The organism is Saccharopolyspora antiqui (genome assembly GCF_052246905.1).
GTDB lineage: Bacteria > Actinomycetota > Actinomycetes > Mycobacteriales > Pseudonocardiaceae > Saccharopolyspora.
The window spans coordinates 56,877-113,480 of sequence record NZ_JBQQBO010000024.1 but is presented as its reverse complement, the minus strand read 5'-3'; the positions used below and the strand labels follow the sequence as shown (position 1 = coordinate 113,480).

55 protein-coding genes (2 of these 55 running past the window's edge) are annotated in these 56,604 nt (G+C 69.7%); 33 read left to right on the top strand and 22 right to left on the bottom strand.

The features are described 5' to 3' along the window. The 5 genes from ACTWQN_RS30130 to ACTWQN_RS30110 form a co-directional block, all read left to right on the top strand. Positions 1–125, top strand: the end of a protein-coding gene (locus ACTWQN_RS30130; protein ID WP_443206989.1) for a carbon-phosphorus lyase complex subunit PhnI. 985 nt of this gene lie to the left of the window's left edge; only the last 125 of its 1,110 coding nucleotides appear in the window; the start codon falls outside the window, past its left edge; the stop codon is at positions 123–125. Continuing rightward, a complete protein-coding gene (locus ACTWQN_RS30125; RefSeq protein WP_443206988.1) occupies positions 122–1,900 on the top strand; it encodes an alpha-D-ribose 1-methylphosphonate 5-phosphate C-P-lyase PhnJ in 1,779 nt (592 codons plus the stop codon). Before ACTWQN_RS30130 ends, ACTWQN_RS30125 begins: the two co-directional genes overlap by 4 nt. Positions 1,901–1,932: 32 nt before the next feature. Continuing rightward, a complete protein-coding gene (locus ACTWQN_RS30120; RefSeq protein ID WP_443206987.1) occupies positions 1,933–2,652 on the top strand; it encodes an ATP-binding cassette domain-containing protein in 720 nt (239 codons plus the stop codon). A 284-nt stretch (positions 2,653–2,936) separates the two neighbouring features. Then, positions 2,937–4,121, top strand: a complete 1,185-nt coding sequence (locus tag ACTWQN_RS30115) for an alpha-D-ribose 1-methylphosphonate 5-triphosphate diphosphatase (RefSeq protein ID WP_443206986.1) — start codon at positions 2,937–2,939, stop codon at positions 4,119–4,121. Then, positions 4,118–4,927, top strand: a complete 810-nt coding sequence (locus ACTWQN_RS30110; RefSeq protein WP_443206985.1) for an inositol monophosphatase family protein — start codon at positions 4,118–4,120, stop codon at positions 4,925–4,927. Before ACTWQN_RS30115 ends, ACTWQN_RS30110 begins: the two co-directional genes overlap by 4 nt. A gap of 200 nt (positions 4,928–5,127) precedes the next feature. On the opposite strand, the gene ACTWQN_RS30105 is transcribed toward ACTWQN_RS30110, so the two are convergent. From ACTWQN_RS30105 to ACTWQN_RS30075, 7 genes are all read right to left on the bottom strand, one after another. After that, entirely contained in the window at positions 5,128–5,802 is a 675-nt protein-coding gene (locus tag ACTWQN_RS30105; RefSeq protein WP_443206984.1) for an RraA family protein, read from the bottom strand. A gap of 302 nt (positions 5,803–6,104) precedes the next feature. Beyond that, positions 6,105–6,926, bottom strand: a complete 822-nt coding sequence (locus tag ACTWQN_RS30100) for an FAD binding domain-containing protein (protein ID WP_443206983.1) — start codon at positions 6,924–6,926, stop codon at positions 6,105–6,107. Continuing rightward, a complete protein-coding gene (locus tag ACTWQN_RS30095; protein ID WP_443206982.1) occupies positions 6,923–7,396 on the bottom strand; it encodes a (2Fe-2S)-binding protein in 474 nt (157 codons plus the stop codon). The genes ACTWQN_RS30100 and ACTWQN_RS30095 overlap by 4 nt, the downstream gene beginning before the upstream one ends. Before the next feature lie 87 nt (positions 7,397–7,483). Next, positions 7,484–9,742, bottom strand: a complete 2,259-nt coding sequence (locus ACTWQN_RS30090; protein ID WP_443206981.1) for a xanthine dehydrogenase family protein molybdopterin-binding subunit — start codon at positions 9,740–9,742, stop codon at positions 7,484–7,486. A 104-nt stretch (positions 9,743–9,846) separates the two neighbouring features. After that, positions 9,847–10,635 (bottom strand): HpcH/HpaI aldolase family protein, encoded by a 789-nt coding sequence (locus ACTWQN_RS30085; RefSeq protein WP_443206980.1) that lies wholly within the window; start codon positions 10,633–10,635, stop codon positions 9,847–9,849. A 15-nt stretch (positions 10,636–10,650) separates the two neighbouring features. Beyond that, positions 10,651–11,604 carry an NAD(P)-dependent oxidoreductase gene (locus tag ACTWQN_RS30080; RefSeq protein ID WP_443206979.1) on the bottom strand — a complete coding sequence of 318 codons (954 nt, stop codon included), beginning with the start codon at positions 11,602–11,604 and terminating at the stop codon, positions 10,651–10,653. Positions 11,605–11,622: 18 nt separating this feature from the next. Further along, positions 11,623–12,819, bottom strand: a complete 1,197-nt coding sequence (locus tag ACTWQN_RS30075; RefSeq protein WP_443206978.1) for an enolase C-terminal domain-like protein — start codon at positions 12,817–12,819, stop codon at positions 11,623–11,625. A gap of 362 nt (positions 12,820–13,181) precedes the next feature. Between ACTWQN_RS30075 and ACTWQN_RS30070 the strand changes: the two genes are divergently transcribed. The 8 genes from ACTWQN_RS30070 (at position 13,182) to ACTWQN_RS30035 (ending at position 21,942) form a co-directional block, all read left to right on the top strand. After that, on the top strand, positions 13,182–13,874 hold the full coding sequence (locus ACTWQN_RS30070; protein WP_443206977.1) for a FadR/GntR family transcriptional regulator: 693 nt from the start codon (positions 13,182–13,184) through the stop codon (positions 13,872–13,874). A gap of 337 nt (positions 13,875–14,211) precedes the next feature. Then, complete coding sequence (locus ACTWQN_RS30065; protein WP_443206976.1) at positions 14,212–16,041, top strand: hypothetical protein; 1,830 nt, start codon at positions 14,212–14,214, stop codon at positions 16,039–16,041. Beyond that, positions 16,038–16,223, top strand: a complete 186-nt coding sequence (locus ACTWQN_RS30060) for a hypothetical protein (RefSeq protein WP_443206975.1) — start codon at positions 16,038–16,040, stop codon at positions 16,221–16,223. The genes ACTWQN_RS30065 and ACTWQN_RS30060 overlap by 4 nt, the downstream gene beginning before the upstream one ends. Before the next feature lie 166 nt (positions 16,224–16,389). Then, positions 16,390–16,677, top strand: coding sequence for an Rv0250c family protein (locus tag ACTWQN_RS30055; protein ID WP_443206974.1), 288 nt, complete (start codon positions 16,390–16,392; stop codon positions 16,675–16,677). Positions 16,678–16,889: 212 nt separating this feature from the next. Further along, the gene (gene sdhC / locus ACTWQN_RS30050; protein WP_443206973.1) at positions 16,890–17,690 is read left to right on the top strand and encodes a succinate dehydrogenase subunit SdhC; all 801 of its coding nucleotides are present in this window, start codon (positions 16,890–16,892) and stop codon (positions 17,688–17,690) included. Positions 17,691–17,700: 10 nt separating this feature from the next. Next, positions 17,701–19,674 (top strand): fumarate reductase/succinate dehydrogenase flavoprotein subunit, encoded by a 1,974-nt coding sequence (locus ACTWQN_RS30045; protein WP_443206972.1) that lies wholly within the window; start codon positions 17,701–17,703, stop codon positions 19,672–19,674. Then, the gene (locus tag ACTWQN_RS30040) at positions 19,674–20,420 is read left to right on the top strand and encodes a succinate dehydrogenase/fumarate reductase iron-sulfur subunit (RefSeq protein ID WP_443206971.1); all 747 of its coding nucleotides are present in this window, start codon (positions 19,674–19,676) and stop codon (positions 20,418–20,420) included. The genes ACTWQN_RS30045 and ACTWQN_RS30040 overlap by 1 nt, the downstream gene beginning before the upstream one ends. A gap of 826 nt (positions 20,421–21,246) precedes the next feature. Next, a complete protein-coding gene (locus ACTWQN_RS30035) occupies positions 21,247–21,942 on the top strand; it encodes a VanZ family protein (RefSeq protein WP_443206970.1) in 696 nt (231 codons plus the stop codon). A 40-nt stretch (positions 21,943–21,982) separates the two neighbouring features. Here the strand turns inward: ACTWQN_RS30035 and ACTWQN_RS30030 are convergent, their stop codons facing one another. After that, positions 21,983–22,855 carry an SDR family oxidoreductase gene (locus tag ACTWQN_RS30030; RefSeq protein ID WP_443206969.1) on the bottom strand — a complete coding sequence of 291 codons (873 nt, stop codon included), beginning with the start codon at positions 22,853–22,855 and terminating at the stop codon, positions 21,983–21,985. 174 nt (positions 22,856–23,029) lie between these two features. Beyond that, the gene (locus ACTWQN_RS30025; protein ID WP_443206968.1) at positions 23,030–23,641 is read right to left on the bottom strand and encodes a DUF305 domain-containing protein; all 612 of its coding nucleotides are present in this window, start codon (positions 23,639–23,641) and stop codon (positions 23,030–23,032) included. A 391-nt stretch (positions 23,642–24,032) separates the two neighbouring features. Here ACTWQN_RS30025 and ctaD point away from each other — a divergent pair, with 391 nt between their 5' ends. The 3 genes from ctaD (at position 24,033) to ACTWQN_RS30010 (ending at position 28,012) form a co-directional block, all read left to right on the top strand. Next, the gene (gene ctaD, locus ACTWQN_RS30020) at positions 24,033–25,781 is read left to right on the top strand and encodes an aa3-type cytochrome oxidase subunit I (protein WP_443206967.1); all 1,749 of its coding nucleotides are present in this window, start codon (positions 24,033–24,035) and stop codon (positions 25,779–25,781) included. Between the two features lie 128 nt (positions 25,782–25,909). Then, the gene (gene serB, locus ACTWQN_RS30015) at positions 25,910–27,130 is read left to right on the top strand and encodes a phosphoserine phosphatase SerB (protein WP_443206966.1); all 1,221 of its coding nucleotides are present in this window, start codon (positions 25,910–25,912) and stop codon (positions 27,128–27,130) included. A gap of 51 nt (positions 27,131–27,181) precedes the next feature. Beyond that, positions 27,182–28,012 carry an aminoacyl-tRNA hydrolase gene (locus ACTWQN_RS30010; protein WP_443206965.1) on the top strand — a complete coding sequence of 277 codons (831 nt, stop codon included), beginning with the start codon at positions 27,182–27,184 and terminating at the stop codon, positions 28,010–28,012. Positions 28,013–28,249: 237 nt separating this feature from the next. On the opposite strand, the gene ACTWQN_RS30005 is transcribed toward ACTWQN_RS30010, so the two are convergent. Next, a complete protein-coding gene (locus tag ACTWQN_RS30005) occupies positions 28,250–29,146 on the bottom strand; it encodes a CPBP family intramembrane glutamic endopeptidase (RefSeq protein ID WP_443206964.1) in 897 nt (298 codons plus the stop codon). 135 nt (positions 29,147–29,281) lie between these two features. Here ACTWQN_RS30005 and ACTWQN_RS30000 point away from each other — a divergent pair, with 135 nt between their 5' ends. Further along, complete coding sequence (locus ACTWQN_RS30000) at positions 29,282–30,610, top strand: sensor histidine kinase (RefSeq protein WP_443206963.1); 1,329 nt, start codon at positions 29,282–29,284, stop codon at positions 30,608–30,610. Then, positions 30,601–31,242 (top strand): response regulator, encoded by a 642-nt coding sequence (locus ACTWQN_RS29995; protein WP_443207004.1) that lies wholly within the window; start codon positions 30,601–30,603, stop codon positions 31,240–31,242. Before ACTWQN_RS30000 ends, ACTWQN_RS29995 begins: the two co-directional genes overlap by 10 nt. On the opposite strand, the gene ACTWQN_RS29990 is transcribed toward ACTWQN_RS29995, so the two are convergent. The 8 genes from ACTWQN_RS29990 to ACTWQN_RS29955 all read right to left on the bottom strand — a co-directional run bounded on the left by ACTWQN_RS29990 (position 31,227) and on the right by ACTWQN_RS29955 (position 40,628). Then, positions 31,227–31,859 carry an energy-coupling factor transporter transmembrane component T family protein gene (locus ACTWQN_RS29990; RefSeq protein ID WP_443206962.1) on the bottom strand — a complete coding sequence of 211 codons (633 nt, stop codon included), beginning with the start codon at positions 31,857–31,859 and terminating at the stop codon, positions 31,227–31,229. The genes ACTWQN_RS29995 and ACTWQN_RS29990 overlap by 16 nt on opposite strands. After that, positions 31,856–32,530 carry an energy-coupling factor ABC transporter ATP-binding protein gene (locus tag ACTWQN_RS29985; RefSeq protein WP_443206961.1) on the bottom strand — a complete coding sequence of 225 codons (675 nt, stop codon included), beginning with the start codon at positions 32,528–32,530 and terminating at the stop codon, positions 31,856–31,858. Before ACTWQN_RS29985 ends, ACTWQN_RS29990 begins: the two co-directional genes overlap by 4 nt. Then, on the bottom strand, positions 32,527–33,648 hold the full coding sequence (locus ACTWQN_RS29980; RefSeq protein ID WP_443206960.1) for a thiolase family protein: 1,122 nt from the start codon (positions 33,646–33,648) through the stop codon (positions 32,527–32,529). The genes ACTWQN_RS29985 and ACTWQN_RS29980 overlap by 4 nt, the downstream gene beginning before the upstream one ends. Beyond that, the gene (locus ACTWQN_RS29975) at positions 33,645–34,958 is read right to left on the bottom strand and encodes an AMP-binding protein (RefSeq protein ID WP_443206959.1); all 1,314 of its coding nucleotides are present in this window, start codon (positions 34,956–34,958) and stop codon (positions 33,645–33,647) included. The genes ACTWQN_RS29980 and ACTWQN_RS29975 overlap by 4 nt, the downstream gene beginning before the upstream one ends. A gap of 41 nt (positions 34,959–34,999) precedes the next feature. Beyond that, positions 35,000–35,587, bottom strand: coding sequence for a biotin transporter BioY (locus ACTWQN_RS29970; RefSeq protein ID WP_443206958.1), 588 nt, complete (start codon positions 35,585–35,587; stop codon positions 35,000–35,002). Positions 35,588–36,158: 571 nt separating this feature from the next. Beyond that, positions 36,159–38,216 (bottom strand): ATP-dependent DNA helicase, encoded by a 2,058-nt coding sequence (locus ACTWQN_RS29965; RefSeq protein WP_443207003.1) that lies wholly within the window; start codon positions 38,214–38,216, stop codon positions 36,159–36,161. Positions 38,217–38,416: 200 nt separating this feature from the next. After that, on the bottom strand, positions 38,417–38,986 hold the full coding sequence (locus tag ACTWQN_RS29960; protein ID WP_443206957.1) for an isochorismatase family protein: 570 nt from the start codon (positions 38,984–38,986) through the stop codon (positions 38,417–38,419). Positions 38,987–39,323: 337 nt separating this feature from the next. Further along, positions 39,324–40,628: a nicotinate phosphoribosyltransferase gene (locus tag ACTWQN_RS29955; protein WP_443206956.1), complete on the bottom strand. Its 1,305-nt coding sequence runs from the start codon at positions 40,626–40,628 to the stop codon at positions 39,324–39,326. Positions 40,629–40,887: 259 nt separating this feature from the next. On the opposite strand from ACTWQN_RS29955, the gene clpS reads away from it, so the two are divergent. The 6 genes from clpS (at position 40,888) to ACTWQN_RS29925 (ending at position 44,969) form a co-directional block, all read left to right on the top strand. Beyond that, a complete protein-coding gene (gene clpS / locus ACTWQN_RS29950) occupies positions 40,888–41,181 on the top strand; it encodes an ATP-dependent Clp protease adapter ClpS (protein WP_242187326.1) in 294 nt (97 codons plus the stop codon). Further along, complete coding sequence (locus tag ACTWQN_RS29945) at positions 41,182–41,745, top strand: DUF2017 domain-containing protein (protein ID WP_443206955.1); 564 nt, start codon at positions 41,182–41,184, stop codon at positions 41,743–41,745. It begins immediately after the preceding gene. Positions 41,746–41,975: 230 nt separating this feature from the next. After that, entirely contained in the window at positions 41,976–43,010 is a 1,035-nt protein-coding gene (locus ACTWQN_RS29940) for a P1 family peptidase (protein WP_443206954.1), read from the top strand. Positions 43,011–43,104: 94 nt separating this feature from the next. Beyond that, entirely contained in the window at positions 43,105–43,560 is a 456-nt protein-coding gene (locus ACTWQN_RS29935) for a M67 family metallopeptidase (protein ID WP_443206953.1), read from the top strand. Between the two features lie 68 nt (positions 43,561–43,628). Further along, positions 43,629–43,907: a MoaD/ThiS family protein gene (locus tag ACTWQN_RS29930; RefSeq protein WP_443206952.1), complete on the top strand. Its 279-nt coding sequence runs from the start codon at positions 43,629–43,631 to the stop codon at positions 43,905–43,907. 111 nt (positions 43,908–44,018) lie between these two features. Beyond that, positions 44,019–44,969, top strand: a complete 951-nt coding sequence (locus ACTWQN_RS29925; protein WP_443206951.1) for a PLP-dependent cysteine synthase family protein — start codon at positions 44,019–44,021, stop codon at positions 44,967–44,969. 356 nt (positions 44,970–45,325) lie between these two features. On the opposite strand, the gene ACTWQN_RS29920 is transcribed toward ACTWQN_RS29925, so the two are convergent. After that, complete coding sequence (locus tag ACTWQN_RS29920) at positions 45,326–46,168, bottom strand: SMP-30/gluconolactonase/LRE family protein (protein WP_443206950.1); 843 nt, start codon at positions 46,166–46,168, stop codon at positions 45,326–45,328. A 228-nt stretch (positions 46,169–46,396) separates the two neighbouring features. Here ACTWQN_RS29920 and ACTWQN_RS29915 point away from each other — a divergent pair, with 228 nt between their 5' ends. The 6 genes from ACTWQN_RS29915 to ACTWQN_RS29890 all read left to right on the top strand — a co-directional run bounded on the left by ACTWQN_RS29915 (position 46,397) and on the right by ACTWQN_RS29890 (position 50,938). Beyond that, on the top strand, positions 46,397–46,993 hold the full coding sequence (locus ACTWQN_RS29915; protein WP_443207002.1) for a rhomboid family intramembrane serine protease: 597 nt from the start codon (positions 46,397–46,399) through the stop codon (positions 46,991–46,993). Then, positions 46,990–47,805, top strand: a complete 816-nt coding sequence (gene murI, locus ACTWQN_RS29910; protein WP_443206949.1) for a glutamate racemase — start codon at positions 46,990–46,992, stop codon at positions 47,803–47,805. The genes ACTWQN_RS29915 and murI overlap by 4 nt, the downstream gene beginning before the upstream one ends. Further along, complete coding sequence (locus ACTWQN_RS29905; RefSeq protein WP_443206948.1) at positions 47,802–48,572, top strand: MBL fold metallo-hydrolase; 771 nt, start codon at positions 47,802–47,804, stop codon at positions 48,570–48,572. Before murI ends, ACTWQN_RS29905 begins: the two co-directional genes overlap by 4 nt. 44 nt (positions 48,573–48,616) lie before the next feature. Continuing rightward, a complete protein-coding gene (rph, locus tag ACTWQN_RS29900; protein WP_443206947.1) occupies positions 48,617–49,372 on the top strand; it encodes a ribonuclease PH in 756 nt (251 codons plus the stop codon). Next, complete coding sequence (rdgB, locus tag ACTWQN_RS29895; RefSeq protein ID WP_443206946.1) at positions 49,369–49,974, top strand: RdgB/HAM1 family non-canonical purine NTP pyrophosphatase; 606 nt, start codon at positions 49,369–49,371, stop codon at positions 49,972–49,974. The genes rph and rdgB overlap by 4 nt, the downstream gene beginning before the upstream one ends. 205 nt (positions 49,975–50,179) lie before the next feature. Further along, positions 50,180–50,938, top strand: a complete 759-nt coding sequence (locus tag ACTWQN_RS29890) for a sulfite exporter TauE/SafE family protein (protein ID WP_443206945.1) — start codon at positions 50,180–50,182, stop codon at positions 50,936–50,938. An 80-nt stretch (positions 50,939–51,018) separates the two neighbouring features. Here the strand turns inward: ACTWQN_RS29890 and bcp are convergent, their stop codons facing one another. Beyond that, positions 51,019–51,492 carry a thioredoxin-dependent thiol peroxidase gene (gene bcp, locus ACTWQN_RS29885; RefSeq protein ID WP_443206944.1) on the bottom strand — a complete coding sequence of 158 codons (474 nt, stop codon included), beginning with the start codon at positions 51,490–51,492 and terminating at the stop codon, positions 51,019–51,021. Between the two features lie 66 nt (positions 51,493–51,558). Beyond that, entirely contained in the window at positions 51,559–51,753 is a 195-nt protein-coding gene (locus tag ACTWQN_RS29880; RefSeq protein ID WP_443206943.1) for a hypothetical protein, read from the bottom strand. Positions 51,754–51,913: 160 nt separating this feature from the next. Here ACTWQN_RS29880 and ACTWQN_RS29875 point away from each other — a divergent pair, with 160 nt between their 5' ends. From ACTWQN_RS29875 to ACTWQN_RS29865, 3 genes are all read left to right on the top strand, one after another. Next, the gene (locus ACTWQN_RS29875) at positions 51,914–53,647 is read left to right on the top strand and encodes a pyruvate dehydrogenase (protein ID WP_443206942.1); all 1,734 of its coding nucleotides are present in this window, start codon (positions 51,914–51,916) and stop codon (positions 53,645–53,647) included. A gap of 484 nt (positions 53,648–54,131) precedes the next feature. After that, on the top strand, positions 54,132–54,977 hold the full coding sequence (locus ACTWQN_RS29870) for a helix-turn-helix domain-containing protein (protein ID WP_443206941.1): 846 nt from the start codon (positions 54,132–54,134) through the stop codon (positions 54,975–54,977). After that, the gene (locus ACTWQN_RS29865) at positions 54,978–55,169 is read left to right on the top strand and encodes a DUF397 domain-containing protein (protein ID WP_443206940.1); all 192 of its coding nucleotides are present in this window, start codon (positions 54,978–54,980) and stop codon (positions 55,167–55,169) included. Between the two features lie 138 nt (positions 55,170–55,307). Here ACTWQN_RS29865 and ACTWQN_RS29860 read toward each other — a convergent pair whose 3' ends face one another. Beyond that, positions 55,308–56,604 carry the 3' portion of a PH domain-containing protein gene (locus ACTWQN_RS29860; RefSeq protein WP_443206939.1) on the bottom strand. It continues 227 nt past the right edge of the window, so the window shows 1,297 of its 1,524 coding nt (coding positions 228–1,524); its start codon lies off the right edge, out of view — the gene reads right to left on this strand; its stop codon occupies positions 55,308–55,310.

Sequence of the window (56,604 nt, the reverse complement as noted above, 5' to 3'; positions counted from 1 at the left end):
AGCACCTCAAGCTGCCGCACTACGTGACGTTCCGGTCCATGGTGGACCGCAAGATCGCCCGGCGGAAGGCGCGGAAGACCACCGAGCCGCGCGTGCCGGAGCCGTTCGGAGAGGAGTGCCGTTGACCACGGCGGTTCGAGATCTGTTGGCCGATGCCGAGGACCGCACCGGAATCCTCGACGAGGGCGCGAAGCGGGAGATCCGCCGCGCCGCGCTGGTCGCCGTGTGCGTGCCGGGCTACCAGGTGCCCTTCGGTTCCCGCGAGATGCCGGTGGCCCGCGGCTGGGGCTCCGGCGGGCTGCAGGTGACGCTGGGCGTCATCGGTGCCGACGACGTTGTGAAGGTCATCGACCAGGGCGACGACGGCGGCGTCAACGCCGTCAACCTGCGCCGGATGATCGCCGACACCACCGGCTGCGACGCCAGCACCGACACCCGCCGGGCGACGGTCATCCAGACCCGGCACCGGATTCCCGAGGAGAAGCTGAGCAGGCAGCACATCCTCGTCTACCAGGTGCCGGTGCCCGAGCCGCTGCGCGGCGTGCAGAAGTCGGTCGTCGAATGCGCCCGGATGCACGCCGAGAACGACTACTCGGCGATGTGGGTCAGCCTGTACGAGGACATGGTCCGCAACGGGGTGATCACCAAGTCGACCGGCTACCCGGTGCTGGTGGACGGCCGCTACGTGCTGGCGACCAGCCCGGTGCCGCGCTGGGACGTGCCGAAGCTGCACCAGTGCGAGCACCTGAACCTCTACGGCGCGGGCCGCGAGAAGCGGATCTACGCGATCCCGCCGCACACCGACGTGCTGCCGCTGACCTTCGACGACATCCCGTTCGAGGTGGAGCAGGTGCCGGGCGCGCGCTGCAAGTACTGCGGCTCGCGGACCAGCTTCCTGGTCGAGGGCGGTGGCGGCGAGTACGTGTGCAGCGACTCCGACTGGTGTTCGCGGGTCGCCGCCGGTGACGCCGACGTGGCAGGCCACCTGCTGCCGGTGGCCGTGCTGCCGGTGGTCGATCGCCGTCCGGTCGAGGTCGTCGAGGCGCCGCGACCGGTGGACGGTCCGGAGTGGGCGCTGCGGGTCGATGGCATCGGCAAGGTTTACGGCTCGGGTGGCGCGGCTGCCGTCGCGGGAACCGGGCCCGAGCACGGCACCGCGATCAGCCCCGAAACCGGTGCGGTGGTCGCGGCCTGGGACATCTCCTTCGACGTGGCGCCCGGTGAGGCGCTCGGGATCATCGGCGAGTCGGGTTCGGGCAAGTCGACCGCGCTGCGCTGCGTGATCGGCGACGAACCCGCCACCGGTGGAAGCGTCTACCTCTCGGGTGTCGACGGTGGTGGCACCGACCTGCTGCGGATGGATTCGGCGCGGCGTCGGCGGCTTCGGGTGGACACCATGGCGGTCGTGTACCAGGACCCGGCCGCTGGCCTGGACCTGCGGGTAACCGCCGGTGGCAACGTGGCGGAACGGCTGACCGCCGCCGGATGGCGCGGCTACCAGGCGATCCGCAAGCGCGCGGCGGAACTGCTCGACCGCGTCGAGGTCCCGCTGTCCAGAATGGACGATCCGGTGAGCACCTTCTCCGGGGGGATGCGGCAGCGCGTGCAGATCGCCAAGGCGCTGGCCACCGAACCGCCGGTGCTGCTGCTCGACGAACCCACCACCGGACTCGACGCCTCGGTCGCGGCGGGGGTGCTCGACCTGCTGCGCGGGCTGCTCAACGAACGGGACATCGCGGCCGTGGTGGTCAGCCACGACTTCGCGGTGATCGAGGCGTTGACCGACCGCAGCCTGGTCATGCAGCTCGGCAGGGTCGTCGAGCGCGGCCTCACCGACCAGCTCTTCGCCGACCCGCACCACCCCTACACCCAGCGGCTCGTGGCCGCCGCCCGAAGGTGAGACCAGCAGTGTCCACAGTGGAGGAAAGGCCTGTGTTGACGGTTCGCGGGCTGCGCAAGACGTTCACCCTGCACACCATCGACGGCCGGACGGTGGTCTCGCTGCGCGGCGTCGACCTCGACGTTTCCGCAGGCGAGCACGTCGCGATCGCCGGGCCGAGCGGCGCTGGCAAGTCGAGCTTGCTGCGCTGCACGCAGCGCAGCTACCTGCCGGATGCGGGCACGGTCGTGCTGCACACCGATGACGGGCCGGTCGACCTGGCCGCGCTACCGGACCGGGCGCTCGCCCGGCTGCGGGGGCGCCAGCTGGGCTACGTCGCCCAGTTCCTCGCCGCACCGCCACGCACCGGACCGCTGGAGGTCGTCGCGGCGGCGGCCCGGCGACGCGGGTTGGATCGGGCCGAGGCCCGCGACGCGGCGGCCGAGTCGCTGCGGCGGCTGGCGCTGGACGAGGCGCTGTGGGACGTCGACTGCGGCGTGCTCTCCGGTGGGGAGCGGCAGCGCGTCAACCTGGCCGCCGGGACCGTGCGCCCGCCGCGGTTGCTGCTGCTCGACGAGCCGGTTTCGGCGCTGGATCCGGAGAACCGGGAACGCGCCCTGGAGCTGATCGCGTCGTTGACCGGCCGAGGTGTCGCGGTGCTGGCGGTGTTCCACGACCTCGACGCGATCCGGCGGCTGGCGACCCGGGTGGTCGAGATGGCCGACGGTCAGATCGTCCGCTCCGGGACGGCGGAGGAGGTGCTTGCGGCATGAGTAGCCCGGTATCAACGGCAGTCCTCTTCAACCGCGCCTCAGGGGACCGTGACGCTAGCCAGCCACAAGAAACCACGCAACGGGAGATCGGGCTGGAAGCAACCACCACTGTGAATCGCGGAGAGGCGGAACAGTATGAGTAGCCCTGTATCAACGGCAGTCCTCTTCAACCGCGCCTCAGGGGACCGTGACGCTAGCCAGCCACAAGAAACCACGCAACGGGACATTCGGCTGGAAGCAACCACCACTGTGAATCGCGGAGAGGCGGAACTGGAGGCGGACCAGTGAGCAGCGCAGTTGAGATCGAGAGTTGGCCGCTGGCGGCGACACCCCAGGACTACGTGCTGGGGCACGTGCGGGCCGTGCTGCCGGACCGGGTCACCGACGACAGCCGGATCGTGGTGCGCGCCGGGCGAATCGAGGCGGTCGAGGACCACCCGGCGGGATCGTCGTGCGACCTCGACGGCGGTGGATTGCTGTGCATCCCCGGTCTGATCGACGTGCACAGCGACGCCCTGGAACGGGAGCGGGCGCCGCGACCGTCGGCGGTGCTGCCGTGGGACTTCGCGCTGCTGTCCCTGGAAGGCAAGCTCACCGCGGCCGCCGTCACGACGGTGTTCCACGGCGCGGCGTTCCAGCACAAGACCTCGCGCGGCACCCAGCGCACCGTGGGCAGCGCGATGGAGCTGTGCGAAACCGTGCGCGCCAGGGGAACCGGGCCGGTGGATCACCGGATGCTGTACCGGCTGGACGTGCGCTCCGACGAAGGCGCCGTGGCCCTGCACTCGGAACTGACCACTGTGGACGACGGTGTACTGGTCTCGCACGAGGACCACACGCCCGGAATCGGCCAGTACGCCGACCGGCGGCAGATGGAGCGGTACCTCGTCGGTGCGGACGGCATGACGCCCGAGGAAGCCGAGCTGCACGTCACCGGCATGATCGCGGAGCGCGGCGCGCTGCTCGACGTGCGGGAGGCCAACCTGGCGTGGCTGGGCGACCTCGCGCGCTCCGGCCGGATCCGGCTGCTCGGCCACGACCCGGAATCGGTGGAGGAGATCGCCGCGCTGTGCACCAGGGGCGGTGCGGTCGCGGAGTTCCCGACGACGATGGCAGCGGCGCTGGCGGCCCGCGAGCACGGACTGCCGGTGGTCGCGGGCGCCCCGAACGTCCTACGTGGACGGTCGCACTCCGGCAACGTGTCGGCTCGGGAGCTCGCCTCGCGTGGCCTGGTCACCGCGTTGGCCTCGGATTACCTGCCGTCCGGACTGCTGGCCGCGGTGTTCGGGCTGGTCGCCGAGATCGGTTTGCCCGCCGCGATCGGGCTGGTGACATCCGGCCCGGCCGTGGTCGCCGGAATCGCCGATCGGGGTCGGCTGGAACCAGGGCTGCGTGCGGATCTCGCCCTGGTGGCGCCGGGTCAGCGGTGGCCGTCGGTGCGGGCCGTGTTGTCGGGAGGTGCGGCATGATCGGCTGGCCGGTGCCGGACCCGCAGATCCCCACCGCCGCGCACGCGGTGCTGGCCCAGACCGCCAAGGCGGCGTCGACGGCCTTCCGCGATGCCCGGGCCCGCTACGACCGCAGGCAGCTCGCCGAGACCTCCTCGATGGGCGCGGACGGGACCGCGTCGATGCGGCTGGACCTGCTGGTCGAGGCGGGCATCGCTGAGGTCGCCGAGGCGCACCGGATCAACCTGCTCAGCGAGGAGGTCGGGTTCGTCGACAACGGTTCGGCGGTGACGCTGGTGGTCGATCCGGTCGACGGCACGGCGAACGCGGCCGCCGGGGTTCCGCTGTCGGCGTTCGCCGGGGCGATCGTGCTGGACGGGGAACCGGTGGAGGCGCTGACCTGCTGGCTGGACACCGGTCGGTGCTGGCACGCGGTCGCCGGTCAGGCGTCGGAATTCCGCACCAGCGGTCGACGGTCGCTGGACGGCGCGGCGGTCAGCCTGCTGCGGCCCCACGAGCGCAACGCGGAGGCGTGGTGGCGGGTCGCGAAGCGGGCCGAGCGGGTGCGGATCCTGTCCACGAGCTGCCTGGAGGCGATGTTGGTGGCGGAGGGTTCGACGGACGCCTTCGCCGACGCCGGTTCCGACACCCACCGGATCGTGGACCTCATCGCGGCGATGGTGGTGCTGCCCGCAGCGGGCGGCGCGGTCCTCGACGTGCACGGCAGGCCCCTGGACGTCGACCCGGACCTGCACCGCCGCTGGTCGGGAGTCGTCGCCGCAACCCCAGAACTCGCCGAAGAACTAGCCACCACAATCCACGGCTGACAGAACCCCACAGTCAACCGCAATCCCCGAAACCCCATCCCCACAGCCGAAAGCGCCACCATCGGCGCAGTCGCGCCCCGACACACCACACCATCACCCCGCACCTTCGGACGGCCCTGATCGGGTGAGGAGTGAAGGGCACCTTTGACCGGCATAGTCGGTCGAAGGTGCCCTTCACTCGGGGAGGGGCGCTTCTCGGGTTAGTGGCGGAGGCGGTTGATCATGTTGTCGTCTGGGTTGAAGTCTGGGGATTTGACCCAGTTCAGGAAGGTTTGTTCGCGTTCGACGATCTTGTTGGCGGCAGTTGGGATTTCGGGGGCGATTTCGTGGGGGACTAGCAGTACGCCGTGTTTGTCGGCGTGCAGTAGATCGCCGGGGGAGACCTGGAGGCCGCCGACGGTGACCGGGATGCCGACCTCCTCGGTGCGGACGTAGGCGTGCGAAACGCCGACGGCGCTGGCGAAGAACCGGAAGCCGATCGCGTGCGCCTCGTCGAGGTCGCGGACGCAGCCGTTGGTCACCACGCCCTCGCAGCCCAGCGCGTCGAAGGTGGTGGCCATGACCTCACCCCAGAACGCGCCGTGCGCCGGTGGATCGTCGAGGTCCTGGAGCACCACCACGCGCGGACCCGGCACCTCGCGCACGTGGTTCCACATGAGATCCGGGCCGTGGCCCTGCTCGGTGCCGCGGGCGCGGATCGTGCCGGTGGCCGCGTAGCCGACCATCACCGGCAGATCCGGGAAGATGCAGCGGATTTCGTGGCTGGCGTAGCCGGTGTCGCGGGGGCGGATGTCGAAGGTTTCGATCGCGTTGGCCACGGTCGGGGTGTCGTAGCGCCGCAGCGCTTCGAGCACGGTCGGCTCCAGTACCTCCACAGTGGACTCCTCACTAATCTGAGAATGTCTCTGGACTCGTTTTGCTTTGCGGTGCGGGTAGCGGAACCTCAGACGCCGTCTCGACTCCGGGATCCCCGACATCATGTATGCCGATACACCACGTCGTGGCTGTCCTCGCAGAGAACGCCAGTGGGCAGAGTCTGAGAACCCGCGGCGGCGCCAGTGGCGAGGGCGGGCCAAGCGGCTGCGCCGCTTCAAAACCAAAGACAAGAACTGAGGGAAAGGCGAGGGGCACCCGTGACCGACTTACTTGGTCACGGGTGCCCCTCACCTCGGTGCAACTACGCGCCGCGGGCTGCGGCGGCTTCCAGCGCTCGGCGCACCAGGACCTTCGCCAGGTGCTTGCGGTAGTCGGCGCTGGCGCTGGACTGGTCCGGCGGCGAGGTGTCCTCGGCGGCCCGTTCGGCCGCTTCGGCAGCGCTCGCTCCGCCAGCCAGGGCCTCTTCCACACCGCGCGCCCGCATCGGCGTCGGGCCCATGTTCACCAGCGCGACGCGCTGACCGGCGACGGCCACCCCGACCATCGCCCAGTCGATGGCCCGCTTGGTGAACTTCTGGAAGTCCCAGCCCTGCGTCGGGTTCTTCGCCACCCGGATCTCGACCAGCAGCTCGTCCTCGCCGAGCGCGGTCTCGAAGAAGTCGGTGAAGAACTCGGTCACCGGGATCTCCCGCGACCCCGACGGACCCTGCGCGACCAGCACAGCGTCCAGCGCGAGCGCCACCGCGGGCAGGTCGGAGGCCGGGTCGCCGTGCACCAGCGAACCGCCGATGGTGCCGCGATGGCGCACCTGCGGGTCACCGATGGTGCCCGCCGCGTGCGCCAGCAGCGGCACTTCGCGGGCCAGCAGATCGGAGTGCTCCAGGTCGTGGTGCCTGGTCAGCGCCCCGATCCGGATCTCCGAGCCCGCCTCGCGGATGTAGGACAGGTCGTGCAACCCGCCGACGTCGATCAGCACCTCCGGCACCGCCAGCCGCAGCTTCATCAGCGGCAGCAGCGAGTGCCCACCGGCGAGCAGCTTCGCGTCGTCGCCGTGCTCGGCGAGCAGGCTCAGCGCCTCCTCGACGGAGTTCGCCTTCTTGTAGGTGAACGCGGCAGGGATCATTCCGCGGCCCCCGACTTCTCCTTGGCCGCGGTCAGCACGGCTTGGACGATGTTGTGGTAGCCGGTGCACCGGCAGAGGTTGCCCTCCAGCCCGGAACGCACGTCGGCTTCGGTCAGGTCCGGGTTCTCGGCCACCAGCGACACCGAGGCCATCACCATGCCCGGCGTGCAGAAGCCGCACTGCAACCCGTGCTTCTGCTGGAAGGCGCGCTGCATCGGGTGCAGGGTCTCGCCGTCGGCGAGCCCTTCGATGGTGGTGATCTCGTGACCGTCGGCCTGGGCGGCGAGCACGGTGCACGACTTCACCGATTCGCCGTCGAGCAGCACCGTGCACGCCCCGCACGAAGTGGTGTCGCAACCGACGTTGGTGCCGGTCAGGCCGCAGTTGTCACGCAGGTGGTGGACGAGCAGCGTGCGGTCCTCGACCTCGTGGCTGCGCTGCTCGCCGTTGACTTTGATCGAAACTTGCACGAAACGGACTCCTAAGTGCTTATCGGGCAAGCGCCGTCCTCGTCGCGAGGGCGGGTTCCACCTACCCGAACCAACTCCACGGGTTTTCTATGCCTGGCTGATCGCTTTCCACACCCGCTCGGGCGTGGTCGGCATGTCGATGTGCCGGACCCCGAGGTGGGCCACGGCATCCACCACTGCGTTCTGCACGGCCGGCGTGGCACCGATGGTGCCCGCCTCACCGATTCCCTTGACGCCCAACGGGTTGAGCGTGGTCGGGGTCTCCATCGTGAGCAACTCGAAGCTGGGCAGCTCGGCCGCCGTGATGAAGGCGTAGTCGGCCAGGTTGGCGTTCTGCGGGTTGCCGTCGGCGTCGTAGGAGACCTCTTCCATCAGCGCCTGGGCCGCGCCCTGTGCGATACCGCCGTGCCGCTGCCCTTCGGTGAGGATCGGGTTGATGATCACCCCGGCGTCGTCGACCGTCACGTGTCGAAGATAGTTCACCTTGCCGGTTTCGGTGTCCACCTCGACGACCGCGAGGTGCGAACCGAACGGGAAGGTGGGCCGGTCCTCGGTGAAGTGCACGTCGGCGGCCAGCCCGTCCTCGGCCCGCTGGGCGAGTTCGGCCCAGGACAACGTGACGCTCGGCGTGCCGCGCACCTGCCAGGTGCCCTCGGCCAGTTCGAGGTCGGCCTCGTCGATCTCGATCAGCTCGGCGGCCAGCTTGCGGCCCTTCTCCAGGACGTCCACCGCGGCCCGGTGCACCGCCGACCCGCCCAGTTGCAGCGAACGCGAGCCCATGGTGCCCACGCCGTTGGGGATCAGGTCGGTGTCGCCGTGCACGACCTCGATCTTGTCCAGGTCGATGCCGAGCTGGTCGGACACCAGCATCGCGTAGGAGGTCCAGTGGCCCTGCCCGTGCGGGGAACTGCCGGTGAGCACCAGGACGCTGCCGTCCGGGCGGATCTCGACGTGCCCGGTCTCGCCCTCGGTGTTGTTCGGCGCGGTGATCTCGACGTAGCTGGACAGCCCGATGCCGAGCTGCTGGGTGGCGCCTTCCTGGCGGCGCTTGGCCTGCTCCTCGCGCAGCGCCTGGTAGTCGGCGGCTTCCAGCACTGCGTCCAGGCCCTTGATGTACTCGCCGGTGTCGTAGGTCATGCCGCCCGGCGTCTTGTACGGGAACTGCTCGGGGCGCACCAGGTTGCGGCGCCGGACCTCGGCCGGGTCGACACCGATCTCGGCGGCGAACAGGTCCATCGCGCGTTCCACCGCGGCGGTCGCCTCCGGCCGCCCGGCGCCCCGGTAGGCACCGATCGGTGTGGTGTTGGTGAGCACGCTGCGGGCGATGGACTCCACCTTGGGGATGTCGTAGACACCGCTGACCATGAAGCGGGTGAACATCGGCAGGAACACGCCCATCCGCGGATAGGCGCCGACGTCCTGGGTGATCTCCAGCCGGTAGGCCAGCACGGTGCCGTCGCGGCGACCGCCGATGGTCACCACCTGCCGCTGCGCGCGGCCGTGGGTCATCGCGACCAGGTTCTCGCTGCGGCTTTCCACCCACTTGACCGGGCGACCGACCCGCTTGGCGAGGAAGGCCAGCAGCGCCGCCTCCTGTTCGACGCCGATCTTGGCGCCGAAGCCGCCGCCGACGTCCGGGGTGATCACCCGGACCTGCTCCTGCGGCAGCCCGAGGTTGTCCATCAGGGCGTCCCGGCAGCCCTGCGCGTTCTGGTTGGACAGCCACAGGGTGACCTTGTCGCCGCTCCAGGCGCAGGCGGCGGTGCGCACCTCCAGCGGGGCGACGGCGACGCGCTGGTTCTCGATCTGCCTGCTGACCACGACTTCGCAGTCCTCGAACAGCGAGTCGTCCAGCTGACCGGCGGTGCCGGTGATGTTCGTCCCGGCTTCCGGGAACAGCAGGACCTCGCCGCGGAGGGCTTCGTCGACGTCGATGACCGGATCAAGCGGGTCGTAGTCGATGGAGACGAGTTCCGCGGCGTCCTCGCCCTGGGCGCTGGTCTCGGTGACCACCGCGACGACCGGCTCGCCGACGTAGCGGACGGTGCCGTCGGCCAGGTGCGGGCGCTGCATCGCCGCCGGTGGGGGACCGCTCATGCCGTCGTTGGGCGGGAACGGCGGAAGGTCCACGTCCTGGGCGGTGAACACGCCGTGCACGCCGGGCAGGTCGCGGGCCTGCTCGACGTCGATCTCGGTGATCTTGGCGTGCGCCAGCGGACTGCGCACGTAGGTGACGTGCAGCGCCCCCTCCAACGCGGGATCGCGCAGATCGTCCACGTAGGTGCCGCCGACGGTTAGAAGGCGCGGGTCTTCGCGGCGTTCGACCCGGGTGCCGAGAATGCTCAATGCTGCCTCGCAGTCAACACGATCAGAATCGGGAACAGACCCGCGAGAGCACTCGGGCGGTCTCCCGCCCCACGCGTCTCGCGGGTCTTCACCTGGCTTTTCGCTCAGGCGTAGTTGTTCGAGCGGGTGGCCTCCTCTGCTTGCCCGGTCAGCTGGCGCACCGCGGTGGTGGCCGTCCCGCGCAGCAGGGCGGCATCGGAGGCCAGCGTCGTCATGCCGAAGCCCAGGTCCTGCCAGCGTTGCACGGTTTGAACGCCGTCACAATGGATGCCCGCGACGACTTCGTTCCGCTTGCAACTGTCCAAAATGGACCGAACGAGCTGTTCGTGCGCGGCCTCGCGGACCGCTAACGTCGGTGTCATCCCATGTCCGAGGGCCAGGTCGGCCGGTCCGATGTAGGCGGCGTCGATGCCCGGGGTGGACAAGATCTCGTCCACGTTCCGGACGCCGTCCGGGGTTTCGATCATCGCGGCGAGCACGGTGCGCCGGTTGCCGGATTCCGGGCTGTAGTCGTCGACGTCGAAGGCGGCCCGGATCGGTCCCCAGCTGCGGGTGCCCAGCGGCGGGTACTTCGCGGCCTCGACGGCCCGCCGGGCGTCCTCGGCGTTGTTGACCATCGGCACGATGATGCCCTGCGCGCCCGCGTCCAGCGCCTTCATGATGTGGTCCGGCTGGTTCCAGGGCACCCGCACGAAGGTCGGTGTCCCGGTGATCGCCAACGCCTGCAGCATGGGCACCATCTGGTCGTATCCGACGAGGCCGTGTTGGGTGTCCACGCACACCCAGTCGAACCCGCAGCGCCCCATCAGCTCGGCGGTGAACGGGCTCGGGATCGAGCACCAGCCGCCGACCGTCGGGCGGCCGGATTCCAAGGTTTCTCGCAGCGTTGCCATCATGCTCCTTCGAATCTACCGCCGACTGGTTGAATTGTTGACCACATTCAGCGGATCTTGCCGGGCGAGTGCGCGACGGATGTTCGTGGCGACCGCATCGCGCAACCGCGCCTGCGCCTCCTGCGTATCGCCGCCGATGTGCGGGGTCAAGAACACGTTGTCCAGCTGCCGCAGCGGGGAGTCCGCGGCCAGCGGCTCGACCTCGAACACGTCGAGCGCCGCGCCCCCGAGTCGACCGGAGCGCAGCGCCGCGATCAGCGCCGCCTCGTCGACGACCGGTCCCCGGCTGGTGTTGACCAGCAGCGCCCCCGGCTTGATCCGGTCGAATTCGGCGGTGCTCAGCAGTCCTCGGGTGGTCTCGTCCAGCGGTGTGTGCACGGTCACGGCGTCGGAGCGTTCCAGCAGTTCCCCGAGCGAGACCGCCGCCGCACCGGAAACGCCGCGAACGGCGATGTCGTGGAACAAGATCCGGCAGCCGAACGCCCGCAGCCGGGTGAGCACCGCGCTGCCGATGTGGCCCATGCCGACGATGCCGACGGTCAGCGAGCCCAGTTCCCGGCCGGTCCGCCGCGTCCAGCCGCCGGTGCGCATGTCGCGGTCGCCCGCCGCGGCGTGCCGCAGCAGGTTGAGCAGCCCGAGGATCGCCAGGTCCGCGACGGCTTCGCGGTTGTAGCTGGTCGCGTTGGCCACCGGGATGCCGCACGCCGCGGCGGCGTGGTGGTCGATCGCGTTGAAGCCCACCGCGGGCTGCTGGATCAACCGGCAGCGGTTCATCTTCTCCAGCACCGGACGGTCCAGCTTGTGCCGCTGCCGCGCATCGGCGATGACGATGTCGGCCTCGGCGACCGCGTCGGCGACCGCCTCCGCGGCCGGTGGATCGGGCACCAGCAGGACCGTCACGTCATCGGTTCCGGCCAGCTCGCGCACGTACTGCTCGGTGTACGGGCTGAGGCAGGCGATCGTGCTCACCGGCGACCTCCTCGGTTCTCAGGCGGGGTGCAATTCCCGACGGCCCTCGATCTTGTCCTCGTCCAGGTCCATGCCAAGGCCCGGTCGCGTCGGCGGGGTCACCACACCGCCGACCGGATGCACCGGGTGTGCCAGGAAGAACTGGTGCAGCGCGTTCCACTTGACCAGGTACTCCAACATCGGCGTCAACGACACCGGCAGCGCGAAGCTCAGGTTCGCGTTCGCCGGAACCGAATGACCGTGCGGGATGAGCTTGACGTCGTAGGTGCTGGCCAGTGCCGCGATCTTGAGCAGCTCGGAGATCCCGCCCGCCCAGTAGGTGTCCGGCTGGGTGAGGTGCAGCGCGCGGGACCGCATCAGCTGGTGCTGGCCCCAGCGGGTGTACTCGTGCTCGCCTCCGGTGATCATGATGCGGTTGTCGACCTGCGCGGTGATCTGCGCGTAGGAGTCGATCCGGTCCGGCTGGACGGGTTCTTCGATCCAGTGCGGGGCGTAGTCGACCAGCCGCTGGGCCATCCGCAGCGTGTACGGCACGTCCCAGGACATCCAGGCGTCCACCATGATGTCCACGTCCGGACCGACGGTTTCGCGCAGCGTGCGGACGAGTTCCTCGTTCTCGGCCATGCCGCCGCGGCCATCGGCCGGGCCGTGGCGGGGGAACCACTTCATCGCGGTGTACCCCTCGCCGACCAGTTGCGCGGCGCGCTCGCGAACCCGGTCGGGATCCAGCGAATAGCCGAGAGCCGAGGCATATGCCGGGATTTCGTCACGGACCGGTCCGCCGAGCAGCACGTGCACCGGGACGCCGAAGTGCCGTCCCTTGAGGTCCCACAGCGCGCAGTCCAGGGCGCTGATCGCCATCATCTCCACGCCTTTGCGGCCGTGCACGCAGTACCGGTAGAGCTGGTCCCAGAGTCCTTCGGTGGCCAGCGGATCCTGGCCGATCAGCAGCGGCGCCATGCCGGTGCGGATGTGGTGCGCCTGTTCCCGGGTGATCGGTCCCGCGGTGCCGACGACTCCGCTGTCGGCCTCGATGTGCACGAAAACCGAGTCGACCCGGTAGGTGCCTTCGCCGCTGCGGGCCAGCGGCGGCAGGCCGCCGGTGCGGAACCGCGGATAGATGTCGACGGGGCGGATGAGCCGTTCTTCCCAGAATTCCTCGCGGTGCTCCAGGGTGCCGGTGTATTCGACGCAACGCACGGACGCGATCTTCATCGGCCGGTCCTCCCGGTACGGCGGTCGACGGATGGAAACCCGAGGCATTGCACGCCGGTGCCGCGCGCACTGCCGTGTCGAAGGTGATCGGCTGGGGATTTCGGCGTAGGTGGGCGGTGCGAAGACGCTGGCGACTCTAAGACACATCTGATGTTTCATGCAATACACCCGCAGGTCATCTGGATGCGCATCGACGCCAACGGAGCAACAATCGGCCAGGGCAACGGATTTTGTCGCCATTCGCTTAGTGGCCGATCAACGATGACGGCTCGTAACATCCGATGTTCGCGTGCGGAAAGCGCGTTGGAGGCAGCTTCCGCACGCGCGACTACGCTGGGTCAACTGACTTGGAGGGGAGTGGGATGGGGCGCAGCAACGACGCGATCGAGAAGATCCGCCAACTCATCGCCAGCGGCGAGCTGCGCCCCGGCTCCCGCCTGCCGCGCGAACCCGACCTGGCCTCGCAGCTCGGCCTGTCCCGCAGCTCGATGCGCGAGGCGGTGACGGCTCTGGTGCACGCGCAGGTGCTGGACGTCCGGCGCGGCGACGGTACGTACGTCACGAGCCTGGAGCCGCACCGGCTGCTGGAAGGCATCGCGCACGCCGTCGAGCTGATGCAGGACGACACGCTGCCGGAGATCTTCGAGCTCCGTCGCCTGCTGGAGCCCCAGGCGACGGCACTGGCCGCGGAGCGGATCACCCCGGACCGGTTGGCGGAACTGCGCGAGCGCCTCGACGCGATGCGCCGGTCGGAGACGATCGAGGAACTCGTCGTGCACGACGCGGAATTCCACGCCTGCATCATGGCGGCCACCGGCAACCGCACCATGATGTCGGTGGTGGGCGGCTTGGCGGCGCGCGCGCTGCGCGCCCGGACCTGGAACGCGCTCAACATCGCCGATGCCCGAGGACGCATCATGAGCCAGCACGAGGCGATCTACCAGGCCCTGGAGGACGGCGACGCCGCTCTGGCGCTGTCCTGGGCCACCATCCACGTCACGGCCTCCGAAAAAGACCTCCTGCGCACCATCCCACCCACTCCCCGGGACGCGTGACGCGGCGCCACCCGGAACGGGTTCGAGGAGGAATTCGCCGCCGTGCCGGGTCGAACCGCCGGGCGTCACGGCACGGTCGCCGCGGCGGTTTCCGCCGCCATGTCGCTGGATAGTCCACAGTGGAGTGTTGGCTGACGCGGCTATCGACCCAGCGGGCCGGGTGTGGTGCCGAAAACGCCGCTGGAGGGCCAGAACGGCGGCGTGGCGGTGATCGGAGGAGCGCATTCGAGGTCGGGTGCGCTTCTCTTTGCCCCACTCGGGTGATGCTCAATTCTGACAACGGCCAATGGCACAGTTTATGGCGACATTGTTCAGCGCTTCGTGTTCCATGACCGACATGACCTCGCTCATGCAGCAGCTGCCGGACACCCGACCGGCCGGTGGGGCCGCCTTCGACCAAATCCTGATCGCCTCCGGAAGCGCGACGCTGCTCACCGCGCTCCTGCTCCTGCTCGGCCACGGCCACCGCACCGGCCGAACCACCGTGCTGGCCCGGCTCGCCGAACGCGCCGAACGCTCCTGGCTCCTGCGCGGCCTGCCCGGGTGGGCCGCGCTGCCGATGCGGCTCGCCTTCGGCTCCCTGGTGCTCGCGCTGCTCGGCATGTACTGGGACATCTCCCTGCACATCACGCACGGCCGCGACGAAGGTCCGCTGGCCAACATCGCGCACTTCCCGATCCTGTTCGGGCTCGTCGGCCTGTTCGCCGCGGGCGTGCTGGCGATGGTGCTGCCGGTTGGCGAGCGCCCCGGCGGTGCGGCGGTGCGGATCACCCGCGACTGGTACGCGCCGACGAGCGGAATCCTGTTGGCCGCCGCGGGTTGCTACGCGCTGCTGGGCTTCCCGCTCGACGAAATCTGGCACCGCATCTTCGGCCAGGACGTCACGCTGTGGGGGCCGACGCACCTGATGCTCATCGGTGGGGCCGGACTCTCGCTGGTGGCGCTGGCGCTGCTGGAACGGGAGGGGCGCTTCGTGCCCACCGGCCGAACCGAGACGATGCTGGCCTGCTACCTGCGGCGCGGCATGATCGCCGGTGGGCTGCTCGTCGGACTGTCGGTCTTCCAGGCCGAGTACGACTTCGGCGTCCCGCAGTTCCGGCTGGTGCACCAGCCGCTGCTGATCGCCGTCGCCGCCGGATGCGCGCTGGTGGTGGCGCGGCTGTGGGTCGGGCGCGGGGGCGCGCTGTTCGCGGTCGGCTGCTACGTGCTGCTGCGCGGTGGGGTGGCGGTCGCCGTCGGCCCGGTGATCGGGCAGTTGTGGGCCGCCATCCCGCTCTTCGTCGTCGAGGCGCTGTGCGTGGAGATCGCGGCGGTCGCCCTGCTGCGCCGTCCGCTGGCGCTCGGCGCGGTCTCCGGCCTGCTCATCGGCACGATCGGGTTCGCAAGCGAGTACCTGTGGACCCGGTTGGCCTTCGCGCTGCCGTGGGCGCCGGACATGGTGGTGGAGGGGGCGGCCATGTCGATCGTCGGCGGGGTCGGCGGGGGCTTGCTCGGGGCGCTGCTGGTCGGCGCACTGCGCGGCGAGCTGCCCCGGCGCGTTTTGCGGCGAGCGACCTTCGGCGGTGCCCTGGTCGCGATCGCACTGGGCATCACCAACGGGCTGATCGGCACGGCCCCGACCGGGGTGACGGCGACCGTGGCGCTGGATCCGCAGACCCGCCAGGCGCAGGTGCGGTTGGCGCCGCCGACCATCGGCGCGGACCCGGCATGGCTGACGGTGACCGGCTGGCAGGGCGGTGGCCTGCACGTCGACCACCTGCGGCCGCTCGGCGACGGCCGCTACGCCACCACCCGGCCGATGCCGGTGGACGGCACCTGGAAGACGCTGCTGCGGTGGCACGACGGCCGCGCGATGCTGGCGATCCCGGTGTTCCTGCCCGCCGACGCGGCGCTGCGCCTGCCGGAGCTCCCCGCGGCCCCGCAGTTCACCCGCGAAGGCCAACCGGAGTGGCAGGTGTTGCGGCGGGAGACCAGGCGGAACGTCCCGCGGTGGCTGTGGATCAGCGCCTCGCTGGTGGTCCTGGCCTGTTCGGTGGCACTGGTGCTCGCGCTGGGCCGGGGCGCGCAGCGCGTCTCGCGGGCGATCACGGGCCGACTCCCGGCGGATCGGTCCCGGTACCGAACTGCGCAGGTCAGCGGGCTCGCCGACGGCACGACGAGCGCATGACCCGCGCGGCGGCGGAGCTGGTGCGGGCCAGCCACCCGATCATCGCCGCGGTGCCGTGCTTCGTCCCGACGCTCGCCGTCGTCTACCGGGACCGCCGCCGCAACCCGCCCGATGGCGACCGGAACCCGACGGCGATCAAACCCGGGAGCCGATCAAACCCGAGAGCCGATCAAACGGAGTGAGCGGCGGGAGAGCCGTTAGGAGTCCTTCGCCGAGCAGCAGGAGTAGCAAGTGACCACCGGTGGGCGAATCAGGCCAAGATCTGCTGTGTGGCACTTGTCACATTCCACCATTCGAGGCAGAGTCGTGGCGGTAGCGCGACGACTAGGTGGAAGAAGGTGTTCGCCAATGGCCCGGACTACTGAACTGGCCGAATTCCGGCGAGTCCTGGCGCAGCTGCGCAGCGGTGTCAGCGCGCTGCGGGCCCGGTATGGCGACACCCCGGCCGTGCGTCGAATCCACAACGACGTGGAGCGGCTCGACATCGACATCGCCGAACTCTCCGACGTTCTGCCTGCCCAGCGGCGCAGCACCGAGTCCCCCCAGGACGTCGTGATCGTGCCGGACACCCCCTACGACCCGTCGTTGTGGCGCGACGCCGACGACGAGGGGCTGGGTGGTCGGGCCCAGCAGTAGGCGGCACCGGCCGCCAGCGCGCCGTGTCGGACTAGTTGTGTCAAGAGGACCGGTTCGAATGTGGGATTTGCCACCTGGCATCATTGCTTGATGCGGGGAATGGCGGAACTGGTTGGGCCATTTGGTGGTCTACCTGCGCCGCGACCCGTTAATCCACAATGAGCGATCTCAGGTGAGCACCGCCGGACAACCCACGACAACGAGGTCCGCGAATGTCCGCACCCCCAACCGCCGCTGGCCGGGCACGGATCTCCGTGCGCACGCTGCGAACCGACCGGTGGTGGCTGCCGCCGCTGGTCACTTTCCTCGGCCTGCTGGCCTTCGTGATCTACGGCCTGATCCGCACGTTCATGAACCAGTGGTACTGGGTTCCCGAGTACCACTACCTGGCGCCGTTCTACTCGCCGTGCCTGAGCACGGCGTGCGTGCCGGGCTCCAGCCACTGGGGGCAACCGGCCCCGGACCTGGGCCCGTTCGTGCCGCCGCCGATCTTCGTGCTGCCGTTCGTCCTCGGTTTCCGGCTGACCTGCTACTACTACCGGAAGGCCTACTACCGGTCGTTCTGGGCGTCGCCACCGGCCTGCGCGGTGGCCGAACCGCACCGCCGCTACAGCGGTGAGACCCGGTTCCCGCTGATCATGCAGAACGTGCACCGCTACTTCTTCTACGCGGCGCTGGTCGTGGCGGCGGTGCTCACCTACGACACGGTGATCGCCTTCCGGGGCGCCGACGGTGGCTTCGGCATCGGGCTCGGCACGCTGCTGATGGTGGTCAACGTCGTGCTGCTGTGGTCGTACACGCTGTCCTGCCACTCCTGCCGACACCTGGTGGGCGGCCGGATCACCCACTTCTCCAAGCACCCGGTGCGGTACTGGTTCTGGAACAAGGTGACCTGGCTGAACGGCAAGCACATGCTGCTGGCGTGGTCGTCACTGGTGTCGGTGGCGTTGGTGGACCTCTACGTGATGTTGGTGGCCAGCGGCGCGTTCCCGGATCCGAGACTGTTCAACTAGAAGGACTTCGATGGTGGAGATCGAGCGGCATGAGTACGACGTAGTCGTGATCGGCGCTGGTGGCGCTGGCCTGCGCGCGGCGATCGAGACGCGTTCGCAGGGCCTGCGCACCGCGGTGGTGTGCAAGTCGTTGTTCGGCAAGGCGCACACGGTGATGGCCGAGGGCGGCATCGCCGCCGCGATGGGCAACGTCAACTCCCGCGATGACTGGCAGGTGCACTTCCGCGACACGATGCGCGGCGGGAAGTTCCTGAACAACTGGCGGATGGCGGAGCTGCACGCGAAGGAAGCGCCGCAGCGGGTTTGGGAGTTGGAGACCTACGGCGCGCTGTTCGACCGCACCCCGGACGGGCGGATCAGCCAGCGCAACTTCGGTGGCCACGAATACCCGCGGCTGGCGCACGTCGGCGACCGCACCGGGCTGGAACTGATCCGCACGCTGCAGCAGAAGATCGTGTCGCTGCAACAGGAAGACCACGCCGAGCACGGTGACTACGAGGCCCGGATCAAGGTCTACCAGGAGTGCACGGTCACTGAACTGCTCAAGGATTACTCGGGTGCGGGTGGCCCGCAGGGCTCGGGTGCGGGTGGCCCGCAGGAAGCTGGTGCGGGTGGCCCGCGGGAAGCTGGCCGGGTTTCGGGCGCGTTCGGGTACTGGCGGGAGTCGGGGCGGTTCGTGCTGTTCCAGGCCCCGGTGGTCATCCTGGCCACCGGTGGGATCGGCAAGTCGTTCAAGGTGACCTCGAACTCCTGGGAGTACACCGGCGACGGGCACGCGCTGGCGCTGCGCGCCGGGGCGTCGCTGATCAACATGGAGTTCGTGCAGTTCCACCCGACCGGCATGGTGTGGCCGCCGAGCGTGAAGGGCATCCTGGTCACCGAATCGGTGCGCGGCGACGGCGGGGTATTGCGCAACTCCGAGGGCCACCGGTTCATGTTCAACTACATCCCCGAGGTCTTCAAGGACAACTACGCGGACAACGAGGCCGAGGCCGACCGCTGGTACGACGACCCGGACAACAACCGCCGCCCGCCGGAACTGCTGCCCCGCGACGAGGTGGCGCGCGCGATCAACAACGAGGTCAAGGAAGGGCGGGGTTCGGAGCACGGCGGGGTGTTCCTGGACGTCGCGACCCGGCTGCCCGCGGAGAAGATCACCCAGCGACTGCCGTCGATGTACCACCAGTTCAAGGAACTGGCCGATGTGGACATCACCGCGGAATCCATGGAGGTCGGGCCGACCTGCCACTACGTGATGGGCGGCGTGGAGGTGGATCCGGACACCGCGGCGTCGCGGGTGCCCGGCCTGTTCGCGGCCGGTGAGGTGGCCGGTGGGATGCACGGATCCAACCGGCTCGGCGGCAACTCGCTGTCCGACCTGCTGGTCTTCGGCCGCCGCGCGGGCACCGGCGCGGTCGAGTACCTGGCCGGACTCGCCGACCGCCCGAAGATCATCGAGTCCGATGTGGACGCTGCCGCGCATCGTGCGCAGGATCCCTTCGAGGCGGCGGTTTCCCCGGAAGCGGAGAACCCGTACACCTTGCACTCCGAGCTCCAGCAGGTGATGAACGACCTGGTCGGGATCATCCGCCGGGGCGAGGAGATGAAGCAGGCGCTGGACAGGCTGGCGGATCTGCGGGAGCGCGCCAAGCACCTGGTGGTGGAGGGCAACCGGCAGTTCAACCCGGGCTGGCACCTGGCGCTTGACCTGCGGAACATGCTGCTGGTCAGCGAATGCGTGGCGCGCGCGGCGTTGCAGCGCACCGAGAGCCGCGGCGGCCACACCCGCGACGACCACCCGACGATGGACTCGAAGTGGCGCCGCAAGCTGCTGGTGTGCGGCCTGGGAGCCGACCGGATCGACGTCACCGAGGAGTCGCAGCTGCCGATGCGCGACGACCTGCTGACCCTGTTCCGGTTGGAAGAGCTGGGCAAGTACTACACCGAGGAAGAGCTGGCAGACGTCCAGGTGAAGGGACTCTGATGGGATACCAGGCGCACTTCCGGGTGTGGCGCGGTTCCGCCGACGCCGGTGAGCTCCGCGACTACACCGTCGAGGTCAACGAGGGTGAGGTGGTGCTCGACATCATCCACCGGTTGCAGGCCACCCAGTGCCCGGACATGGCGGTGCGGTGGAACTGCAAGGCGGGCAAGTGCGGCTCGTGCTCGGCGGAGATCAACGGCCGACCCCGGCTGATGTGCATGACCCGGATGTCGGTCTTCGAGGAGGCCGAGACGATCACGGTCACCCCGATGCGGACGTTCCCGCTGATCAAGGACCTGGTCTGCGATGTGTCCTACAACTACGTCAAGGCCCGTGAGGTCCCGGCGTTCGCGCCGCCGAAGGAGCTGGAGCCGGGCGAGTACCGGATGCAGCAGGTGGACGTGCAGCGGTCGCAGGAATTCCGCAAGTGCATCGAGTGCTTCCTGTGCCAGAACACCTGCCACGTGATCCGGGACCACGACGACAACAAGGAGTCGTTCTCCGGCCCGCGTTTCCTGATGCGGGTGGCGGAGCTGGAGATGCACCCGCTGGACGCGGCGGACAACCGCCCGGAGGACGCCCGCGGCGATCACGGCCTCGGCCTGTGCAACATCACCAAGTGCTGCACGGACGTCTGCCCGGAGAACATCCAAATCACGGACAACGCCCTGATCCCGCTGAAGGAACGGGTGGCCGACCGCCGCTACGACCCGATCCTCCGCCTGTTCCGCCGCAACAAGGACTGAGCAGCGCTGCGTGGCCCGTTCGCCCGGCTGCACCGGGACGGACGGGCCACGCGCCGTTTTAAGGTGTCGTGGCGTGGTTTGACGGCATCGGCCCCAGCCGGTAGGTCGCGGCCACCTCGTACCCGGCCCGGATGGCCACTGGCCTCGATGGTGCGCAGGGCGTACGTCGGCTCCCGGAAAGCCCGCGCCTCGGGTGCTCTCGCGATCGCGGACCGTTGCGGTTTTTTCCCTGCCGCGTTCATCGCCGGTTACGCGGAATTCACAATGCTCGGCATGTGTGTGGCGTTGGGAATTGTGGGAATTATCGGCGGTTGTCTTCCGTAACGCCGACCCGCTCGGCATAAGCGCAGATCGCGGCATCTTTCCATTGTCTTAATTGTCCCCAGTGGACGTCTCGTTGCGGACTGGCGGGTTTTTGCCAGGGCGCTGGAGGCTTCTGGGGCGGCCGTTATGTTCGATCGCAACCGAGTCGATTTCGGATCTTCACGCCAGTAACGCGGGGGAGTGGTGGAGGCAGGGCATGCGGCAGGCGCGCGTCGGACCCCGACTACGACGTCGCCGCACCGGATGGCTTGTCGCATCACCACAACACCCCCAACCTGCCGCGACGCCGCGGCAGGGATCAATGGCGGCCGGGCGTCGCAGCACCCCGAGGCGATGCCCGGCCGCCACCAGCCCCTGATGTCCTTGCAGTTATCGGTCAACGCCGACCGCTGGAAATGAACATTCCCAACGGGTCCAGGTTACCGGACAATCCACAGTGGAGTGTGAATTCGCCGGTATCCGCGTTGTTCTGGCGCTGGCGGCCAGAGGAAGTGCGGCGGGCATGCAGCAGATTATCGTGGCTTTCGACGGATTCGTCCCGGCGGTGACGATCCTGTTGCCGATTGCCTTATTGGTGGCAGTCGGATCGGCGGTGCTGCGCAACTATTCCGCGCCGCGATTCGCGCCGCGCGAACCGCTGATCGACGCGGCCTTGGTGTATTCGACGCTGTGCGTCGGATATCTGGTCTTCACCCCGCAGCAACCATCGGCTGAGCGAATCCGGCCGGATCTCGGCAAGGACGTGTCGATCGCACTGGCCGCGCACCCCGGCGATTCGCAGCCCTGGGTCCAGTTGGCCGGGAACCTCGTCCTGCTGCTGCCGCTGGGCATGCTGATCCCGCAGCGGGTGCGGTGGTTCGACAGCATCGGCAAGATCGCGTTCGGCGGGCTGGTGGTGGCGGCCGCCATCGAGCTGATCCAGTTCCTGGCCATCACCGGCCGGGTCGCATCCACCGACGACGTCGTGTGCAACGCGATCGGCGCCACCGTCGGCGGGCTGGTGGTGCGCATGCCGCGCTGGATCGCCGCCGGGCATCCTGGGCGTCCGCAGCACAGCGCCACCGGTCACAACGACCAGACCGTGTGGCTGCTGATCGCCAAGATCGAGCGGGAGCGGCAGCGCTACCGCGGGACACCGATCCGGCGGCGGGTCCGTCCGGCGCGGCGGCCCGTGCTCACCGAGCAGCGCTTACGCTGAAACCCCGCCGCCAGCACAGGATTTCGCGGCGTGCGGTGGATCAGGACTGGATTTCCTGGTTGCGTTCGCTCATGCAGCGGCCGAGGTCGGCGACCTCCTGCTCCATCTTCGGGATGAGGCGGCGCAGCGTCGGCTGCATGAGCCACTCGACCAGCCGCGACGACGGCACATTGCGCAGCCAGTGCATCAGCATGATCGCGCGCGGCACGTAGATCCGGCGGGCGCGGCGCTGCACACCGTCGGCGAAGGCCCTTGCGCAGTCCTCGACGCTGGTGGTGGCGCGCATCGGCCACGGCAACCGCTTGCGCATCGCGTGGAAGCTGCGCAGATCGTGCGCGACGTCGCGCACCATGTCGGTGTCGATCCACGAAGGGTGCGCGCTGCCCACCGCCACGCCGAGGTGCGCGACTTCCGAACGCATCGCACTGGCAAGGGCATCCGCGCCCGCCTTGCTCGCGGTGTAGGCCGCCATCCCGCCGATCGGGGCGAACGCCGACAGCGATGAGACCACCAGCAGGTAGCCGCGCCGGTCGATCAGGTGCGGCAGCGCGGCGCGGGCGGTGTGGAAGACGCCGCCCAGGTTGACGTCGATGGTCTTCACGAACGCACCCGGATCGCTGCTGCGGATCGTGCCGATCGGCGCGATTCCCGCGTTGGCGATGACCGCGTCGATGCCGCCCAGCCGCTCGGCGGTGCGGGACACCGCGGCGCCGATGGAGTCGGCGTCGGTCACGTCGGCCTCGACCCAGAAGTGGCCGTCGCCCAGCTCCGCGGCCACCGCTTCGAGAGCGGCGGGCTCCAGGCCGACCAGTGCGAGCCGGGCCCCGCGCCGGGCCAGCTCCCGCGCGGTCTGCGCGCCGATCCCCCGCGCGGCACCGGTGATCAGGACGACTTTTCCGGACACGTTCGGCATGTGCACTCCCCAGGTACGTGGCGCCCGCGAGTTATCTACCGGACGGTAGCTTACTTGCGGTAGGTTCCGTGCTCCAAGGGCAAAGCGGGAAGACCCGGCCGGGACAGCGCGAAGGGCACCTCCCGCCAGATCCCTTGGCGGGACGTGCCCTTCGTCGACGAGCTACGAGTTCGGTCAGACGAGCGCGTTGAGCTTGTCCAACGTCGCCTGCTCCTCGGCGACGAACTCCTCGGCCAGGGTGCGCATCTCCTGCGCCGAGCCGTCCTGCTGCTCGGCGCGGGCCAGCTGCCCGGCGCTCTGCTGAAGCGACAGCATCGCCTGCTTCCACTGCTGGTCGAACTGCGCGCCGGAGAGCTGCTGCAACTGCTGCATCTGCTGCGGCGTCTGCAGGCCGCTGTCGTCGTCGCCCGCATCCTCCGGAGGTCCGGAAGACTGACCGGCCGCCGAGCCCAGGAACGTGCTGAGCTGGTCGACCCGCGGCTGCGTCGCCTGCTGGAGTTCGGTGGCCAGCGCCTTGACCTCCGCGCTGGCCGCGTTGCTCTCGGCCAATCCGGCCAGCTCCAGCACCTGCTGCCGGTTGGCGAGCAGCTCCTGGGCGAACTCGCGATCCGCCTCGGCGTGCTCACCGGTCGAACCGGTCGGGTGCTGCCCGGCGTGCTGCTGCGCGGTCGCGGGCGGCGGTGTGCCGGGGGCCGGGGGCTGGTCGCTGGGTTCCTCGTTCGGCGTGCAGCCCGCAAGCGCGAGACCGCCGACCAGCACGGCGCCGATGATCGTGCTCCTCCGCACGTGCTTCCCCTCCAGGGTTTGGTGGACGTCGTCCCAGGGCGGCCCCGTTGATCGGTAGCGGCTGATCGCGGGCGGGCTGCCGGACCTGTTGCCCCGTAGGCTATCCGGCGCCCCGCAGGCGGTTGCGGGCGACGTCGCCGCAGCCCACCGCGCTGCGCCGCCTGTCGGGTTGATCTCACTGCCAGTGACGGGCCCCGGCGCGATGAATAGGGTGGCTACGGCCCGGCCGAAGTCCAGCCGGGGGACCGGACTAGTATCCGCAGTCGGCAGGCATTGCGACCGGTCTGCAACGCAGGGCGCCGCATTGCTGCCAACCGGCCCGAACCGGGTCGGGGCGGACCCCAGCCGGGTCCGAAGAAGAGGTTTCAAAGGGATCAGTGCAGGAGGCACCGTGACGGCCGTCGCGCCACAGCCGATCGCCACGCGCCCATACCCGGTGCGCAAAACGGTCAAGGGGTCGTTCCTGGCGCGGATGTTCCGCACCACGGACCACAAGCAAATCGGCATCCTCTACCTGGTCACGTCGATGGCGTTCTTCCTGGTCGGCGGCCTGATGGCGATGCTGATCCGGGGTGAACTCGCCCAGCCGGGGCTGCAGTTCCTGTCGCAGGAGCAGTACAACCAGCTGTTCACCATGCACGGCACGATCATGCTGCTGCTGTACGCGACCCCGATCCTGTTCGGCTTCGCCAACTACATCCTGCCGCTGCAGATCGGCTCCCCGGACGTCGCGTTCCCGCGGCTGAACGCCCTCGGCTACTGGCTGTACCTCTTCGGTGGCCTGATGGTCGTCAGCGGCTTCCTGCTGCCGGGCGGCGCCGCCGACTTCGGCTGGTTCGCCTACACCCCGCTGTCCGACGCCCTGCACTCGCCGGGCCACGGCGCGGACATGTGGATCGCCGGTCTCGCGGTATCCGGTCTGGGCACCATCCTCGGCGCGGTCAACATGCTGACCACCGTGATCTGCCTGCGCGCGCCGGGCATGACGATGTTCCGGATGCCGATCTTCACCTGGAACATCATGGTCACCAGCCTGCTGATCCTGCTGGCGTTCCCGATCCTGACCGCCGCGCTGCTGGGCCTGATGGCCGACCGCCACCTCGGCGCGCACGTGTTCGACCCGGCCAACGGCGGCGTGATCCTCTGGCAGCACCTGTTCTGGTTCTTCGGCCACCCGGAGGTCTACATCGTGGCGCTGCCGTTCTTCGGCATCGTCTCGGAGATCTTCCCGGTGTTCAGCCGCAAGCCGCTGTTCGGCTACACCGGCCTCGTCTTGGCAACGCTCGGCATCGCGGCCCTGTCCGTGGTGGTGTGGGCGCACCACATGTACGCCACCGGCGCGGTGCTGCTGCCGTTCTTCGCGTTCACCACGTTCCTGATCGCGGTCCCGACCGGGGTGAAGTTCTTCAACTGGATCGGCACCATGTGGAAGGGGCAGCTGACCTTCGAATCGCCGATGCTCTTCAGCGTCGGCTTCCTGGTCACCTTCCTCTTCGGCGGTCTCACCGGTGTCCTGCTGGCCATGCCGCCGATCGACTTCCACGTCTCGGACACCTACTTCGTGGTGGCGCACTTCCACTACGTGCTCTACGGCACGATCGTGTTCGCCACCTTCGCGGGCATCTACTTCTGGTTCCCGAAGATCACCGGCCGGATGCTCGACGAGCGGCTCGGCAAGCTGCACTTCTGGCTGACCTTCATCGGCTTCCACACCACGTTCCTGGTGCAGCACTGGCTGGGCAACGAGGGCATGATGCGGCGCTACGCCGACTACCTGGCGTCCGACGGGTTCACCACGCTGAACACGATCTCCACGATCGGCGCGTTCCTGCTGGGCGCCTCGATGCTGCCGTTCCTCTACAACATCTTCAAGAGCTACCGGTACGGCGAGGTCGTCACGGTCGACGACCCGTGGGGCTACGGCAACTCCCTGGAGTGGGCCACCTCCTGCCCGCCGCCGCGGCACAACTTCACCGAGCTGCCCCGGATCCGTTCCGAGCGCCCGGCGTTCGAGCTGCACTACCCGCACATCGCGGAACGCATGCGGCTGGAGGGACACCTGAGCCTCACCGGCAAGACCCTCGCCCACAAGCACGAGAGCAAGCCAGTGGTCAGCGCGTCGGAGGACGCCGAGAAGTGACCTTAGTGCTAACCCCGCACAATCGAACTGTGCCAAGGTTGGGTTAGCTCGACGATGGGCCCCGGCGGGCTGAGCCTGCCGGGGCCCGACGTTTGTCGGCCGTGCCGCAGAGAGGAAGTACCGCCGTCGTGAACGCGACCACCGTGCTGATCACCGTGACCGGGAAGGACAAGCCGGGGGTCACCTCCGTGCTTTTCGCCGCACTGACCCGGCACGGCGTGGACATCGTCGACGTGGAGCAGGTGGTGATCCGCGGTCGGCTGGTGCTGGGGGTGCTGGTGGCCACCGAGCGCGACCCGGAGCAGCTCCAGGAGGCCGTCGAACAGGCGATGGCCACCGTCGGCATGACCGTCGAGGTGGCCATCGGTGCGGAGGACGGCCACGGCAACCCCTCGACGCACGTCGTGGTGGTGCTCGGGCAGCCGGTGACCGCCCGGAACTTCAGCGCGGTGGCCCGCGGCCTGGCCGAGATCAACGTCAACATCGACTCCATCCGGCGGGTCGCCGACTACCCGGTGACCGGGCTGGAACTGCAGGTCAGCGCGCCCGACACCGGTGAGGATTCGGACGACGCGCTGACCTCGGCGATGGCCGACATCGCCGCCCGCACCGGGGTTGACCTGGCCGTCGAGCGCACCGGGCTGTCCCGGCGGGCCAAGCGGCTGGTCGTCTTCGACGTGGACTCGACGCTGATCCAGGGCGAGGTCATCGAGATGCTCGCCGAGCACGCCGGTTGCGCGCCGCAGGTCCGCGAGATCACCGAAGCGGCGATGCGCGGCGAGCTGGACTTCGCCGAGTCGCTGCGGCAGCGGGTCGCGGTGCTGGCGGGCCTGCCCGCCACGGTGCTCGACGAGGTCGCCGCGGAGCTGGAACTCACGCCCGGCGCCCGCACCACCATCCGCACGCTGCGTCGGCTGGGCTTCCACACCGGCGTCGTCTCCGGCGGGTTCACCCAGATCATCGACCAGCTGGTCGATGAGCTCGGGTTGGACTTTAGCGCCGCGAACGAACTGGAGATCGTGGACGGCAAGCTGACCGGCCGGGTGATCGGGGAGATCGTGGACCGGCCGGGCAAGGCCAAGGCGCTGCGCCGGTTCGCCGAGTCGTTCGGTGTTCCGGCGGCCCAGTGCGTGGCGGTCGGCGACGGGGCCAACGACATCGACATGCTCTCGGCCGCCGGGCTCGGGGTGGCGTTCAACGCCAAACCGGCCCTGCGGGAGGTCGCCGACACCGCGTTGTCGTACCCGTTCCTGGACACCGTGCTGTTCGTGCTCGGTGTCACCCGCGCCGAGATCGAGGCCGCGGACGCCGAGGACGGCGTGCTGCGCCGAGTGCCGTTGGACGTGTGATGTCGGGCGCTGCGGCGCGAATTCGGTGGCCGCGGACCGGATAATCGACGTGTGTTCGGTGACGACGTTGCTGCTGCCCGGCCGTATGGCGTGCTGGATCCGCTGATCGCCCGGTACGCCTCGTGGCTGGCGCTGCCCGGGGCGGCCACCGCGGACACCTCGGACGAGGATCCGGAGAACGTGGTCCTGATGCCGATGGTGCTGCGGATCGAGCGCCGCGAACCGGCGGACCGCACGGCGCTGCTGGAGGCCGCCGCCGCCGCGGCGATCGAGGTGTGCCTCGACGAGCGCTGCAAGCCGGGTGGGGAGTGGCACGACGCGATGCGCACCTGGATCTGCGGGCGGATCCGCAAGGTGGCGCGGCGGGCGCGCGGTGCGCACTGGGAGGCCGTGCAGTCGCTGCCCGGCCGCACGGTTTCGGTGGGCAACGCCGAGGTGCGGGCGTTCCTGCCGATGCGGGTGGCGGACATGCCCAAGGAGCTCAGCCGGTTGCAGATCTCGGGCAGCGAGCTGGCCGCCGACGAGCCGGGGCCGCCCGCGCCGGATGTGCCGAGGTTGTGGCTGAACCCCGATGTGCCGATGAGCGCGGGCAAATCCGCGGCGCAGGCCGGGCACGCGACGATGTTCCTGGCGTCGCTGCTGCACGGCACGGGAATGGACGCCGAACTGGACCGCTGGGCGGACGACGGTTTCCGCTGCGCGGTGCGCCAAGCCGACGCCGACACCTGGGCACGCCTGCACCCGCGCGACGACGCGGAAACGGCCTGGCGCCAGCACCACGTCGCGGTCGTCCGCGACGCGGGCTTCACCGAAGTAACCCCAGGAACCGTCACAGTCCTAGCCGAGTGGCCCACGATCGGAGCGGCGATCAGAGCGGAGTGAAGGGCACCTTTGACCGGCATAGTTGGTAAAAGGTGCCCTTCACTCGTCACCTGATTGGGAATCGGAGCCGGATCTGGGGCCAGACATAGGCCAAGCCCGAGAATGTTTTGCAATCTTTCGATCGCTAGGTCTATTGGCGGCCTGATCGGTCGTCATGGCCACTGCATCCTCGGGCTGGTCGCCGGGTTTCCCCGGTAACGACGAGTATCAGCACGGTTCGGGCGGCGATGCCAGGGGCTAAAGTCCCGGCTCCGCGATGCGGCCCGGCTCCGCGATACGGCCTGGTGCCGCTGGGGGCGGGGTGGGTCGCAGGCGTCCGCTGAGGATGATCCAGCCCGCGGCCACCGCGATCGGGGTGGCGGCGAGTGCCGTGACGAGTGTTGCGCCGAGGCCCGCGCCCTCGGTCAGCACCGTGGTCGCCAGCAGCGAAATCACCGCGTTGTTGCCGCAGTGCCCCAGGCTGGCCACCCACACGCTGCCGCTGCGGATCCGCAGCCAGCTCAACACGATCTCCTGGCAGACGAACGACGCGGTCCACACCAGCAGGCCCAGCGCGACGTTGCCGAACTCGATGTAGCCAAGGAAGGCCAGCGGGTAGTGCCAGACCGCCCAGATCAGCCCCGTTGCGATCGTGGACCGCAGCGGCCGGTCGGGGAACAGGCGCAGCCGCAGGTAGCTGGTCCAACCGAACTCCTCGCCCCAGAAGAACGGGGTGAGCACCGGTACGAGCACCAGCAGCGACAACACCACCGGCCAACCGGGCAGCTGCGACCAGCTCGGCTGCCACACCCCGCTGGCCGCGGCCACCGCGAAGGTTCCCGCGGCCAGCACGAACGGCCCGAGCCAGGCCGCCAGGTAGTAGCGCCAGCTGGCTCGCAGCCGCAGCGCCAGCCCGGCGTCGCCGAAGCCCTCCCGCGTCACCCAGCGCCGCACGATGAACGCCGCGACGGCCGGTGCGAGCGCGAACGGCAGTTGCACCAGCGGATTGACCATGGAGAAGCCCAGCGACGCCGCGCCGAACATGCTCGCCCACGCGAGGCCGAAGGCGAGCAGGACGAACACCAGAACGCCGGTGAACGGGGCTTGTTTCTCGGCTTGTTTCTCGGGGGGCACGTCGAGGTGCGAGGTCGTCATGCCATCAGCAGATCAACGGACCGGTGGGCCGGTCACTACGCGCAGCCGCCCGAATCGGGGTATGGCTGGAGCTACCCGGAGGACTACGGCCAGCCCCGCTGATCCGGCCGCCGCCCTCTGGTTAGCTCTCTGTCCGTGTCTCCTGCAACCCCACTGGAATCGCTGCGGCAGCGCCGTTTTCTGCTCAGCACCTGGCCGTGGCGCTCGCTCGGCTACCTGCTCGGCACACCGCCGGTGGTGGCCGTCGCGGCCTTTCCGTGTCTACTGTGGACATCGGTGGTGCTGGCCGCGGCCGATCCGGGATCCGCGTCGCCCGCCAGGATGCTCGTCGCGGGCGCCGTCGGCTGCGGGCTGCTCGCGGCGGGCGCTCCGCTGCTGGCGATACCGTTGGCGAGGATCGAACGGTGGCGGCTGCGGCTCGTCGACACTCGACCGATCGGCTGCCCGGCGATCGGTTGCGACCACCGGCCTTCGGCGACCGCGAACCCGTGGCACCGGTTGCGCGCCAGATACCTGGCGGCGGGGACCTGGCGCGAGGTCGCCTACGCGACCTTGCTGCTCACCGCCGCTCCGGTGGCCTATGCGACGGTGTTCGGGATCGTGCTCGTGATCTTGATGTTCCTGCTCAGCCCGTTGCTGGTGCTCGGCGAAAACGGGCCGGTGGCAGTCGGTTTCGGCACCGTCGGCACCGTCGGCGAAGCGCTCTGGTACGCGTTGGCCGGTTTGGTCGTGCTCCCCGCCGTCCCGTACTTGCTGGCCTCGCTCGCCGGTGTGCACGCCGCGGTGGCACGGGTCCTGCTGCAGGACAGCGGCGAGCGGTTGCGCACCGAACTGGTCGAGGTGTCGCGATCCCGCGCCCGCCTGGTGGACGCCTTCGAGACCGAGCGGCGGCGGATCGAACGCGATCTGCACGACGGCGCACAACAGCGGTTGGTTGGCCTCACGCTGCAACTCGGCCTCGCCAGGCTCGACGTTCCGTCGACCTCCCCGGCGCACCAGAACGTGGCGGACGCGCACGAGCAGGCGAAGCAGCTGATGGCCGAGCTGCGCGAGCTGGTCCACGGCATCCACCCCAGGGTGCTCACCGACCGAGGCCTACCGGCGGCGCTGGGCGAACTCGCCGACCGCTGCCCGATCCCGGTGGCGGTCCGCGCCGAACTCGCGGGCCGGTTCTCCAGCCACGTCGAGGCAACGGCGTACTTCGTGGTAGCGGAGGCCCTGACCAACATCGCCAAGCACAGCACCGCCACCACCGCGTCGATCACCGCGCGGCACCTCGCCGGGGTGCTCGCAGTGGAGATCTCCGACGACGGACGTGGCGGCGCCGATCTGGCGGGCGGCACCGGGCTGACCGGCCTCGCCGATCGGGTCGCCGCGCTCGACGGCAAGATGTTCCTGTCCAGTCCGGTCGGCGGCCCGACCCTGTTGCGCGTGGAGTTGCCGTGCGAAGTCCGATCCGCGTAGTGCTGGCCGAGGACGGCGTGCTGCTGAGGGAAGGCGTCGCCGGATTGCTCGACAGGTTCGGCTTCCAGGTCGTCGCCGCCGTCGGCGACGCCGAGGCGCTGAGCACCGCGGTCGCCGAACACGCGCCCGATCTGGTGATCACCGACATCCGCATGCCGCCCGGGTTCACCGACGAGGGGCTGCGCGCCGCGGTGGAACTGCGCCGCGCGCATCCCGAACTCGCCGTGGTCGCGCTCAGCCAGTACGTGGAACGCAGCTACGCCGCCGAACTCCTCGACTCGGGCCGCGGCGAGCGGGTCGGCTACCTGCTCAAGGACCGGGTGGTCGACGTCGAGGACTTCGTCGGCGTGCTTCGGCAGGTGGTCGACGGCGGCACCGTGGTCGACCCGCAGGTGGTGCGCCAACTCCTGAACCGGCAGCGCGATCCGCTGGCCGCGCTGTCGGCGCGGGAACACGAGGTGCTCGCCCTCGTCGCGCAGGGGCACTCCAACTCCGAGATCGCCAGGCGGTTGGTCGTCAGCGAAGCCGCTGTCGGAAAGCACGTCGGCAACATCCTCGCGAAGCTCGACCTGCCCCCGGCCGAGGACACCAACCGCCGGGTCCTCGCGGTGCTGGCCTACCTGCGGTCCTGATGCCCGGAACTCCAGTCGTCGCCGACGCCTCGGGCGGCGAGGGCTTCGCCGAGGTCGTCGGCGTGGCGCAGGGTGCGGATCAGGAACGGCACGGCGAAGGCCGAGACGGAGCGCTCGGCGCCTCGGGCCCGCTGCGCGTCGCGCACCTGCGTCGCGATCGTCGACAGCGCCGCCACCGCCTGGATCGTCAACCCCACCAGCAGCCCGACCCGTTCGGGCCGGACGCCGAAGCGCCGGGTGGGCCGCAGACCGCGCTCCACGGCGCTGACCAGGTCATCCACCCTGGTGGTCAGGGTGAACAGGTTCGCCGCGCCGAGCGCCGCGAGCAGCCGCAGGCACACCACGGCCGCCCTGTCCAGCCCGAGCATCCACCACTGCAGCAGGAACACCAGCAGCAGCAACGGAATCAGCAGCCTGCTCGCCTGCCAGCAGCGGCGCGGCGGGATCCGGGCGAGCAGGTACGCGGCCGCGACGCCGAGCACGCATCCGGCCAGCGCCAGCGGCCAGGACAGCACGAAGGTCAGCACCGCGAAGACCAGCAGCCCCAGGAGCTTCCAACCCGCGCCGAGCCGGTGCAGCACGCTGGCGCCGGGTTGGTACAGACCGAGCGGCGTCACCCGACCAGCTCCCGGTAGAACGGGATCGCGGCAGCCGGTTCGTCGTCGGCGACCACCTGGCCCGCGTCCAGCACCACGACCCGGTCGAAGCCGCCCAGCAGGTCCAGGTCGTGGGTGACCAGCACCACCTGCTGCGCCAGCCCCTGCAGCACCTCGACGAAGTGCCGCTTGTTGCGCAGGTCCAGCAGCGTCGTCGGCTCGTCGCAGACCAGCACGTCCGGCTCCAGCACCAGCATCGAGCACAGCGCCAGCAACTGCTTCTCGCCGCCGGAGAGCTGGTGCGCGGGATGGTCGGCGTAGCCGTCCAGCCCGTGTTGGGCCAGCACCTGCGCCGCTCGACGCTGCCGCTCGGCCTTGGAAAGACCCTGCCCGCGCAGCGAGAACGCGACGTCCTCACCGGCCGTGGGCATCACGATCTGGCTGTCCGGGTGGGTGAAGATGAACCCGACCCGCCGCCGCACCGCTCGGCCGTCGCGCACCGGATCGACCCCGTCGACCAGCACCCGCCCGCTGCTGGGGTGCACCAACCCGTTGATCATCCGGGCCAGGGTGGACTTGCCCGATCCGTTCGCACCGACGAACGCGACGCGCTGTTCGGCGAGCCGCAGGTTCACCCCCGCCAGCACGGTGCGCTCGTCGTAGCGGTGCCCGACTTCCTCGAACTCGATCAATCCACTCGCTCCCACATCGTGGCCACCCCGAGCCCACCGCCGGAGGACAGCGCCGCCAGGCCGATGCCCGGCCCGTCCGCCCGCACCATCCGGCTGAACAGCCGCACCACCAGCACCGCGCCGGACGCGCCCCACGGGTGGCCGAGCGCGATCGCCCCGCCGTCCGGGCTGACCAACCGCTCGTCGATCCCCGCCGCGTCCAGGCAGGCCAACGCCTGCCCGGCGAAGGCCTCGTTGAACTCGACGACCGCCGGGCTGTACCGCTCGCGGAGTTCGCGCATCGCGGGCACCGCACCCAAGCCGAGCCGGTTCGGGTCGACACCCGAGGTGCGCCAGTCCAGCAGCCGCAGGCCCGGCACACCGAGGCGGCGGCGCTGCGCTTCGGTGGTGATCAGCACGGCGGCGGCCCCGTCGCTGATCCCGCACGAGTTCGCCGCGGTCGCGGTGCCGTCCGGGGTGAACGCGGGGCGGAAGCGGGCCAGCCGTTCGGCGGTGAAACCCCCGCGCGGCCGTTGGTCCGCGGTGGCGCCGCCGATCGGCACCAGTTCGGCGTCGAAGCGCCCGGCCTGCTGCGCGGCGACGGCGCGCGCGTGGCTGCGCGCGGCGAAAACGTCCTGGCGCTGCCGCGAAATCCCCGCCTCGGCCGCCACCAGGTCCGCCGCCGGTCCCATTTCCGGATCGCCGATCTCGGCCGGTGCGAAGGGCGCTCGATCGTAGAAGCGGGGCGGCTCGGCCGCCGAACGCGGTCGCCACGCCCGCCACGGTGCCGTCGACGGGCTCTCCGCGCCACCGGCGAGAAACCAGTCCCCAACCCCGCCGCGGATCATCGCGGCCGCGGTGGTGATCGCGCTGAGCCCGCTCGCGCACTGCCGGTCGATGGTCATGCCCGGCGTGGTCTCGCCCAACCCGGCGCGCAACGCCGCCACCCGGGCCGGATTTCCGCCCGGCCCCAGCACATTCCCGAGCAGCACGTCGTCCACCGTGTCCACTCCGGCGTCGTCTAGGACGGCGCGCAGCACCGGCGCGGCCAGCCGATCGACGGACAGGTGGCGCAGCACGCCGCCGTTCTCGCCGATCGGCGTGCGCCGCGCCGCGATCACCACCGGAGTCCGGTTCACAGCCGCTCCGCGGCGAAGGTCCCGGCGCGCAGCCGCTGTGCGACCAGCGCGCGGGCGGGTTTGCCGGATGCGGTTCGCGGCAGTTCCCGCACGGCCAGCCAGCGCCGGGGCCGCTTCGCCGGTTCCAGCGCTTCGCGGGCCCTGGCGCGCAGCGTGCGCAGCGTCGGCGGGGCGACCGGATCGATTTCGACGATCGCCGTGACGAGTTCCCCGAACCTGGCATGCGGGGTCGCCGAAACCAGCACGTCGAGCACGCCTGCTGCGCCGCGCAGCACCGATTCGACCTCTTCCGCGTCGACGAGCTGGGCACCGCTGTTGATCGTCGAGCTGGCGCGACCGAGGATCTCCAGCGAACCATCGGGATGCCGCACCGCGCGGTCGCCCACGGTCGACCAACCGTCCGGTGACCGCGGCGGCACGATCCGGCCGTTGGCCAGGTAGCCGTCGAAGGCCAGCGGGGAGCGGACCCACAACTCGCCGACGCCGTCGACCGGATCGCGCACCTCCACGTCGACGACCGGCCGCAGCGGGCCGCCCCGCCGAATCGCGATCAGCGAGTGCTCGGCGCAACCGTAGTACTCGACGAGCTCGCAGCCCGGCAGCACCTTGGCGAGTCGCTCCGCAAGCGCATCGTCGACCCGCGCCCCACCGCAAACCACCGTCCGCAAACCGCATTCGGCGCGCAGCACCGGATCGCGCTCCAGGACGGACAGCAGCGCGGCGAGCATCGCGGGCACCAGGTGGATCGCGGTGGCCTGCCGCGATGCCTCGGCGGCCTCGGCCGCCGACCACTTGTCCAGCAGGTGCACATCGACGCCCGCGTGCAGCGCGTGCAGCGCACCGAAGAGGAACAGCGACGAGCTCAGCGGTCCGGGGATGAGCACCCGATCCCGGAAATCCAGCCCGAGGTCCAACGCCGCGAAGCTGCGCAGCCAAGACCCCCGACTCCGAACCAACACCTTCGGCACCCCACCACTGCCCGAGGTGGTCGCCAGGTAGAACTGCGTCCGGTCGTCCCACTCCAGGCGTTCGCCCGGACAGACCGGGTTGGTGGGTCGTTCGAGGTGTCTCGGGGTGGTTACCAGGGTGGGGCGGGCGGCGCCCAGGACTTCGGCTCGCTCGTGCGGGGTCCAGGTCGGCTCGATCAGGAGGGTTGCGCAGTCCGCCAGGTCGGCGGCGAGGAAGTAGGTCAACCGGGTCAGCGCATTGCCGCCGTCCAGCGCGATTCGCGAGCCGGGCGGCATGAGCCGCGCGGCGCGGTGGACCTGCGCGAGCAGTTCCGGGGCGTCCAGCGTGGTTCCGGCGTGCACGACTCGCGAAGCGGGGGAGCGGCCGAGGATCGGTAGCACGCTCAGCCCTCGGCGGTGGCGCGGCGCGTCGAGCCGGTCAGGGCCGCCGGGACGGCCCGGTGCACCGCGACGGCGACGAGCGAGACGGCGACGAGCTTCAAGGCGTCGCCGGGCAGGAACACCAGGGACTGCACCACGGCGGCGCGCAGGTCGCCGATGACCAGGCCCCAGTACGGGATGCCGATCAGGTAGTCCACGGCGACACCGGCGATGTTGGCCGCCAGCAGCACGAACAGGCCCGGCTTCGGCAGACCGCGCTGCACGATCAGACCGACGACCACTGCCGACACCAGCCAACCCGCCACGAATCCGCCGCTGGGTCCGATGAACGGCGCGATACCGCCGCGGCCACCGGAGAGCAGCGGCAGTCCGATCGCGACCAGCGCCAGGAACAGCAGTGTCGCGGCACCGCCGCGCCGGGCGCCGAGGATGCTCCCGGCCAACAGCGGGCCCATGTTCTGCAGCACGATCGGCACGGCCGCGCCGCCTAGGTAGAAGCCCGGGAAGATGCCGAGGACGGCGATGAATGCGGCGAAGACCACAGTCCTGGCCAGGTTCGCGGCGGGCGCGGCTTGGCGTGGTGCGGACACGGCGTCTCCCTAGCGGTTGGTCGACAACATTTCTCGGTCGGCGACATTGCCGGACCGGGCCCCGAGCCGCGCCACCGCGAGACCGCGTCGAGCGCGGCAGGTACCGGCCCGACCAGCGGTTCACCTCGGATCGGGCGGGCCCGATCGGCGCAGCGACCACAACCTACCCGGCAACCCCGCCGGAACAGAAAGTCGAGCGCCGAATTGTCGATCACCAACAAAACCCGTTACTTCCGCAACGACCGGTTCGTCCCGGAATCCGACCGCACCTGGTGCCCACCGCGGATCAGCGCGAAGCATGCACCGCTGGTCGACGCGGCATGCATGAGTCGGGGATCCCGGAGACGAGAAGGCCGCTGAGGGCCTGTCTTCGAACTCGTTTTGCGTGGCGGTGCGGGTGGCAGACCTGGCGATTTCGCGCGCAATCGCCACCCGTCCCGCGTGGGAGACGGCGATTTCGCGCGAAATCGTCCACCTCACCCGAGGTGGACGGCCCGACACGACCACTTCAAAGACAGGCACTGAGGTTCCGCTACCCGCACCGCCACGCAAAACGAGTCCAAGGGCAGGCTCAGGCCGGGGTCGCGGCGGCCAACCGTTGCAGGGCGCCGCGCACGATCTCGGGATCGTGGGTGGTCCAGAACGGTGGCAGCGAGGCGCGCAGGAAGCTGCCGTAGCGGGCGGTGGACAGCCGCGGATCCAGCACCGCGATCACACCCCGATCCTTCGGCGAGCGCAGCAGCCGCCCCGCGCCCTGCGCCAGCAGCAGCGCCGCATGGGTGCCCGCCACCGTGATGAACCCGTTGCCGCCGCGCTCGGCGACCGCCTTCTGGCGGGCCGAGGCGAGCGGATCGTCCGGGCGCGGGAACGGGATCCGATCCATCACGACCAGTTGCAGCGAATCGCCCGGCACGTCCACGCCCTGCCACAGCGACAGGGTGCCGAACAGCGAAGTCGCCGGATCCTCGGCGAATTTGCGGACCAGCAGCGCGGTGGCGTCGTCGCCCTGGCACAGCACCGGCGTGCTGAGGCGACCGCGCAACTCCTCCGCGGCCTGCTTGGCGGCACGCATCGAGGAGAACAGGCCGAGCGTGCGTCCCCCGGCGGCCTGCACCAGTTCGGTCAGCTCGTCCAGGTACTGCGGCGGAAGCCCGTCGCGGCCCGGTGTCGGCAGGTGCCGCGCGATGTAGAGGATGCCGCTGCGCTGGTGGTCGAACGGCGAGCCCACGTCCAACCCGGTCCACTTCGGACCGCTGGTATCGGCGGGCGGTTCCTTCTCGGTGGCCATCCCGGCGACCGGCTGGACCTGTTGCTGCGGCGGCAGGCCCCACTGCCGGGCCAGCGTGTCGAACGATCCGCCCAGCGCCAGCGTCGCGGAGGTCAGAACCGTGGTGCGCTGCCCGAAGAGCCGCTCCCGCAGCAGCCCGCCCACCCCCAGCGGCGCGACCCGGACGGTCGGCGGTCGGTTCGGTTCCGCCGACACCCACACGACGTCGTAGCGCGCGTCGTCGTCGAAGGCTTCCAGCAGCCGGACCGCGGTGTCGTGCACTTCTTCGGTGAGCGCGTGCGCCAGCTTGCGGGCCGTGCTGCCCTCGGCGTCTTCCTTGCGTTCCGGGCCGAGCGCGGTGATGCAGGCCGCCGCCGCGTCGCGGGTGACGGTCAGCGCGCCGCCGAGGTCCTGGGGAAGCTCGTCCAACCGACCGGGATTCGCCGCCTGCAACACCAGGTCCAGTCCTTCGGCGGCCTCGTCGAGCCGGTCGGCGATCTCCTCGTCGATGGCCCGCCCGCAGCGCCGGGCCGCGAGCTTCACCGCGCCTGAGCTCAGCTCCCCGGTGGCCGCCGAGGTCACCCGATCCACCAGATCGTGCGCCTCGTCGACCAGCACGACGTCGTGTTCGGGCAGCACCGGCCGGTCGTCCAGCGCGTCGATGGCCAGCAGCGCGTGGTTGGTGACGACGATGTCGGCCCGCCCCGCCTCGGCCCTGGCCCGCTCAGCGAAGCAGTCGACGCCCACCGGGCAGCGGTGCACGCCGAGGCATTCCCTGGCGGTGACCGACAGCTGCCGCCAGGCCTGGTCGGTCACGCCGGGCACCAGTTCGTCGCGGTCACCGGTTTCGGTTTCGGTGGCCCATTCCTGGACCCGCCGCACCTGGCGTTCCAGGGCCGACGCGGCGAAGGCGTCGAACAGGGCGCCGTCGTCGGGTTCCTCGGGGGCGTTGCCGTGCACCCGGTTCAGGCACAGGTAGTTGCGGCGGCCCTTGAGGATCGCGAAGGTCGGGCGTCGGCCGAGCGCTTCGGCCAGCGCCTTGGACAGCCGGGGGAGGTCGCGGTCGACGAGTTGGCGTTGCAGCGCGATGGTCGCGGTGGAGACGACCACGGTGCTGCCTTCGGCGACGGCGTGCCGGATCGCTGGGACCAGGTAGGCCAGCGATTTTCCGGTGCCGGTGCCAGCCTGCACGGCGAGGTGCTCGCCGGAGCGGATGGAGTGCTCGACGGCCTCGGCCATCTGGGCCTGGCCTTCCCGGGGCACCCCGCCGACCGCCCCGATCGCGATCTCCAGCAGGTTCGGCAGGGCCGGGATGTCCTGCTTCGCCTTGGCGGCCAACGGAAGTTCCGGCGCGTCCCGCATGGGTTCGCCGCCGCGGGCGAGGTCGGCGGCGATCTCCGGTGGCAGCTCGTCGTGCTCGTCGGGCTCGAACGCAACCGGGTCGGACCATCGCGGAACAGAGGTGGGCACGTCACAAGACGCTACCGCGCACCCCTGTCCGCGAACGGCGAGCACCGATCTTCCGCGATGCGGAATCTGGGCCTCGGCGGTTCGGGGGCGTGCTAGCGGACGACGGGTTCGCCGATGAGGTTGACGCCCGCGTCGTCCAGCTCCGCCAGGGCCGCGTCGACCGTTTCGCGGGACACCCCCGCCGTGAGCTCCAGGAGCACCGTCGTGTCCAGGCCCGCGCGGACCGCGTCCAGCGCGGTGGCGCGCACGCAGTGGTCGGTGGCGATGCCGACGATGTCGACTCGACGAACGCCGTGCGCGGCTAGCCAGTCGCGCAGCGGCCGGTCCCGGGAGTCGATGCCCTCGAAGCCCGAGTAGCCGTCGCTGTACTGGCCCTTCGAGAACACCGCCTCGACTGGACCCACGTCCAGCTCCGGGTGGAACGCCGCCCCCGGCGTGCCCGCCACGCAGTGCCTCGGCCAGGAGCGCACGAAGTCCGGCTGATCGCTGAAGTGCGCGCCCGGATCGATGTGGTAGTCGCGGGTGGCCAACACGTGGTCGTGGTCGAACCCGGCGAGGTACCGGGAAATCTCCGCCGCCACGCCCGCGCCACCGGCCACCGCCAGCGACCCGCCTTCGCAGAAGTCGTTCTGCACGTCCACGATGATCAACGCCTTGGCCATCACGACTCCTCACCGTCGCATACCGCTCGTGACCGGCAATTCCGGCGACCACCGGAACACCCACCCACGAATTCTGAAGTGCTGTCTTTGTTCTTGTTTTGAAGCGGCGTGGCCGCTTAGCCCACTCTTGCAGCTTGCACCGCTGCGGGTTCTCAGGCTGTGCCCACTGGCGTTCTCCGGGAGGCCTGCCACGACGTGGTGTATTGGACATACATGAGTCGGGGATCCCGGAGCGAGATCGCCCGGGGTGCGGGGTGTCCCCGCACAGGCACTGCCCGAGGTTCCGCTACCTGCACCGCAACGCAGAATGCGCCTGGAAACAAGCTCTGAAGTGCCGTCACCCCTCGTGGAAGACCGTGGGGATGGCCGGTTCGCCGTGGGAGAGCTTGAGACCTTCCCACGGGAGGGTCACCAGCGCGTGCCGCAGCCGCTGCCGGTCGTCGGCCAGCGTCGGCAGGTCCGCCACCCGTTTTCCACCGCGCATCAACGGGATCTGCAAGAACCGATCGTGCGGTCCGAGCACCGGCTCGGCGGCGCCCGGCGCGATCCGGAAGACGACCTCCTCCACCGCCGTGCCGGTCTCCTTGTGCCGCCGCACCGCGGCTTTGCGCCCGCCGCGCGAGGTCTTGTGCGAGCTGCGCTTGGCCACCGGGCGGCCCTCGACCTCCACCAGCTTGTAGACCATTTCGGCGGTCGGCGCCCCGGAACCGGTGACCAATGCGGTACCCACCCCGTAGCCGTCGACCGGCTCCGCCCGCAGCGCGGCGATGGCGTACTCGTCGAGATCGCCCGAGACGACGATCCGGGTACCGGTCGCGCCCAGACCGTCCAACTGCTCGCGGGCCTGCCGCGCGAGCACCCCGACGTCACCGGAGTCGATCCGGATCGCGCCCAGCTCGGTCCCGGCGATCTCCACGGCCAGTTCGATGCCGCGGGTGATGTCGTAGGTGTCGACCAGCAGCGTGGTGCCGGTGCCCAGCGAGGTGATCTGGGATTCGAACGCGGAGCGCTCCGAGTCGTGCAGCAGCGTGAAGGCGTGCGCCGCGGTACCAGCGGTCGGGATGCCGTAGCGGCGGCCCGCCTCCAGGTTCGAGGTGGCGGTGAAACCGGCGAGGTAGGCGACCCGCGCCGCCGCCACGGCCGACTCCTCGTGGGTGCGCCGCGACCCCATCTCGATCATCCGGCGACCGTTGGCCGCCGACACCATCCGCGCCGCGGCCGCCGCGATCGCGCTGTCGTGGTTGAGGATCGACAGCGCCAACGTCTCCAGCACGACGGCTTCGGCGAACGTGCCGCGCACCGTCAGCAGCGGCGAGCCGGGGAAGAACAGCTCGCCTTCGGGGTAGCCGTCGACCTGGCCCTGGAACTGGTAGCCGCGCAGCCACTCCAGCGTCGCGTCGTCCACCACGTGGGCAGCCGCCAGCTGGTCGAGTTCGGATTCGCCGAACCGGAAGTTCTCGATCGCGTCCAACACCCGACCGGTACCGCCGGTGACCCCGTAGCGTCGACCGTCCGGCAGCCGCCGGGTGAACACCTCGAAGGTGCACTGGCGGTGCGCGGTGCCGTCCCGCAGCGCGCTGGCGAGCATGGTCAGCTCGTAGTGATCGGTCAGCAGCGCCGTGCTACCCGTCGAAGAGCTCATGCCGAGAGATTAGTGCCTGTCGTTGGACTCGTTCCGCATGGCGGTGCGGGTGGCGGGCCCCCTGCGGGGATTGCTGCCGCCGTCTCGACTCCGCCGATCCCCGACATCAGGTACCCCGCGATCCGCAGTGCGTGCGCCGGTCGGTGGTCCTGCGGTGTCGCGGTGTTCATCGCTGGTGCGGATGGTTGCGGAACCGGTGGGTGTCGGGTTTGGCTGTGCGGTCGACACGGCTGTGACGGTCGCGTGCGACGATGGGGGCATGACCTCGCCCGCTGAAATCGAGCGCGCGCAACTCGAACCGGACGCACTCGGTACCGAGGACAAGCCGTGGGTGACCGTGGTGTGGAACGACCCGGTCAACCTGATGTCCTACGTGACCTACGTGCTCCAGAAGATCTTCGGTTACACCCGGGATCACGCGACGAAGTTGATGCTGGACGTGCACCACAAGGGCCGTGCGGTGGTGTCCTCGGGTTCCAAGGAGAAGGTCGAGGGCGACGTGGCGAAGCTACACGCCGCGGGCCTGTGGGCGACGATGCAGAAGGACTCCTGAGTGGAAGGCTGGACCCGCAAGAACGGTCATGTGCTCGCCGACCTGTCGCAGCAGGAGGCCGCGGTTATCCGCGGGCTGGTGGGGCAGATCAAGGACATGCTCACCGCCCGTTCCGACGATGCGCCGAAGGACGAGCTGGCCGAGCTGACCGGAATCCGCACCGGGCCGACGACGCCGCCGGAGGACCGCGTGCTGGCGCGGCTGCTGCCGGACTTCTACCGGCGCGATCCGATCACCGGCGAGACCGACGAGGAGGAGTCCGACGCGGCCGGTGCGATGCGGTCGCTGCACGAGCCGGGTCTGCTGGAGGCCAAGACCGGGGTGGCCGCGCTGGTGCTGGAGACCTGCCCGCCGCAGGGCGGCCGGGTCCGGCTGACCGGTGAGCAGGCCGACGGGTGGTTGGCGGCGCTCAACGACGTCCGGTTGGCGCTGGGCACGGCGCTGGACGTCGAGGAGGACATGCCGGAAGACGTGCCCGACGACGAACTGCGCCGCGAACACCTGGGCGTGTACCAGTGGCTCACCTGGGTCCAGGACAGCCTGGTCGGCGCCCTGATGGCCTGACGCCGTCGACCTGTGACGAGGTGAGGGGCACCCGTGCCCCAGTTACTTGGTCACGGGTGCCCCTCACTCCGGGGCTCTGTACCGCTCGATCAAGTTGCCGAAGCGAACCTCGTACGACGTTGGCGACCGCCCGATGTTCGCCCCCGGAGCGGTCCGCCTCGTCGCGGCCGCGCTTCCGTTACGTCTGGCTAACGTGATGCCGATGTCGCCGAACTGAGGGGTGGGTGCGAATGGTGCGCCGGACGGGTGAGCTCGATGCGATCGTCGACGTCGATGACGTGCGGGTGGGTCACCACCAGCGGCTCGACGACCGCTGGGCGACCGGTACCACGGCCGTGCTGGTGCCTGGTGGTGCGACCGCGGCGGTAGATGTCCGCGGCGGCGGCCCCGGTACCCGCGAAACCGATGTGCTCGCCCCGAGCCACCTGGTGCAACAGGTGCAGGGCGTGATCCTCACCGGTGGCAGCGCCTACGGCCTGGCCGCCGCCGACGGCGCGATGCGCTGGCTGGGCGAGCGCGGGCACGGCGTTCGGGTCGGCGCCGATCCGTCGCACGTGGTGCCGGTGGTGCCCAGCGCGGTGATCTTCGACCTGCCGATGAACGACTGGGGCAACCGGCCGGACGCCGAGTTCGGCCATCTCGCCTGCCAGAACGCGGGCCGCACCGAGACCCGGCAGGGCAACGTCGGTGCGGGCACCGGGGCGGTGGTGGGCACCGTCAAGGGCGGCATCGGCACGGCCAGCGCGGTGCTGGACACCGGCACCACCGTCGGCGCCCTGGTGGCGGTCAACGCCGCCGGGTCGGCGATCGACCCGGACACCGGCCTGCCGTGGATCCCGACGCGCGGTCTGCGCCCGCCCGATCCAGCGGAGGTCGAGGCCGGTCGGCGGCTGTTCGGGGCGCGTCCGGGGCGGCGCGGGCCGGTGCAGCGCCCGCTGAACACCACGATCGGCGTGGTCGCCACCGACCTGCGGCTGTCCAAGGCCGAGTGCCAGCGGCTGGCCGTCGCCGCGCAGGACGGGTTGGCGAGGGCGATCCGCCCGGCGCACGCCCTGGTCGACGGGGACACCATGTTCGCGCTGGCCACCGGCACCGGCGCGGCCCTCCCGGCGCCGGGGGAGCAGGGCTGGTCCGAGCGGCTGGACGCGGTGTGCGCGGTGGTGGCCGATCTCGTCGCGCAGGCGATCGTGCGCGGTGTGCTGGCCGCCGAACCGGTCGACGAGGTGACTTCCTACACGCGCCTCTACCCATCGGCCCGGGAATGAATCATCGTGGTCCTACGTTTGGCCCGACGAAGCCGCGCCGGTGGGATCTTCCACATCATGGGAGGCCGGTGCGCCACGGATTAGGATGGTTGCTGTGCTGGTGATCCGACGCGACCTCGTTGATGCGATGGTCGCGCATGCCCGACGGGACCACCCGGATGAGGCGTGCGGTGTGATTTCCGGCCCAGAGGGGTCGGACCGCCCGGAACGCCTGATCGAGATGATCAACGCCGAGCGCTCGCCCACCTTCTACCGGTTCGACTCCGCCGAGCAGTTGAAGGTGTGGCGCGAGATGGACGCCGCCGACGAGGAACCCGTGGTCATCTACCACTCGCACACCTCGACCGAAGCCTACCCATCGCGCACCGACGTCTCCTACGCCTCGGAGCCGGGCGCGCACTACGTGCTCGTGTCCACCCGGGACCCGAAGACCCATGAGCTGCGTTCCTACCGGATCCTCGACGGTCAGGTGACCGAAGAGCCGGTGGAGGTCGTGGAGTCGTACATGTTCGCCCACACCGGTACCGACGAGGTTCCCGACCGCGACTGATCCGCGGCTCGCCCACCAGTGTTCGCGTCCCGTTCCCAACGAAGTCCTTTGTGGACAGGAGGTTCCCGATGGCAGTCAACGTCTCGATTCCCACCATCCTGCGTACCCACACCGGCGGTCAGAAGTCGGTCGAGGCCAGCGGCAACACCGTCGCCGAGGTGATCAACGACCTCGACACCAACTTCAACGGCCTCAAGGACCGCCTGGTCAAGGAAGGCAATCTGCACCGCTTCGTCAACGTCTACGTCAACGACGAGGACGTCCGGTTCACCGGTGGCCTGGAGGCCAAGGTCGCCGACGGCGACAGCGTGACGATCCTGCCCGCGGTCGCGGGCGGAATGCGCTGAAGCACTCGACCCGCTCGGCGCGGCGGTGCCGGTAGCCGGGGTGGGCCGGGTGGCTGCCGCCACCCCAGAACAGACATGCCGTGCAGGCAGAAGGTGAGCAGGAGGCGCACCGTGGCTCGTTTCGACTCGTTGCTGGATGCCCTCGGTGACACCCCGCTGGTGGGGCTGCCCCACTTGTCACCGGCCCCGGACGTCCGGTTGTGGGCCAAGCTGGAGGACCGCAACCCGACGGGCTCGATCAAGGACCGGGCCGCCCTGGCCATGATCGAGGCCGCCGAGAAGGAAGGTCGGCTCACCCACGGCTGCACGATCCTGGAACCGACCTCCGGCAACACCGGGATCTCGCTGGCCATGGCCGCCAAGCTCAAGGGCTACGGCCTGGTGTGCGTGATGCCGGAGAACACCTCTGAGGAACGTCGGCTGCTGCTGCAGGCCTACGGGGCGCGGATCATCTCCTCGCCCGCGGCCGGTGGGTCGAACCAGGCGGTGGCGATGGCCAAGGAGCTCGCCGAGCAGAACCCGGACTGGGTGATGCTGTACCAGTACGGCAACCCGGCCAACGCCGAGGCGCACTTCCGCACCACCGGCCCGGAGATCCTGCGGGACCTGCCGACCATCACGCACTTCATCGCGGGTCTCGGCACCACCGGGACGCTGGTCGGGGTCGGCCGGTACCTGCGGCAGCAGAAACCGGACGTGCAGGTGGTGGCGGCCGAACCGCGCTACGGCGAGCTGGTCTACGGCCTGCGCAACCTCGACGAGGGATTCGTCCCGGAGCTCTACGACCCGGACGTGCTGACCCGCCGGTTCTCCGTCGGCTCCTACGACGCGCTGCGCCGCACCAGGCAGCTGCTGGAACGCGAGGGCATCTTCGCCGGGATCTCCACCGGCGGGGTGCTGCACGCGGCGCTGACGATCGCGGAAAAGGCTGCGGCCGAAGGGGAATCGGCCGACATCGCGTTCATCGTCGCGGACGCGGGCTGGAAGTACCTGTCCACCGGCGCCTACAGCGGCACCCTCGACGAAGCCGCCCAACACCTCGAAGGCCAACTCTGGGCCTGAGAATCTGCCTCTGAGCTCGTTTTGCGTGGCGGTGCGGGTAGCGGAACCTCAGACGCCGTCTCGCTCCGGGATCCCCGACATCATGTATGTCGATACACCACGTCGTGGCAGGCCTCGCAGAGAACGCCAGTGGGCAGAGTCTGAGAACCCGCGGCGGTGCGAGTGGCGTACGTGGGCTAAGCGGCTTCGCCGCTTCAAAAACAAGATCAAAGGCAGGCTCTGGGATAGAGCGATATCGGGGCGTCCTGCGCGGCGCTCCCGTTCCCGTTCGAGGGAGGGGTGAAGGTCACCTTTTACCAAGCAAGTTGGTGAAGGCGGCGCTTCACCTCGGCCCGGATTGTGTGGCGCCTGAACCGTCAGCCGGTGAAGGCGGAGGGGCGGGTGCCGGTGCCGATGTTCGGGAGGACGAGCAGGCAGCCGTCCGCGTCGGTGGGGTCGGTGACGCCGTCGCGGGCCGAGGTGACGTACAGGTCCGTCAGGTCGGTGCCGCCGAAGCAGCAGGCCGTCGGTCGCCGCACCGGCAGCGGGATCTTCCGGTCGAGCTCGCCTTCCGGGGTGTAGCGGCGGATTTCGCCTTCGTCGCGCACCGCTACCCAGATGGCGCCCGCGGCGTCCACGCACAGCCCGGCGGGTTCGCCGCCGACCTCGCACAGCACCCGGCGCGCGCCGGTGGCACCGGAGGCGAGGTCGAAGTCCAACACGTCGATGCGCCGCGTCGCGCTGTCCGAGACGTACATCCGGGCGTCGTCCGGGCTCCAGCCGATGCCGTGCCCGGCGGCCAGCCCCCGCAGCACGATGCCCGCCGCACCGTCACCGCCGATCCTCGCCAGCCAGCCGTCGCCGTTCTCGCCGTCGTGCACCGTCGTCGCCCACAACCGGCCCTTGCGGTCGATCATCGTCTCGCCGCCCTGCACCCCGTCCTGTGCCCAGTAGACGAGCCAGGTCCGGTGTTCGCCGTCGGCCTCGAACAGCGCGATCCCGCCGGAGAGGTGCAGCACGAGCCCGCCGCGACTGCGCGGCTTGGCGGCGCTGACCTGCTGCGGCACTTCCATCGTGTGGTCGGCGTGACCGGGTGTGCAGCGGTGCACGGTGCGCGTCGGCGGGTCCACCCAGAGCAGGGTTTCGGTTCCGATGTCCCAGGTGGGCGCTCGTCCGGAGCGCGCAGCCGCCTGCACTGCGATGTCGACCTGGGCCTGCACGCGTCACCTTTTCCGAACACCCGATGCAACGGCCCAGAACCTTACCGCGACGCTGAATTGCTCTCGTCGGGCCGGTTTTGCGCGGCGATGCGGGCAGGTCGCAGGTGTGCGGCGGGCGGTCGCACTGCTTCGAACGCGGGAAACTCGGGGTCATCCCCGAGACCGGAAGGGGTCGCGCCGCGTAACCTCGATGGTGTGAACCGACTGCCTGATCGTCGCCGAGTGCGCGTGCTGCCGGAAAACCCGTTGCGCGCCGCGATGGGCATGCTCGTCGCCACCGCGGTGCTGTACGGAATCGAGCTCTACGACGTCGCCACCCCGGCGACGAACCTGGATGACAACGGCATCGAACCCCGCGAGGTCAGCGGCCTGGACGGCATCCTGTGGGCGCCGCTGCTGCACCTGAACTGGGCCCACCTGTTCGCCAACACCCTGCCGTTCCTGGTGCTGGGCTGGCTGGTGCTCGCCGGTGGGCTGCGGCAGTTCGTCGCGGTGACCGCGACCGTCTGGATCGTCGGTGGCCTGGGCACCTGGCTGGTGGGCGCGCCCGGTGTGCACGTCGGAGCGTCCGGGGTGATCTTCGGCTGGATGGTGTTCCTGCTGCTGCGCGGCTTCTTCCAGCGCAGCTTCGGGCAGATCCTGGTCGCGGTGGTGCTGTTCTTCTACTGGGGCGGCATGTTGTGGGGTGTGCTGCCCGGCCAGCCCGGAATTTCCTGGGAAGGACACCTGTTCGGCGCGCTGGGCGGGGTGCTCGCGGTCTGGCTGGTGGCGCGCAGCACGCGGCGGCGGGCCGCCGGTCCCGCGCCTGGCACACTGGCCGAGTGACTGACGCCCCGATCGGGATCTTCGACTCCGGCGTCGGTGGGCTGACCGTGACCCGCGCGATCATGGACCAGCTACCCGGCGAAACGCTGCACTACGTCGGCGACACCGCCAACGCCCCGTACGGTCCGATGCCGTTGGCCGAGATCCGCGCCCGGACCCTCGCGATCACCGACTCGCTGGTCGAAGAGGGCGTGAAGATGCTGGTGATCGCCTGCAACACCGCGTCGGCGGCCTGCCTGCGCGACGCCCGGGAGCGCTACGAGATCCCGGTGGTCGAGGTGGTCCTGCCCGCGGTGCGCCGAGCGGCGGCCACGACCCGCAACGGCCGGGTCGGCGTGATCGGCACCAAGGCCACCGTCGGGTCCCGCGCCTACGACGACGCGTTCACCGCCGCCCCGGACATCACGCTCGTCACGGCGGCCTGCCCGCGCTTGGCGGACTTCGTCGAGCGCGGCATCACCAGCGGTCGGCAGGTGCTGGGGTTGGCGCAGAGCTATCTGGATCCGCTGCAACAGGCCGATATCGACACGCTGGTCCTCGGCTGCACGCACTACCCGATGCTCACCGGCGTGCTCCAGCTCGCGATGGGTGATCACGTGACGTTGGTCTCCAGCGCGGAGGAGACGGCCAAGGACGTGGTGCGGGTGCTCACCGAGAGCGACCTGCTAGCGAGCCGGGAAGCGGTGCCCGCGCACGAATTCCGCGCGACCGGCGAACCGGAGCGGTTCGCCCGGCTCGCCGCCCGTTTCCTCGGCCCGTTGCCGGTCGCCGATGCCGTGCGGCAGCTGACCGTGTCAAGCTCGATCGCATGAAGCTGACGGTTCTCGGTTGTTCCGGGAGCATGCCCGGTCCGGATTCGCCTTCTGCCGGATACCTGCTGGAATCCGATGGGACCCGCATCGCGTTCGACCTCGGCAACGGCACGTTGAGCGCGATGCAGCGGTTCGTCGACCCGTTCGCGCTCGACGCGGTGTTCCTCAGCCACCTGCATCCGGACCACTGCGCGGATTTCGGCGCGCTTGCGGTGCTGCGCCGCTACCACCCGAACCCGCCGTACGACCCGGCGGTGCGGCGGCTGCCGGTGATCGCGCCCGAGAACGCGCCGCAGCGGCTCGCGGCCCTCTACGCGCCGAGCGCGGCGGAACTCGCCGAAACCGATCTGTCGGACGTGTTCGAGTTCATCCCGATCTCCGCCGAGCCGGTGCGCGTCGGTGCGTTCGAGGTGCGGGCCGTGCCGGTGGCGCACGTGTGCCCGGCGTGGGGTTTCCGCGTCGCCGCCGAGGACGGGGTGCTGGCCTACACCGGGGACACCGGGCCGTGCTCGCGATTGGCCGAGCTCGCCGCGGACGCCGACGTGCTGCTGTCCGAAGCGACCTGGGCGGACTTCCCGGGCGCCCCCGCTGGCGTGCACCTGTCCGGGCGCCAAGCGGCCGAGGTGGCGAAGACGGCCGGAGCCCGTCGCCTGCTGCTCACGCACATCGCGCCGTGGGCCGATCGCGACGCGATCTTCGCCGAGGCGTCGGCCGCCTTCGACGGCCCGGTCGAACTGGTCGTGCCCGGCGGCAGCTACGACGTGTAGGTGCCCGTGACCGGCTGGTGGGTGGTCGGGCTTAGGGTTGGGGCGTGGCACGAACGGATGGGCGGAGCGACGACGAGCTCCGCGAGGTGCGGATCACGCGCGGATACCAGGACTGGCCAGCCGGATCGGTGCTGGTGGAATTCGGCCGAACGAGGGTGTTGTGCGCGGCCAGCGTCCAGGAGGGCGTACCGCGCTGGCGGACCGGCTCCGGACTGGGCTGGGTGACCGCCGAGTACGCGATGTTGCCGTCGTCGACGAACACCCGCAGCGCGCGCGAGTCGGTGAAGGGCCGCATCGGCGGACGCACCCACGAGATCAGCAGGCTGGTCGGCCGTTCCCTGCGCGCCTGCATCGACATGGCCGCGCTCGGCGAGAACACCATCACGCTGGACTGCGATGTGATCCAGGCCGACGGCGGTACCCGCACCGCGGCGATCACCGGCGCCTACGTGGCGCTGGCGGACGCGGTGACGTGGTTGGGCGCGGCTGGTCGGCTGTCCGACCCGAAGCCGCTGTCCTGCTCGGTCGCCGCGGTCAGCGTCGGCGTGGTGGACGGTCGGGTCCGGTTGGACCTGCCGTACGAGGAGGATTCCCGGGCCGAGGTGGACATGAACGTGGTTGCCACCGACCACGGCACCCTGGTGGAGGTGCAGGGCACCGGCGAGGGCGCCACCTACACGCGGTCCACAATGGACAAGATGATCGACTTGGCGCTGGACGGCTGCGCGAAGCTCGCCGACCTCCAGGCCGCGGCGCTGGCCGAACCGTATCCGGGCGAATTGCCGGGGAGCGCCGCGTGACGCGCATCCTGCTGGCCACCCGCAACCAGAAGAAGCTGGTCGAACTGCGCCGCATCCTGGCCGCCGAGGGCGTGTCGGGGGTGCAGGTCGTCGGGCTGGCCGACGTCCCGCCGTTCCCGGAGGCCCCGGAAACCGGCGCTACCTTCGAGGAGAACGCGGTCGCCAAGGCCGTGGACGCGGCGCAGGCCACCGGTCTGCCCTCGGTCGCCGACGACTCCGGGATCGCGGTCGACGCGCTGAACGGCATGCCGGGTGTCCTGTCGGCCCGCTGGTCCGGCAAGCACGGCGACGACCAGGCCAACCTGGATCTGCTGCTCGGCCAACTCGCGGATGTTCCCGATGAGCGCCGTGGGGCGGCGTTCGTGTCGGCGGCGGCCCTGGTGCTGCCCGACGGCAAGCGGACGGTGGTGCGCGGGGAGTGGCGGGGCAGGGTGATCCGCGAAGAACGCGGCACCAACGGCTTCGGCTACGACCCGATCTTCGTCCCGGAAGGCGAGGATCGGACCAGCGCCGAACTCCCCCCTGCGGAGAAGGACGCCGATTCGCACCGGGGCCGGGCACTGCGCCTGCTGCTCCCGGCGCTGCGCGAGCTCGCGGACTGAGCGGTCGGCAGCGCCTCGCCCATGGTTCGGCAACGGTGTTGCAGGTGTCGAGGATCGTCTGCGGCTCCGCGCCATGGCGTTGTCACTGAACGGGGTTGGTCGGGTACTCGCCGGAGGCGTCGCCGCAGGTAGTGAGGCGATCGTGGTGTGATGCCGCTCAACCCGGTAGGAAATGGAGTCCTTCCAGAAGCTAACTTCGGATGTCGTGTTCACCGATTGGCTCGAACTGGCGCTGCTCGTCGTTGTCGGCTTCCTGTCCGGCGCGATCAACGCGGTAGCCGGGGGCGGCTCCCTGCTGGTCTTCCCGGCCCTGTTGGCGACCGGGATGCCCCCGCTGGTCGCCAACGTGACCAATTCGGTGGCACAGGGTCCCGGGTTCGTCGGCGCCGCGATCAGCCAGCGCCATGACCTCACCGGGACGCCTCGAAGGGTGTGGCTGACCTCGGTCGCCGCGGCCGTCGGCTCGGCGCTGGGCTGCGTGCTGCTGATGATCCTGCCCAGCGAAGTGTTCGACGCCGTCGTGCCCGCGCTGGTGGCGTTGTCGGCCGTGCTGATGGCGTTCCAGAACACCATCCGCAAATGGCTGGGCGCACCGGGCGATGGGGCACCGGATCGGACCGCGCTGCTGACCGTCGGGATCTTCCTGGCCTCGATCTACGGCGGCTACTTCGGCGGCGCGCGCAGCGTCATCCTGATCGCGGTCCTGGTGCTCGCCGCCACCGACAGCATGCGTCGGTTGAACGCGTTGAAGAGCTGGCTCGGCATGATCGGCAGCGCGGTGACGCTGCTCGTCTTCGCGCTGATCGCCCCGGTCGACTGGATCGCCGTGCTGACCCTGGTGCCCACCACGGTGCTGGGCGGCTTCGCTGGCGGCAAGATCGCCCAGAAGCTGCCGTCGAGCCTGCTGCGCTACCTGGTGGTGGTGATCGCGGCCGCAGTGGCGATCTACATGGCCCTGGACTAAGAGCCGGTCCTTGATCCCGTGCCGCTGGCGATTTCGCGCGAAATCGCCCCAATCCGCACTCCTGCGAAGTCCTTGGGGCGTCAGACGCCGAGGTCCTTGCGGAGGCGGTCGACGTGACCGGTGGCCTTGACGTTGTAGAGCGCCTTGGCGATCTTGCCCTCGGGGTCCACCACGAACGTCGACCGGATCACGCCCTGCACGGTCTTGCCGTAGTTCTGCTTCTCGCCGAACGCGCCCCACGCGGTCATTACCGACTTGTCCTCGTCGGCCAGCAGCGGGAAGGTCAGGCGCTCGGCGTCGCGGAACTTCGCCAGCTTGGCGGGCTTGTCCGGGGAGATCCCGAGGACGTCGAAGCCCGCGTCGTTCAGCACCGCCAGGCTGTCCCGGAAGTCGCAAGCCTCCTTGGTGCAGCCGGGCGTGCTCGCCGCCGGGTAGAAGTAGACCACCACGGACCGGCCCCGGTAGTCGCTCAGCGCCACCGTGTTGCCGTCGGCGTCCTGCAGCGCGAACTCGGGTGCCTTGTCGCCGACCGAAAGTCGGTTCTGCTCACTCATGCACCCGACGCTAGCCGATCGGTCTGACTGCCCCGGTGCCGGTGCGGATCCCCGCACCGGCGTGCGTCACTGGCCGCCAGCGTCCGACGTGACGTGCGAAACCTGGGTTGTCACCGGCTGCTCGGGGGCGCGGTCCGCCGCTATCGCGATGAAGCCACCAACGAGCAACCCGGCTACCGCCGAGGCGGTGAGGGCCAGCGCGCATTTGGTGTAGAGCCGGACGGTCACCGCATTCCCCTCCCGCAGCAATGATTCGGGCACAAGACAAATCGGGTTATTCGACCGATTCGTTACTCGTGGCCGCGCGGAACGGGTTCGAAGGCAGGCTCTGAAGAGTTGATCGCGGGTCCCGGAGTTGCGGGCTGGCACCACCCCGCGTAGACGGGGAGTGGCCATGCCGTCCACCCGTCGGAGGATCACCATGCCCAGTGTCGCCGATCAGTTCATCGACGTGCTCGTGCAGGCCGGGGTCCAGCGGATCTACGGCATCGTCGGAGACAGCCTCAACCCGGTGGTCGACGCCGTTCGCCGCACCGAAGGCATCGAGTGGGTGCACGTGCGCCACGAGGAGGTCGCGGCATTCGCCGCCGGGGCCGAAGCGCAGTTGACCGGGCGGCTGGCGGTGTGCGCGGGCAGTTGCGGTCCGGGCAACCTGCACCTGATCAACGGCCTGTTCGACGCGCACCGCAGCGGGGCGCCGGTGCTGGCGCTCGCCTCGCACATCCCGTCCGAGCAGATCGGTACCGGGTTCTTCCAGGAAACGCATCCCGAGGAACTGTTCAACGAGTGCAGCCACTTCTGCGAGCTGTTGTCGCAACCCGAGCAGATGCCGCGCCTGCTGCGCACCGCGATCCAGACCGCAGCCGGTCGCCGCGGTGTTTCGGTGCTGGTGATGCCGGGCGACATCGCGCAACGGCAAGCCACCCGCGAAACCGGCAGCGGGATCGTCGAGTGCGAGCCGCCCACCGTGGTGCCGTCGCGGGAACAGGTGATGGCGCTTGCGGACAAGCTGGGCGGCGCGCAGCGGCCGATGTTGTTCTGCGGTGCGGGAACTCGGAATGCGCACCAGGACGTCATGGCGTTGGCCGCGCGGTTGAACGCGCCGGTCGGGCATGCCTTGCGCGGCAAGGAATGGATCCAGTACGACAACCCCTTCGACGTCGGGATGAGCGGTCTGCTCGGCTACGGCGCCTGCTACGACGCGATGCACCGCGCGGACCTGGTCGTGCTGCTGGGCACCGACTTCCCGTACGACAACTTCCTGCCGCAGGCAGGCACCGTGCAGGTCGACATCGAACCGGCCCACCTGGGGCGGCGCACGGTGCTGGAGCTGGCCGTGCACGGCGATGTCGCGGAGACCATTCGTGCTGTGCTGCCGCATGTTCCGCAGAAGACAGACCGGTCCTTCTTGGACCGGATGTTGCGCGAGCACGCCGGGCAGCTGGAGCGCGTCGTCGACGCCTACACCCGCAATGTGCAGACCCAGGTGCCGATCCACCCGGAGTTCGTCGCCGATGTGCTAGACGATCTCGCCGCCGACGATGCGGTGTTCACAGTGGACACCGGGATGTGCAATGTGTGGGCGGCCCGCTACATCACCCCGAACGGGCGGCGGCGGGTGCTCGGATCCTTCGTGCACGGTTCGATGGCCAATGCGTTGCCGCAGGCCATCGGGGTGCAGACGGCCGCCCCGGACCGCCAGGTCATTTCGATGTCCGGCGACGGCGGGCTGTCCATGTTGCTCGGTGACCTGCTGACCCTGCGCACCCATCGGCTGCCGGTGAAGGTCGTGGTGTTCAACAACTCGTCGCTCGGCATGGTGAAGCTGGAGATGCTCGTCGACGGACTGCCCGACTTCGGTACCGATCACGAGAGCGTCGACTTCGCCGCACTCGCGGCCGCCGCCGGGATCTACTCGGTCCGGGTGGAAAAACCCGGTGCGGTGCGCGACGCGTTGGCCGATGCGTTGGGCCGACCGGGTCCCGCGCTGGTGGATGTGGTGACCGACCCCAATGCACTGTCGATTCCGCCACGGATCACCGGTGACCAGGTGAAGGGCTTCGCGCTCGCGGTCAGCCGCACGGTGCTCTCCGGCGGGGTGGGCAAGATGATTCAGCTGGCCCGCAGCAACTTGCGCAACGTGCCGCGGCCGTGAGCAGCGGTCGCGGTACTTTCCACGTTTGGCCGCATTTTGTTTTGGCGCTCGGAAATCGCGCGGTTTGGGATATCCTGCGTGCCGAACAGCACCGCGACGTAGGCCGTGTTCGGCACGACGCGAGGTGACCACCTGGGCAGACCGCCCGTGCAACCGTTCGGGTGGGTGCTTGTCGGTGTTCCGGCCGGTGCGCGCGGCGGGCGGAGAGCGCGGTGGGGTCGGGACTTGCCCGGTCTGCTTTCGGATTTGCTTGCCTGCCACCACAGCAGGAGTCCGGAGCCGAACAGCACGGCCCACCGCAACACCGAAATCGCAATCAGGACAAACAACTGTAAACACCCCTGCTCGTCGGCGAACCGCGTTCCGCTGCTACCCGTGGTCGCCGCCCGTTGTGCAGGATCCGCCGGAATATGCCGTCCGGGCGGGATGTCATAAGGGTGATGGGGTGGTGACGCAGTGTGGACATCCGTGGAGGATGGGGATCATGACAGTGAGTCCCACCGTGCGTCGTCGTCGCCTTGCCGCCGAGTTGCGCCGGCTGCGGGCGCAAGCGGAAGTCACCCAGCAGCAGGCCGCCACTCACCTTGGTTGCACACAAGCGAAAATCGGGCGGTTCGAAACCGCGAAGCGGTCCCCTTCGGTCGGTGATGTCTCGGCATTGCTGGACTTCTACGGAGTGGGAGCCGAGCGGGACCAGTTGATCAACTTGGCGCGGGACGCCCGCAAGCGGGGTTGGTGGCATTCCTACAGCGATGTCCTTCCGGAGTGGTACGAGACCTACGTCGGTTTGGAAGCGGAAGCCTCTTCGATTCACACCTACGAGTCGGAGGCCATTCCGGGATTGCTTCAAACACGCGAATATGCGTATGCGATCACGAAAGCGACACTCATTCGGGCGGACGATTCGGAAATAACCCGAAGAGTCGACTTGCGGATCCAGCGCCAGCAGCGGGTCGTCGGACCGAACCCGTTGGAGTTGTGGGCGGTGGTCGGGGAAGCCGCATTGCGCCGCTGCGTCGGTGGTAGTGGTGTACTGCGCCGACAACTGGAACACGTGCTCAAACTGGTCGAGTTGCCGCATGTGACGTTGCAGGTCATGCCGCTGGACGCGGGCGCCCACCCGGCCCAGGCCGGACCGTTCGTCATCCTCCGCTACTCCAATCACATTGACCCGGATGTGGTTTATTTGGAAACCCATGTGGGCGGGCTTTACCTCGAAAGGGAGATCGAACTGTCGAACTACGTCCTGATGATGGACCATTTACGAGCGCATGCGGTAGATCCGGAAGGTTCCATTCAACTCATGCAAGAACGCATAGGAGAGCTGTAGATGGCAAACATCACCGACTGGCGCACCAGCACCCGCACGCAGGGGCAGGGCCAGTGCGTCGAGGTCGGCTTCGGAGCTGATTGTGTCGGGGTTCGCGACACCAAGAACCGAGCGGCCGGACAGATCACCATCGCACCACAACGCTGGCACGATTTCGTCCGCGGCCTCAAGCACGGCTGCTTCGATTCCTGACCATCAGTGGCTCCGCTCCACCGAGCGGAGCCACCAATCCCCGGCAGCGCTGCGGGGCGAGTTGCCGCGGGTGGGCTCAAGCGGTTGCGCCGCTTGACCGAAATCAAGATCAAAAAAGAGATCTCAGATGTCGCCTCGCTACCCGGAAATCCGCGTGGCCGGTTGCTCCAGGAACGGTGCGAGCAGTCCAGGTACTGCTTTTTCCGCCAGTTCCAGGCCTACTTCGGTGTTGACGTCGTGCACCTCGTAGATGCTGCCCCCGGCGGCCGTCGTCGCGCCGACGCTCACCAGGTTCGAACGTCGCTGGAACATGGTCCGGGTGATCCGCCAACCGATGATCGCACCGCGTTCCAGTGCGACAGTGCGACGAATTCCGGTGCCGGAGCGGGTGATCAGGTAGTGATCGGTGATCTCGTGGCCGAGGTTGCGGTAGGCGTCCACCGCGAAACCGATGCCCATCAGGACGGCCGCTACCGCCACGACGATCGACAGCGCGGGCGGCACCCAGCCCATCGCCGCCACCACCACGGCCGCGACCACGACCGGCAACGCCGACACGAGCCCCCAGGTCAGCCGTCGCCGCAACGCGGCGCGCGGGTGCTTGCGCAGTGCGGCAGCCGTGGGCGACTGCGGTTCGCTCAGCACCGCTGTCGCCACCCGCTGCACTTCCGCGCGGGGTGCGGGCGGCAGCAGGGTCTTGTTGTCCGGCTGGTGGTTTTCCTTCGTCTGCTTCAGCCCGGTGGCGACGGCGTTGAGCCGGGCACCACCGGCCCAGCGCAGCAGCAGCGGCTCGGCCACTTCGACGCCGCGCAGGCGGCGTTCTTCCAGCGACACCGATCGGGTGGTGAGCAGGCCGCGTTTCACGCGCAGCGTGTCGCCCCGTTCCCGGGTCAGCTGGAACCCCCACCACATCTCCACGGACATCGCGATCGAGCCGATCGCACCGACGGCCAGGACGATGGCGACCCCGGCCGCGACGACCACCCACAGCGACGTCGACACGACCAGGTCGGCGATCGCGTCGTAGACGCCGACGGCCTGCAGCAGTTCGGAGAACGAGCCGATGGCCGAGCCGATCGCGCCCCAGACGATCAGCGCCAGCGACAGGGTCAGCACGGAGTAGCGGAACCACTTGGGATCGAGCCGGGCCAACGTGCCGTCATCGCTGGTCTCGGTGGCCATGACGGTGGTGTCCGAAGTGGACGAACCGCCGAACAGCAGTTCCTCGCGAAGGAATTCGGCGTCCTGCCGGGCGATCGCGTCGAGCTTGAGCTCGCTGCTGTCGCCCGCCTGGCCGCCGGTGCCGACCTTCACCGTGGCGACCCCGAACAGGCGGTGGCTCGGTGCCGCGGTGAGGTCCACGCTGCGGATCCGGTCGCGCGGGATCCAGCGGTGGCTGCGGGTCAGGTTGCCCCGGCGCAGCTCGAAGCGCTCC

Bases quoted from the DNA above. Each gene is read 5' to 3' on its own strand.
- ACTWQN_RS30045 (WP_443206972.1), top strand. From the start codon at position 17,701: ATGGTGGAGATCGAGCGGCATGAGTACGACGTAGTCGTGATCGGCGCT.
- clpS (WP_242187326.1), top strand. From the start codon at position 40,888: ATGACCTCGCCCGCTGAAATCGAGCGCGCGCAACTCGAACCGGACGCA.
- ACTWQN_RS30065 (WP_443206976.1), top strand. From the start codon at position 14,212: ATGACCTCGCTCATGCAGCAGCTGCCGGACACCCGACCGGCCGGTGGG.
- ACTWQN_RS30030 (WP_443206969.1), bottom strand. From the start codon at position 22,855: ATGCCGAACGTGTCCGGAAAAGTCGTCCTGATCACCGGTGCCGCGCGG.
- ACTWQN_RS29965 (WP_443207003.1), bottom strand. From the start codon at position 38,216: ATGCGGGACGCGCCGGAACTTCCGTTGGCCGCCAAGGCGAAGCAGGAC.
- ACTWQN_RS30070 (WP_443206977.1), top strand. From the start codon at position 13,182: ATGGGGCGCAGCAACGACGCGATCGAGAAGATCCGCCAACTCATCGCC.
- ACTWQN_RS30035 (WP_443206970.1), top strand. From the start codon at position 21,247: ATGCAGCAGATTATCGTGGCTTTCGACGGATTCGTCCCGGCGGTGACG.
- ACTWQN_RS30100 (WP_443206983.1), bottom strand. From the start codon at position 6,926: ATGATCCCTGCCGCGTTCACCTACAAGAAGGCGAACTCCGTCGAGGAG.
- ACTWQN_RS29955 (WP_443206956.1), bottom strand. From the start codon at position 40,628: ATGAGCTCTTCGACGGGTAGCACGGCGCTGCTGACCGATCACTACGAG.
- ACTWQN_RS30085 (WP_443206980.1), bottom strand. From the start codon at position 10,635: ATGGCAACGCTGCGAGAAACCTTGGAATCCGGCCGCCCGACGGTCGGC.
- ACTWQN_RS30040 (WP_443206971.1), top strand. From the start codon at position 19,674: ATGGGATACCAGGCGCACTTCCGGGTGTGGCGCGGTTCCGCCGACGCC.
- ACTWQN_RS29870 (WP_443206941.1), top strand. From the start codon at position 54,132: ATGACAGTGAGTCCCACCGTGCGTCGTCGTCGCCTTGCCGCCGAGTTG.
- bcp (WP_443206944.1), bottom strand. From the start codon at position 51,492: ATGAGTGAGCAGAACCGACTTTCGGTCGGCGACAAGGCACCCGAGTTC.
- ACTWQN_RS29905 (WP_443206948.1), top strand. From the start codon at position 47,802: ATGAAGCTGACGGTTCTCGGTTGTTCCGGGAGCATGCCCGGTCCGGAT.
- ACTWQN_RS30075 (WP_443206978.1), bottom strand. From the start codon at position 12,819: ATGAAGATCGCGTCCGTGCGTTGCGTCGAATACACCGGCACCCTGGAG.
- ACTWQN_RS29960 (WP_443206957.1), bottom strand. From the start codon at position 38,986: ATGGCCAAGGCGTTGATCATCGTGGACGTGCAGAACGACTTCTGCGAA.
- ACTWQN_RS30060 (WP_443206975.1), top strand. From the start codon at position 16,038: ATGACCCGCGCGGCGGCGGAGCTGGTGCGGGCCAGCCACCCGATCATC.
- ACTWQN_RS29940 (WP_443206954.1), top strand. From the start codon at position 41,976: ATGGTGCGCCGGACGGGTGAGCTCGATGCGATCGTCGACGTCGATGAC.
- ACTWQN_RS30110 (WP_443206985.1), top strand. From the start codon at position 4,118: ATGATCGGCTGGCCGGTGCCGGACCCGCAGATCCCCACCGCCGCGCAC.
- sdhC (WP_443206973.1), top strand. From the start codon at position 16,890: ATGTCCGCACCCCCAACCGCCGCTGGCCGGGCACGGATCTCCGTGCGC.
- ACTWQN_RS29930 (WP_443206952.1), top strand. From the start codon at position 43,629: ATGGCAGTCAACGTCTCGATTCCCACCATCCTGCGTACCCACACCGGC.
- ACTWQN_RS29875 (WP_443206942.1), top strand. From the start codon at position 51,914: ATGCCCAGTGTCGCCGATCAGTTCATCGACGTGCTCGTGCAGGCCGGG.
- ACTWQN_RS29865 (WP_443206940.1), top strand. From the start codon at position 54,978: ATGGCAAACATCACCGACTGGCGCACCAGCACCCGCACGCAGGGGCAG.
- ACTWQN_RS30055 (WP_443206974.1), top strand. From the start codon at position 16,390: ATGGCCCGGACTACTGAACTGGCCGAATTCCGGCGAGTCCTGGCGCAG.
- ACTWQN_RS30005 (WP_443206964.1), bottom strand. From the start codon at position 29,146: ATGACGACCTCGCACCTCGACGTGCCCCCCGAGAAACAAGCCGAGAAA.